A 57,039-nucleotide genomic window follows, 5' to 3' on the forward strand; every position below is an offset into this window, starting at 1 on the left:
AGAGGGCGGGGCCTGGAAGTCGCCGGAGCAGCTTCGCGACTGGTTCGGCGACCTGCCGCAAGACGGCGAGATCATCGTATACTGCGGTTCCGGCATCTCGGCGACGCCGAACGTGCTGGCACTTCGCGAAGCGGGATATAGCAACGTGAAGCTGTATTCGGGCAGTTGGAGCGATTGGATTTCTTATGATGAGAATCGTATCGCTACTGGGGAAGAAGAGAACTGAAAAAGACGAATAGCAGTATTTACACACAACAAACAAGTCGCTATGTAGCCCGAGGGCCATGGCGGCTTTTGGCGTATATCCAGAGTCAACAAGGAGTCAACGATTGAGCACCGAAAGTACATGCAGGTAGGTCGAACCGTACTCACACTCGTATTTCTCTTACTATACTGTACAGACAGATAAAGGGTTTAGACGTCCTACCGATGCGATTGCAATAAACTCTGGAATGACGGTATTTGCGTTTTGTAGCTGCAATTTTTTGGAGCTTTATGTCATACTTGTATCTATACTGAATTACTTTACTATATTCAATATGTAAGTAAAACTGGAGTTTCAGGTCAACTCTGAAATAAACCGGCTCGCCATTCAAAACAAATCAACGAGTCAATTTTTTTTATCCGAATCGGTTATACAACGCTGTTAATAATTTTCGAAGGTGATTAAATGAGCAATGTAAAATTTTATTCGGAATATGATATGGCATGCGGTTGGGAAATTGATAAGATAATTAAAAAGATCGATGAAAGTGCAATCGAAAGTGATTGGTCTATTAGTGATCTGATAGATTTTCATAATATTATAAAGTACATAGTAATTAATCGATTTGCAGATTACATAGTTAAACAGACTGGTATTAATATTAAGGATTATCAGAAAAAAATAAAACAAAAAATAGGTCTATTCATCGAAGAGAATAAGAGTGATTTTATTTCTTTATACGATGATGTCGATTTTATGGATACCGAAGATTTTCTAGATATTATAGAGAATTTTTCAATATTTCAGGCTGTTTCAGAAGATGCTTTTAAGGACTTACTCAACAAAGAGTATGTACATGTCTATATGGTTCTGAAATTTAAGAAACTGACAGAGTATTTTAATTCTGTAATAAAAGAAATAATACTAAGTGATTCAAGAAATGCCGAGACCCTAATTTCTAAATATCTTAAAGAGAGTCAACTATATTTACCGTCTTCTTTAACAGAGAAAGAGGCATTAAGTTTAATTGATGAATATATCAACTCATCACACGTTAATATAAATTATTTGAGAAAAATAGTAAATTTCCCTCCAGGTAAAGGGATTAATATGCCTGATAAAATTAAGTTACATGCAAAAAGAAAAGCTAAGGAAGAGGAAGAAAGAATCTTTGGAGAAGGCTCTGGGATTGAGTCTGGGGTTTCGATTTCATACCCAATAGACCAAGACGAAGTTATTTCACTAAGTGCCGATGGAAGTATGTTTGATATGAAGGTAAGTCGTACATGGTTAGAAGAGAATCTCGACTACCCAACACTTTGGAACAACTTTATTCACTTGTTTAATTTTGTCGACGATAAGTTTCGCTTAGTATTTGCCTCAAAGAAAAATGATATGAGTGCGCTAGAATATGCACTTCGTCCTAATGGAGAACACATTTACAGTACATCATTTGCATTTAGTTTTAGAGAAATGGTTGGAAAAGTGGAAATATACAGCTATGCAAATGTATTAAATGTTTTAGGCGTAAGATTAGAAGATATGATAGAGTGGTTCTTTCAAATCTATCTAAAAGAAGAATTTAAAATTGAGGATTTCATAGTAAAAATGCCATCAGAAGATGCTACATATTTTGAAAAGTGCAGGACTATCCTTCCTGAATTCGATAGGGTGTTTAAGCAATTCAACGTACTAATTGAAGAGGGTAAAATTGACCAAGAATTGATACAGATTTCATCATCTAGTGTGAAAAACAAGGATATTAAATCTTTGATTGAGAAAAAGTATGTGTATCCTTCAAGTGAGTGGTATCAAACAGCATCCTTTATGTTGTTTTCTGACCAGAGTAGTATATTTTATTTGCCTAGTAAAGGTGGTAAATATAAAAATTTCTTTGATTTAATAACTCAACTTTCGCAGAGCAAAAATCATCTTAAGTGCAGGTCGTTGTAAGCTCGCGAGGCGATCAGGTATTGGGCTTGTAAATAGAAAAACACCGCTCCGTTTGATAAAGTGAGAGTGTCGAGCAATCACTTCAACCGAAGAGGTGTCTACCCTTATGATAGCCCAACCCTCCAATTTGAATCAACTGCCTAACGAACTAAAACCGACGTTTCAAGAATTGAAAGTCATGCAGCATTTACAGCAAGCTGGATTTCGCAAACGCTTTGGCTTTAGCTGCGCCCAATTGTTTCAACTCGTCTTCGTTCTGTTGTTTCATCAGAAAAACTGGTTTCGTCTGCTGGAGAGCCGCAAAGATGATTCCATGCCCGGCAAAGATGCGGTTTATCGCTTTCTCAATCATACCGGCCTTGCATGGCGCCGGTTTTTGACCTCGCTTAGTGTCGCCACCGTAAAGAAGGTGGACGCGCTGACGTCTGCGGATCGGGATGCCGTCTTCATCGTCGACGATTCGATGTTCGAACGCAATCGCAGCAAAGCCGTTGAGTTGCTCGCCCGGTTCAAAGATCATGCGACAGGTGCGTACTACAAAGGTTTCCGCATGCTAACGATGGGGTGGTCGGACGGCCACACGTTCTTACCCGTGGATTTTGCATTGCTCAGTTCAAGCAAGTCGGCGATCACCGGCATGAATGAGTCCGTCGACAAACGGTCGCACGGCTACAAGCGTCGGCAGGAAGCGCTTCTGTCGGCTCCGCAAGTCGTTGCGTCCATGCTGGACCGCGTCTTGGCGGCCGGAGCAACCGCCTCTTATGTCTTGATGGACAGTTGGTTCACGCATGCGCCGCTCATTCGCGAAATCGTCTCCCGTGGACTTGATGTGATTGGCATGGTCAAGAACGACAACAAACGATTCCTTATGCAAGGCCAGAAGTTGTCGCTTAAAGAGCTTTACTCAGTCGCCACGCCTGTAGCGAGCAAGAAACGCAGCATTCTCCGCTCGATCCGAACGGTGCTGGCTTGCGGCACGCCAGTGCATGTGGTATTCGTTCGCAACCGCTCGAAGAAGAATGATTGGCTCGCCGTTCTAACGACAGACCTAGCGCTCTGTGTAGAGGACGTCATCCGAATTTACGCGATCCGCTGGGACATCGAGGTCTTCTTCAAATGCACCAAGTCACTGCTACGTTTGCAAAAGGAATTCCAAGGCCGCTCTTATGATTTGCTGATCAGCCACACCACAATTGTCTTTTCGCGTTACCTGCTACTGGCTTGGCAGCATCGACAGAGTACAGATGCACGCACGTTCGGCGGTTTGTTTTATGTGCTGTGCGACGAAGTCGGCACGCTGGATTGGACAGTCGCCTTGCAACAACTGCTTGATCTGATCAGCGAAATCGCCACGAAAGCAGGAAAGAAGCTGGGGGCTTTGATTCAGCGTCAACTCCAGCAATGGATTGCCAGTTTGCCCAGTTACATCAGGGCTTGTTTGCCGATTTCATGCTGCGAAAGTTGAGTTAATAATTAAAGAGAAAGTATTAAAAAGTGAATTTAAAGAGTATCAAATACAGAGAATACAATGGTTATTCGACAATGATATAATCCGCGAGAGTAATGATGGTTATATAGAATTTACTGATACTAAAATGATCTACATTTTAAAAGAACTTTATTACGAGGATTTATTAAGTTACTGGCACTATCCAGATGAGATCAAAAAAGTAATTGATAATTTATCAAGCCAAAATTATGTTTATTTTGAAAGTACTTTGTTATCTAGAAACGAACAGGATTATTTTGACTTTTACTTGAATAAAGCAAAATTCACCAATGGTCATGACCTTCGAAATAGGTATTTGCACGGTACTAATAGCAATGATGAGAAACAGTATGAATCAGATTATTATTCATTCTTAAAGTTGATTGTAATAATTATCATCAAAATTAACGATGAATTATGTATTAAAAATGATTTCACGGTTAAATGACTAAGTGACATGAAAATAGGACTCCAATCGAAAATTCATTTTATTCTATTTTGTGCAATGCGGCGAACTGTACCGCAAGTGAAATTCTATAGCTGGAGCGATTAGATTGGCTACACCGACAACCAAATCGCCACAGGAGATGAAGAAAAACGCAAAGCGGAATAGCGGCATTGAATCATGGATACATCTCCATGTGGTTCAAGAACCTTGGCGATGTATTTTTGTCTCAGCCAACACGGATTCAAGAATAGGCTTCGGAAAATACTTACGTCATGACTGCCCAGAATGTATTCTAAGTAAGCATTCTTCTTTTTGGTAATCTCTCGAATAAATAATCGTATGTGAATTTAATACAGAGCACCGTAGAAAGAATGCCATGCTCTGGCGGAAGTACCAGAGGAACTGAGTACATACTATAAGGAAAACAAAGATAAGTTGGATTCGCTGCCGAGCGAAGCGGCGTTGGATGAGTTTCGTCTGCTCTCCGGCAGGTACTACTTTAGCGAGTTGGAGGGGACGGATTCGGTCGACTTGCTCGATTCTTTAAAGGAAAAGTACGGGAACCCGCAGGAAAAGAATGGCGCCAACGACTCCACTTATTACGAGTGGGTTACCGAACGGTCATTAATCGTGTTCAACGGTGAAAATTATTTGGCCTATCATACAATCTATGGCCCGGTAAAAAAGTATGGGAAGGTGAATAGCGCCAAGTCGAATGACGACGATCTATAACTAGGACAAGGTACGGGACTCATAATCGCTTTTGTACAACAAACAAGCCGCCAATGCCCTCGGGCCACATGGCGGCTTGTTCTACTTCCCCGAATTCAACATAAGGCTAACCCTTACCCTGCCTACCTAGCTATAAAACTGCCAGAACACAAGCTGCCCCACCAGAACAACCATCATCGCAGCAGGCAGGATGGCCGACCACTTGTACCGGGCCGTCGAAGCAGAGCGTCTCTTCATCCAGGACAGCAGCAGCGCACCCAACAAAATTGCAGCCAGCCCAGTCAGGCCGTAGTTGACGATAATCTGCGGATAGACTTCGGCATAAGCCCGCTCATTGTTGCTGAGCATCCGCAAGGCAAGAATCAGATTGTTCGCCACAATACCGGTACCCGTCAAGGTGAGGCCGGCCACCAGCTTGCGGCTGACGTTACGAGGTGCAGGGCGGCGTTTTCTGGCTCTCAGCGCGTTCATGACTGCCCGTACCAGCAATACGAGCGGAGCAATAATAAAATAAACGATGGCCAGCACCGCTAGAGCGGCGCTCAGGACCAGCACCGGCATGGATTTACTGGCAGGCAGCGGCAAATAATCGGAGGTATAGACCGAGATCGCTTTTACATCGCCATCCTTGACAGTCGCATACAGCATGGGCCAGGCATCGAGCGCCGAGTCTCCGCTTACTTTCTCATAAAGGTAAGGCTGCACCTGCTTGTAGCTTCCAGTCCTGCCCGCTAGCGTCATCTGGAGCTGATCGGCCCCCAGCGGCTTCAGCTTCATCATCGTCAGATAGGGAAATAGCTTCATGAAGCCATGTTCAGGGCGGCGCGCAGCCACGAACTCGCCTCGAACCTCCGACACATCCGGCAGATTGACAGCTTCCGCCTGCTTTTGCGTGCCCACGATCGCTTTGGTCAGACCATGGACAATATGAGATTCGCCGGCCTGGTTGGTCATAATGACGATCGCAAACCGGTCTTCGGGCACAAGCTGCAGATTGGTGGCAAAAGCAATCGTGTTCCCGCCATGTCCGAGCGTCCGGTGTTGTCCGGGATATTCCCAGAATCCATGGGCGATACCCGGCATTCCTTCAGCAGAGGTATGGCTCTGCGTCAGCATCGTGCCCAGCGTGTCCTGTTTCTCAAACAGAGGGGACTGCTGTCCGGCAGGCGGGAGGAAGGCCATCGCAAACTTAGCCAGATCCTCCGCGGTGCCGTTATTGCCGCCGTTCGGGTACATGGACATATAATTCCACGATCCCGGGGTGAAGGAACCCTCTTCTTTGAAGAAATAACCTTTGGCTTTATGCTCCAGCAAGTCCGGGCGATCCTCTACGACGGAATGCGCAATGGAATGGGTCATGCCCAGGGGATCGAAAATATGCTGCTGAACGTATTCGTGAAAAGGTTGACCGCTGATTCTCTCTACAATATACGCAGCCAGCGAGTTGCCGTAGTTCGAATAGGCCACAACCTCGCCGGGTCTATAAATCTGTGCGGGCTGGGCTAGCTGCAGCCCTTCTTCCAGCGACCGTACTTCCTCCGGGGATTGATAGGCCATATCGAACATATACTCTTCAAACCCGGCATTGTGGTTCATCAGATGGAGCATCGTTATGGGAGCATCGTATCTCAGCTTGGTCAGGAAATTCGCCGGCAAATAGCCGCGAATATCTTCGTTCAGATCGATTTTTCCCTGTTCAGCCAGCTGCATCACGGACGCCCATACGGCAAGCTTGCTGATGGAGCCCCACTCCATGACCGTATCCGTCGAGACAGGAATCTGCCGCTCCACGTCTGCGTAGCCGTAGCCTTTGGACAGCACCACCTGGCCATCCTTCACGATAACAACCGACGCGCCTACAGTTTGTTGCCCGATGTACTTTTTTACATAATCGTCGACAAAAGTTTCCAGACCGGTTAACGGAATCCCGGAAGGGGTTGCTTCACTCGTTCCCTCGCCAGTGTCCTCTGCTGCAATTGCTGTGATACTACTGAACAAAAACAGTAGCATTGAGAGCACAAGCGTACATCCTTTTCTTAACAATAAAACCTCTCCTCCAGGCAGGTAAATTCCGGCAGTCCTCCTATTCTAACAAAAGTTCTCAAACTTGACCGTATCGTATTGTAAAAGGTGCAAGCAGTTGCATAATTTTAAATCAACAAAAATATGCAATATTTACTATAATGGAAGTTCCAACAAGCTCACCTAGACGAAGCGACGGGTGTCAAAGAATAAGTTGCAACATGGAGGGGGGAGACACTTTGAAATATGTCTTAAGCACATTACTATTAATAATAGTAATGGGAATTACGGGATGCAGAGTGAATGATGATAATCGGAAAATGACATTAACTGTCGGGGGAGAATCAGTTGATTATGTTATGTATAACCCTTCCGAATCAGAAAACGGACAAGATTATCGATATAAATTCGCTTTTCAAGAAGAACCTTTAACTAATATTAAATATATAAAAATGCAGGATAAAATAACGATTAATTTCGGGAATCCGTCTCCGGATAAAGTTAGTGTAAGGGACAGCTTACTACACTCGAACGGTGAGTATATCTATCCTGATAAATTGTCCCTTGTAACGCCGCTCCCCATAAAAGATGGGGTTTCAAAATATATTGTTCAAAAAAACCCGGCCTCCGCATTAAGCTCGCAATTCGATAAATCAAAGAAATATTTTAGAGGGATTACCATTACGGCCAGTTGGGGAAAGCAAGAAAAACAATATCTTTTCGTAATACGTACAGATACATAATTGATAATCTTCAACACAACGGACCGATTATATGAGAAGGAATTTGAAGACGCTTCTAAGGAACTGCGGACGCTTGTTTCTAGTTGATTTATGTACAGAGAGGAGGGGAGGGGAGCCGCCCCCTGCCCTCGATTTTTCATACCCGGGTTAGCTTATCCGGATTTCGTACAACGAAGATCCTGGCAAATTGCCCGCGTTGGAGTTGTACAAACAGAGCCCCGACGGCTTCGTCCCCCGAACGGAGTATCAAGCTCATCTCGCCGTTCAGCGGGGCAGCCTCGAAGCGAATATTCGCCCTGACAGTGTTCTTGAACCCGTCGAGCAAGAAACGGGCCACGGGAACGCGCGTTTGTACCGGGCGAAGGGCCGCAACCGCTTTGCCGCCGCCGTCGGAGACGAACATGACGTCTTCGGTCAGCAGGGACAGCATATGATCGACGTTTCCTTGCTCGAGGGAGGAGAGGAAGCGGCTCACCCATTCCCTGTCTGCCGCTTCGGCTGCGACATGCTCTTCTTCGGATATGTCCATCTTGCTCTTGGCCCGGCTCATCAGCTTCCGGCAATTCGCTTCTTGCTTGCCGAGCAGCTCGGCGATTGCGGGATAATCGAAATCCAGCGCCTCGCGCAGGACAAACACCGCCCGCTCTGTCGGCGTCAGCCGCTCCAGCAGTACGAGCATGCCGTACGACAATAGATCGCGGCGGACGACCGCCGTCTCGAGCGTATCCGTCTCCTGCGTCCGAATCGGCTCGGGGAGCCAGGGACCGACGTACGTTTCCCGCTTCTTCCGCGCCGATTTCTGCAGGTTGAGGCAGCGATTGGTGACCATTTTGCACAAATACGCCTTCGGCTCTTCCAGGCGCTCGGGATGGACTTCGCCCGCCTTGATAAATACGTCCTGTACCGCATCTTCCGCGTCCGCCGCAGATCCCGTCAACTGATAGGCAAGCGTAAACAGAAGCGCCTTGTATTGATCGTACAGTTCCTCCATTTGCCGTATCACCTTTCCTCGGGCGTATTCCCTATTCGCTTCTTTATTTTCCAAAGAAACCCGCCTTTACGCAAGGGTAAAGGCGGGCGTTCTCGTTTTTCTTATGGGGTCAGCTTTTTTAATTGATCGATTATATCCTCCGGCTCCATCCGTTTCATAAGGTCCGGATTCACGTGCGCGCGGCGGATGATTCCTTCCTTATCCACGATAAACGTCGCCGTAATCGGTAGAATCCAGCGGTCGGTTTGATTGAACTTCGCGAGATCCATCCCGGATTTCTCATAGAGGTTCTGCAGGTAATCCGGTAATTCGTACAGCACCCGGTAGCTGTCCGCGACGTGGCCGTTCGAATCGCTTAACACGTGGAAGGTGAGGTTCTCCTTCTCCTGATGGGACAGCGAGTTGTCGGGGCTTTGCAGCGACACGGCCATCAGTTGGCCGCCAAGCCTCCCGATCTCCGGCAACAACTGCTGGTAGGCTCGAAGCTGGATATTGCAAAACGGACACCAGCTGCCGCGGTAAAAGGTCAGAACGACCGGTCCTTTCGCAAGCTCGTCATATAGATTCACCCGCTCTCCGAGCGGGCTGGCCAGCGTAAAATTCGGAGCTTGGTCCCCTTCCTGCAAACCGAGAACGATACCGGACGCTTGCTGCTCCTTGATGTGCCGAAAAACCTGAGATTGCACTTCTTCGGGCGCGACAGCGATAAAATGGTCCTTCGCTTGATCCAATAATGGTTTGATCGTCATGGTCCAACACTCCCTTTAATCTGGAATCGTTTACCGCCACTCCACAATCTCATCGAGCGTTTGCCTTGCTTTCGGACGTTTGGGATCCTCCTGACGATATCCGAAAGCGACCATACAGGCTAAACCGAAATCGTCGCCGTTTATAATTCCTTCATTTTGCAGAATAGCGGTCACCTTTTGTCTGTCAAAGCCTTCGATCGGACACGAATCAATGCCGATTTGAGCCGCGGCGGTCATCATGTTGCCCAATGCGATATAGGTTTGTTTGCTGGCCCACTCGAAAAGGAGACGATCGTTGTCTTCGAGCTCCGTTTCCACGAAGGTTTGATAGGAACCCAGGAAATGCGGAATAAGCGCTTCAGGGAAATTATGAACGTCATTCACCATTTTAGTCACATGAGCGGAGTCATGCCTTAAGCCTTGTCTGGCTAAGATTACGACAAAGTGACTGGCCGTGGGCAGCGAACTCTGGGCACCGGCGGTTACAGGCTTTAATTTTTCACGAAGCGCAGCATCTTGGATCACGACAAGCTTCCAAGGCTCGAGGCCTGCCGAGCTTGGAGACAGTCTTCCGGTCTCCAATATAAAGTGAAAATCTTCATCCGGAATCTTTTTGTTCGGGTCGAATGACCTGCAAGCAAACCTGAATTGATAAGCTTTCAAAATTTCTTGTTTTTGGCTCTCCGTCCCTACCATGTGAAAACAACTCCTTTTGCGATTTGCACATATAACAATGCAGGGCGCCGATTTGTGACAACGGAAGTAAAATAAATTTGACTGAGCGGATCGGATGGGGAAGCCTTCCGGCGCCATTCTTCTTCCGGCCGTTTAGGTTTCTGTTCGTTCATTCGGCGGGTAATAGAGCCAAAAGGAGGGGCTGCCATGCCGCATGCGAAGTTTTTTCGAATCATTCTCAGCGTTATTTTTGTGCTGCTGGCGATCTTTCTTCTCTTCCTTGATCGCTTCATGTTCGCGCCGATCGTTCGGATGTTCGAGATTCTGATTCTGCCGATCACGCTGTCCGGCTTTCTTTATTACCTTCTTCGCCCGATCGTCGGCTTTCTACATAACCGGGGGATGAAGCGTTTGCTTGCGGTTACGCTGCTCTATTTGGTGTTTGCGGGTTTAATCGCTCTTTTTGTCTGGCTGGTGTGGCCGACGCTGCGCGATCAGACGAACAACTTTATCAACAGTGCGCCCAAAGTCGTGGAGGACCTGAGCGATCAGGTTCAGGATAAGACCGACGACGGGAGCGTGGTCTCCTCGGTCCTGCCGGAGTCGTTCGATTTGGAAACTCGCATTTCGGAGTACGCCCAGAAGGCAGGCGCTTGGGCTTCTACGTACCTGACGAGCATCATTTCAGTCATCTCGCGTGCCGTCGTGCTGATCGGGGTCGTGCCGGTCATTCTCTTCTTTATGCTCAAGGACGGGCGCAAGCTGGAGGATTCCCTGTTGTATCTGGTGCCGCGCAAATACAAGGCCGAAGGGCGTGCGGCCCTGTCGGAGATTGACGAAGCACTCGGTTCGTTTATCGTAAGCCGGGTCGTGCTGAACATCATTCTCGGCGGTCTCATGTACGTCGGCTTCCTTTTTATCGGGCTTCCGTATGCATTGATGCTTGTGCTAGTAGCCGTCGTGCTGAACTTTATTCCGTACATCGGCGCCATTCTATCGTCTGTTCCCGTCCTCGTTGTCGCATTTATGGAATCTCCCATGATGGCGCTCTGGTCGCTGCTCATTATTCTGGCTGCGCAGCAGATTCAGGACCATATTCTGACGCCGATCATCTTCGGGCGGACGATGGCGATTCATCCCGTGACCATTATCGTGCTCCTGCTGCTTGGCGGCGATCTCGCCGGCGTGCTGGGCATGCTGCTGAGCATCCCGTTCTATATTGTCGTTAAAATTTTATTTACGCACATTTACAAGCTATTCTTCCAGGAGAAGGTGGAAGAGATCGTGGAATAGCGCCGCGGTCTCCGTCCCTTCACAACAAATTAGTGGACGATCTGCTTTTATGCGCATATAATTAGGTTACCTATTTAATTGGTTACCTAATTGTTAAGTTGCTTATGTAAGTTCCGGGGAGTGAGCCGATTGTCCGATGAGCGGAAGGAAATCGCAAAGCAGTTAATGGAATCGTACTTTCAATCGCAAGTCAGCGGAAATATGATGCAGAATCGCGCGGTGTACAATCAGAAGCCAGGCGAGATCATGGTTCTCTACTTCATCAGCATGAACGTCAAGGATAGCGATACGGGACTGATGGTGTCGGAGATAAGCGGTAAATTGAATGTGACTTCGCCGACGATCACGCAGCATATCAACAGTCTGGAAGCGCAGGAGCTGGTCAAGCGTCTTGCCGATCCTGCCGATCGGCGAGTCGTCAGAATCCAGCTTACGGATCAAGGCAAAGCGTATATTCAACGTATCAATGAAGCCCGCCTTAACATGTTCGTTGACTTGGTCAGCCATCTTGGAGAGGGAGAAAGCAAGCAATTTGCCGATATGATGAAAAAGGCCTCGGAGTATATGCTCAAGCAACAAGCGTTCTACATTCGAAGCTTCTCTGCGGAGTAATGTAAATGAAGGAAGGGGGACGAATATGAAGTATACGGTGATTACGGGAGCAAGCTCGGGAATCGGGTATGAAGCGGCTCTTGCTTTTGCGGCACGCGGAAAAAACTTGATTCTGGCAGCCCGCAGAACCGGGGAATTGGAACGTTTAAAATCAAAGGTGGCCGACCTTAACCCCGGCCTGGATGTTGTCCTTCGAACGGTCGACTTGTCCGTTGCCGCCGATGTTTATGAATTTTACATAAGCCTTGCGGATTATCCGATCGAGACCTGGATCAATAATGCGGGAGCTGGAAGCTTCGCCTCCGTCGGAGAGCAAAATTTAAACAAAGTGACGACGATGCTTCACTTGAATATCGAAGCCTTAACTGTGCTTACTACCCTTTATGTTCGCGATTATGCAAATGTCGAAGGGACGCAGATCATCAATGTTTCTTCAGGAGGAGGCTACCAGATTGTCGGCAATTCCGTAGCCTACTGCGCGACAAAGTTCTATGCAAGTGCCTTTACGGAAGGCGTCGCGCAGGAATTGAAGGAACGTGGCGCTGCGCTCCGAGCCAAAGTGTTGGCCCCCGCGGCTACAGCGACTGAATTTATAAAAAGCGCTTTGGATTTAGAAGCGTTTCATTATGAAGGCGTCGTTCCGAAGTTTCATACCGCCAAAGAAATGGCTGGGTTTATGTTGGATCTCTACGACAACGAGAAAGTCGTTGGCATCGTGAACGGAAGCACGTACGACTTCGAATTAAGAGATCCGATCTACCCGTATGTGGGAAGGGCGAGAGGGTAGGCCTCGGGCCATCGGAAGCGAGATTGCCCCCAGGAAGAGCCCGACACAAGCGGAGAGACGAGAATCGAGATCAGACCGTCATTAAACAAGCTGTACCTGTTCCGGTTCTATTAAGAAGCCCTCCGCCTGTACGGCGGAGAGCCGGTTCCCGGAGTGGTGCACGAGGCTGCTGGTTACAGCTTCGCCTTTAATTACAGCTTCGCCTTGATATCCTTCAAGTACTTGATGACCAAGGCTACGGCACCTATATAATAAGCTGTCTTCACGATCCAACCCGTCTCGTCCATCAAAGCGATTCCCGACAGTATGAAGAGCGGCAGCACATAGACGACGATTTCCCTCAGATAGACGAGAACCGCTTCATTCGCGTTAACAAGCTTGTTGCCTCGGAGCGACTGAAAGAACCCGACCAGGAAGTCGACCGCCATCAAGCCAAGCACAACCCACAGGGCGACCTCCATCCAATGCGTCAGTGACCCAATCATACCGAACCATCCTTTCCTGCGTAGAGTGAGCTCCACTAGCAGGATATTCTGGAGGGGACAGGCGCATGCATACATGGTCGAAAAGCAGGCTATGAAGATCGTTCGGGGCGGACCGATTTAAATCTGGCTCTGCCCGCCATCGATGAACAGTTCGATGCCGTTGATGAAGCTGCTGTCGTCGGATGCCAGAAATACGACGGCGCTCGCGACTTCTTCCGGTTTCCCTACGCGCTCCAACGGAATTTGCTGCGCCATTTGCTGCAAAAACTGCTGCGATTCTTCTTCGCTGCTTGCAAGTCCCGTCAACCCTGGCGTATGAATGACGCCGGGGCTGATGGCGTTAACCCGAATTTTGCGGGATTGCAGATCGACGATCCACCCTCTGGCAAAACTGCGAATCGCCGCTTTCGTGGCGCTGTATACGCTGAAGGCCGGCATGCCCGATGAAGCGGCCAAAGAACTGGTAAGAATGATAGAGGCTCCGTCCTTTAAAAGCGGCAGCGCTTTTTGAACGGTGAAGAGGGTTCCTTTTACATTGATGTTAAAGGTCTTCTCGTAATGTTCTTCCGTAATGTTCCCCAGCGGAGCGAATTCGCCGCCGCCTGCATTTACGAATAAAATATCGATTTGGTTATGAAGGCTGCGAACGACTTCGTACAAATGATCCAGATCGGCCAGCCGGGACACGTCGCCGCGAACGCCCGTTACATTCGAACCGATTGCCGCTACGGCCGCATCGAGTTCAGCCTGACGACGACCCGTGACGTACACGTAAGCCCCTTCTTGAACGAGCCGCTGTGCGGTCGCCAATCCGATCCCCGATGTTCCGCCTGTAACGACTGCAACCTTACCTTGAAGCTTTGTCATTGAACTCACTCCCGTTGTTTAGTTATTTATTTAGCGTACGCTAAATATATATCTGAACGGGTTGGTTGTCAACGATTAATTTAGCGATCGATACATTAATGTTGAGAATCATCTTGCCGGTTTGCGCACTGGAACAGTTCCACTATAATTAGAACTACTTCTACCTGTATTAAATTGAAATAAATCGATGGACAGGAGGAGAAGCGATGGCAAAAGGAAGACCTCGCGCTTTTAATATCGAGACTGCATTGGATCAGGCCCTCGATCTGTTCTGGCGAAAAGGCTATGAGGGCACGACCATTTCCGATCTTACGGAAGCGATGGGCATTAATACGCCCAGTCTCTATAAAGCGTTCGGCAATAAAGAGCAGCTTTTTTTACGAATATTGGACAGGTATGCCGAAGGTCCGGCCGCTTATATGATGGACGCTTTTAAGCAGACGACCGCTCGCGGAATGATCGAGGCATTATTGTATGGCGCGGCGCATGCAACAACGGATCCGGCGACCCCGGGCGGCTGCCTGACGATCCATGGCGCAATCTCGACGGGAGAGGCGGGCCAAGCCGTCAAGCATGAGCTGGATGCCAGACGTGCGGGCGGCGAAGCCGCTATGCGGGAAAGGTTCAAGCAGGCGCAGACAGAAGGCGAGATTCCATTGGACGTGGATGCGGATCGTCTGGCGGCATTTTACAGCACTGTTTTTCAAGGGCTTGCGGTCCAGGGCGGCGCCGGCGCCAGCGAGTCCAAGCTGCGGCATGTAGTAGATATGGCGCTTCAGCTCTGGCCCGGTTCGCCCGAATAAGTCAATCGTCGAAGATACATCGCCAAGCGGCTCAGCGCCAGGGCGATGTATTTTTTTGCAACGAGGCATAGTTCCCGTTCGGGAACTATCTTACCAATCCGTGCCTATCGCTCGAAAAAGTGCATTCTATCCGCATCGGAATAGCTGTGATAGGATGATCCCAATAGAAAGGAAGGTGCCGCATGTCATCGTATCGTTTGGATGTAGGGGAGCAGGGGATCGTCTGGGGGACCCGGCTGGAAGCTGCCACCGGCCAGAATGCCGGACCGGGCGGGGAGACTGTGAAGCCATCCGCCGACAACGGCTTGTGGGAATGGGACATTCCGAATGGCGTGTACACAGCCAGAGAGATCGTTAAGGCGTTAAGCGTGCTGCTCGAAGCAATCGCCGTTCAATTAGGGGAGTCGGCAAATCGCGAAGCGCTGCTGGCGAATATCGAGAACACGCTCGCAATAGCCGGGCGGGAAACGGCGCTTCCTCTGGCCGCCTTGGAGCTAAGCGACTATGGGAGGCTAGAGCTGTCCGAGCAGGCCGGCCGGATCGGGGAGACGCTGTCGCAGTGGGCCCGCGCGTTCGACGGCGAAGCGCGCGGATTGCGGGAGCTCGGCGATGAGGTGCTTGGGCGTCTCGTATTCCGGAGCCGGTGCGATAATCATCTCTGGACGCACGAGGTGACCGACATGCTCACGGGGCCGGCAGGCGGCCCATCCGTCATGCAGCTGTTCAACGAGTACCTGCACGAGATCGTGCTCCTCCGTGACGCGCTTCTCCCGTTCGAGAATTGGCAGGAGGTGCCGCTTGCGCTGACGGCGCGGCCATCCCGAGGGCTGAGGTATACCGAGCAAGCGCATACCGCGTTCCTCTCGCAGCTGCTGGCCAGGCCGCTGGACCACAAGTCGCTCGTTCGCTATGCGGCAAGCCTGCTGGCACCGGAGCTGGCTGCCGTCGGTTATGGTTTTCAGTATCGGTACGGGACGATTCTGCCGGCTAGCCTGGGGACCGAACTGGCCGAGGCGCCCCGGTATCTTCTTCGGTGGTACCCGGTTCGGACGATCGCGTCCGGCGAAGGGGATGCGATTGCTTTTGCGTATGAATATCCCGACTATTACCAGGCAACGCGATCGAAGCTGGGGGTCGGTTCAGAGGAGAGCGGGGGAGGAGCGGCGGAGTTGGGCGGCATCGCCGAAGCGAGCTTGCAGGCAAACCTGATCAGCGACGATCAGGCGGTCATTACGTTCCAACTGCCTGCGGCTACCGATATCTATAACGTCGACTTGGGCCAAATCTTTCGGGGCCACCGCTTCCATTACCGCGCAGGTTCTGCAGACAAGAAGCCGATCAGCCCGTCCCCGACGCATGAGGAGCCAGTTATCGCCCATCACGCTGCGGGCCCTATTCTATCCCTCTCCGGGTTGGTCACGGACGATGCGGGTACGCATGAGATCGCGACCGGAGGAAATGAACTCGTCACGAGAGCGCTGCTCGGGAAGCTCTACCCGGAAAACGTCATTCTGCTCGAACGCGGCGATGCAGAAGAGCTTGAGGCGGCAAAAAATGCAGGCAAGCGATTCGGCGCCAAGTTTCTCCTCCACCCCGGACAGGATCAGGCTCGCCGGTCCTCCTCCGCCGAAGCTTCGGCCGGGAAGCTGTCGATATAATCGGCCCCGAATTCGCACAGCTGCTGGAGGATGGGCGCCAGCCGCTTGCCGCGGTCGGTCAGATCGTACTCCACCTTGAGCGGGACCACGGGATACACGCTGCGTGCGATCAGCCCGTCACGTTCGAGGTCGCGCAGCTGCTCGGTCAGCATCTTGTGGGTCGCGCCTGGCATGCGCTTCTGCAGCTCGCCGAACCGGAAGGTTTGGTCGTGCAGCAGGCTCAGTATAAGAACTTTCCATTTGCCGCTTACGAGCTGCATCGCGACCTCGGAGGTGCAGCGGTACGCTTTGTCCCTGAACTGAATCATGCGGGTCCCTCCATTTTTGAAAACCGAGTAAATCCATTTATTTACCCACTATTTTAGCAAAACGGCAAGACGGCTTCAACCGTTTTCTCCGGCACTCGCAGGTTCGAGGTGACATTCATGGCTTCAGAACGATTAGACCGAATCATGGAGATCATCTCCATGTCGCTGCAGCCCTTGCTGAAGGGGACGGTCCTGTATACGATCCCGATCTCGCTGCTTTCCTTCGCGCTCGGACTCGTATTTGCGCTGGCCATCGCCCTCGCAGGCTTATCGGCCAACCCCTATGCCCGGGTTCCCGCCCGGGTGTATGTGTGGATCATTCGCTGTACGCCGATTCTGGTGCAGCTCTTTCTCATATTCTACGGTCTGCCAAGCCTTGGCATTCTGCTGTCGCCGTTCGCCAGCATCGTAATCAGCCTGACGATCTCCGAGGCGGCCTATTCGTCGGAGATTATGCGGGCGGCCATCCTGTCGATCCCGCGCGGACAATGGCGGGCAGGCTATGCGCTCGGCATGTCGCCGAGCCAGAACCTCGTCCGTGTGATTTTGCCGCAGGCGTTCCGGATTTGCGTGCCAAGCTTCGGCAATCAATTCATCACGCTGTTTAAAACCTCGTCGTTAGCCGCGCTCGTGACGATCCCCGATTTGTTCGGCGCCGCCAAGCTCATCGCCGCCTCGACCTTCGAGCCGATGCTGCTGTACCTGATCGCAGGCACGTATTATCTCGTTCTCTGCTCCGCGCTGACGATCTGGCAATCCCGGCTGGAGCGGCGGCTTGGCGCCTATCAGACCTAAACCGAAGGAAGGAGGGAGCGGCCCTGCTGCTTACTCTTCAAGGCTTAACGAAGCAATTCGGCGACGTACCGGTGCTGAAGGCGATCGACCTGGAGCTGTCGCAAGGGACGACGACGGTCGTGATCGGGCCGTCCGGCTCGGGCAAGTCGACGCTGCTGAATTGCATCAACTTATTGGAGCTTCCGACCGGCGGGAGCATCCGCCTCGGCGAGTCGCAGCTTCGCTTCTCGCAAGCGGACAAGCCGAACCCGAAGGCTATTCTGGATTTTCGTCGGCAGACCGGGACGGTTTTTCAGGGCAACCACCTGTTTCCTCATATGACCGCACTCGAAAACGTGATGGTCGGCCCGATCACCGCGCGCCGGTTAACCCGTGCCGACGCAAGGGCGCTCGCCGTCAAGCTGCTGGAGCAAGTCGGCCTCGGGGCCTTCCGGGACCGCTATCCTTACCAGCTGTCGGGCGGACAGCAGCAGCGGGTCGGCATCGCTCGGGCGATGTCGATGGAGCCGCAGATTCTCCTGTTCGACGAGCCGACCTCGGCGCTCGATCCGGAGCTGGTCGGCGAGGTTCTGGAGGTCATGCGCGCCTTGAGCCGCTCCGGCATCACGCTTGTCGTCGTGACGCACGAGCTGGAATTCGCCAGCCGGGTCGCAGACCGGGTGCTGTTCATGGACCAGGGCACGATCCTGGAGAACGGCACGCCCGAGGACGTCTTCGTGCATTCCCGCCAGGAACGGGTTCGGCAATTCGTGAGCCGCCTGGCGCCGGGGTTCTCTTCGCTATTCCCTGCGTATTCCATTTAACTGCTTATTATCGGAGGATGGTTGATCGTGTTCAGAAAAATGGCATTTCTTATGGTTGCGGCAGGATTGCTCCTGAGCGCATGCAGCGCCAAGAGCCAGTCCGGCAGCACGCTTGCGCAATTGAAGAAAAAAGGGGAGATCGTCGTCGCAACCACCGGCACGTATCCGCCTTACTCGTTCCACGACGCCAGCGGTTTAACCGGCTTCGATATCGATATTTCCAATGAAGTCGGCAAGCGGATCGGCCTGAAGGTGAAGTTTGCCGAGGTCGAGTTCGCCGGCATGTTCTCGGGCCTGGACGGCGGCCGTTTCGATACGATCCCGCAGCTGTCCATTACCGAGGAGCGTCAGAAGAAGTACGACTTTTCGGATCCCTATCAATTTTCCAACCTGACCCTGATCGTGCTCGAGGAGAACAAGGAGATCAACAGCTTCGCGGATTTGAAGGGGAAGAAGACAAACGGGCTTGCGGAATCCGTACAAGGGGCGCTTGCGTTAAAATACGGTGCCACGCTGGTGCCGGAAAATGGCGACTCCGTCGAGCTGCTGCAATCGAAGCGGGTCGATGCGCTTATCTATAACAGCTTGTATTTCCTGGACTTGCAGAAAAAACGGCCCGATCTCAAGATCAAAGTGGTCGACCAGTCCGACGACCTGGAGACCGCGGCATTCCTGTTCCGGAAGGGCAATGCGGATACGGTGGAAGCCTTCGACGAAGCGCTGAAGGCGATGCACGCGGACGGCACCTACGCCAGAATTTCGACGAAATACTTTGGCAAGGACATTTCCGAAGGCGTAAAACTGTAAACAGACCATACGTGGCCGATCTCTTTTGACCAACAATGCTATAATCACCTTAGAAGTTGCAACCGGAAAGGTGATCGGCATGAGCGTCATACGTTTGGAGAACGTCACGAAGAAGTACGAAGATTCGATGGTTTTTCGCGATATTTATTTTCGGGTGATGCAAGGTGAACGGATCGGTCTCATCGGACGGAATGGCGCCGGCAAGTCGACGGTATTCAAGCTCATCCTGGGGCAGGAGGAACCGACGTCCGGCAGGGTAGAGATCGATCCACAGGTGAAAATCGGATATTTCTCGCAGTTCTCGGAATTGAGGGGCGGCCTGTCCGTTCAGCAAGAGCTGGAGGCATGCTTCGAGCTGGTCGCGGCGATCGAACGAGAGCTGCAAGAGGTCGGGGAGAAGCTGGGTGTCGCTGCCGACGACAGGGAGATGGACAGGCTGCTAGCCAGGCAGGCGGAGCTATTCGAGCAGATGGAGCATCTCGATGGCTGGAACGTATCCGTCGAGATCGACACGGTGCTGACGAAGCTGGGGTTCAACGACAGATCGCGCCATCAGCCGATCGATGAGCTCTCGGGAGGATGGCGCAACCGCGCCGCGCTCGCCAAGATGTTGATCCAGCTGCCCGACGTCGTGCTGCTCGACGAGCCGACCAATTACTTGGATATGGAAGGCATCGCTTGGCTGGAGCAGTGGCTGTACCGGTTCAAGGGCGCCATGATTTTGGTGTCCCATGACCGGCAATTCATCGACAAGGTCGTTACGCGCACGATTGAGATCGAGAATTATCATTTTCAGGAATACGAAGGCAATTACACCGATTACGTTCGCAAAAAGAAAATGCGCAAGAAGGAGCTCGACCGCCAGTTCGAGTGGGAGGAAGAGCTGCTGCTCATGGAGTCCGAGGCGATCGACGACCGCGCGAACAGGAAGTCGGGCTCCAAGGACCGGCTCTCGCGCAAGCTGGCGGATAACAAAAAGCGAATCGAGCCGCATCCGGTTAACGTGCTGATTACCGATATTTACGAGCGACTGCGCTTTCCGGACAAGTTATGCGAAGCGAAGAAGATCGGGCAGACCTACGAGGGGCGGCAGATCTTCGAGAACGTCAGCTTCGATATTCAGAAGGAAGACCGCCTCGTCATCGTGGGGCCCAACGGAAGCGGGAAGTCTACGCTTATCAAGGCGCTTACCGGGCAGGAGAAGCCGGAGTCCGGAGAGGTGGTCTGGGAGAAGGGCGTCAGCTACGCTTACTTCAACCGGATGTGGGAGGAGCTCGATCCTAAGGATACCGTCAGCCATGCGGTGAATACGTATGGATTGGGACTCGACGCTCCCCGCAAAAAGGTGAACAAATTCCTGGCCATGCTGCAATTTTCGGAGGCGGATCTGAGCAAGGCCATCGGCAATCTGTCCGGCGGGCAGAAGGCGCGGGTGGCGCTGGCCAAGTGTCTTCTCTCCGGTGCGGCCGTGATCATCCTGGACGAACCGACCAACCATCTGGATCTCACGAGCATTCAGGTGATGGAGCAGGCGCTGATCCATTTTCCCGGCGCGGTCATTACGGTAAGCCACGATCGCTTCTTCATCGATAAGATCGGGACGAAGATGCTGACCTTCGATCCGTTAACGGGAGTGACCGAGCAAAGTTTATAGACGCGAGCCAGAGGGCCGCGACAGGTTGCCGGGAGGCAGGCTGTTACGGCCCTCTTAGCGCTTCTATTCGTATTATCTCCAGAACGTGATTTTCTCCGAATCTAATCGAACGGATTCATAACCTTCCTCTTTGGCTTTTCCAATGGAAATGATCATAACCGGAACGTAGCGCTCCTCCTCCAAATCGAATGCTTTGGCCACTTGATCCGTTTCAAAGCCCGCCATCGGATTCGTATCGTACCCGTGCGCGCGAGCGACCAGCATGAGCTGCATGGCAAAAAGGCTGCTATCGATTTTGGCGACTTCAACCAGCAGTTCTCTAGGCAGCGTCGGGAACATCGACAGGATCGTTTTCAGCTGGCTGTCTCTCACCTCTGCCGGCATTTTACCTTGCTCCACAGCGGCATCGTATATTTCTTGCGCATAGGCATAGCTTTGGATATCCCCGAAAATGATTAGCATGGCGGACGAAGTGTCGTTCTGCAGCGTGTTAAACCGTACGAGCGGCCGAAGTTTTTCTTTTCCCTCCGGTGTATCCACCACCGCGACGCGCCAAGGCTGCATATTGGCAGAGGAAGGAGCCAAGCTGGCTTCCGATATGATTTCGCGCAGCTCCTCCTTCGATATTTTAACGTTTTCGTCATAGTTGCGAACGGAACGCCGGCCCTTCACAATGCTGGCAAAATCGTTATTTTGAATATGGTTGAACATCAAAACCTCTCCCTTTGATAACCGTGATTTTTTGACTTGGCATTTGCCATCGGTTATCCTACTCGCATTATGGACTATGAACTTAAGTTCATAGCAACAGGTAAAGGAGAGGTCTCCTGATGAGAATAAACGATGTTGCTAAATTGACGGGTCTGCCGATCTCCACCTTGAGATTCTATGAACGCAAAAATATAATCCCGGACACATTCGTTAAACGAGATCCGAATAATTACCGCATTTACTCGGAGGAGGTAGTCGACTATCTCAATGACGTGAAGACCCTTCTATCCTTAGAATTCTCGATCGAAGAGCTGCGTTTGTTGGTCGATCAACAGCATCATTTCTCATCCGAGGCCAAGAAAAAAGTGGTGGAGCAGAAGCTCATCGAAATCGAAAATCTTCAGCGGCAGCTGCAAAAGTCGAAAGCATTTTTGAAGGCCATCCTGGAGGGGGAAGCCAAGTTTCAAACGAAGTGTTGAGGAGGAACAAGCATCATTTTCGATGGTCGGGTCTGTAACAATAGGAAGGGGCAGAGACGATGTCCAGACACTGGATTGAAGACCAAAAGTATTTGCTTGCTGCTATTGATAAATATCGGTCTCAGATCGAAGGGGAAAATTTAATTGAACAAAAGAAAATGACTTTAAGATTTGCTCAAAACCTACACAACGAAACGCCTGAGTTAAATCACAGGACGGTACACTCAATAAATGAACGTTTGCCCTACCTTGATAATTTGCTTGCTGGCGTATTCGAGGTTCATAATTACGCTGCTAAAGATCAACACTTATACTTGACACGACCAAGAATGAACGGAAACAGAGATTTTAACGCTTGTAACACGCGTCATTCGTATAATGGAGCAGTTCAACGATAGGTCACAACCGGAGGCGACACCTTAAACATGCAGCCTGCCGGCTTAATCGGGAGTTTTGCGAAACTTCTTGTCTGCAAAAAAAATTAGACTTCCTCTTGAACGTTACGTTACGTAATGATTTATAGTGAACTTAGCAACAGGACAAAGTATGGGAAACGTTCAACAACGAACAAGATAAATTCCAAATTGAAGGAGAGATGGACATGAGAAAGCTCGTATTGTTCATGCATGTATCGCTGGATGGGTATGCGTCGGATTCGGAGGGAGGCCTGGGTTGGATTCCTTACAACGAGGAATTTGAGAAGTACGCCGAGGAGGTCGTAGCCGAAGTCGGCTCTCCCGTATACGGACGTACGACGTATCGGATGATGGAGAGCTACTGGCCGACGGTGCTGGACGATCCGAACGAGTCGACGCACAGCTTAGAGCATGCTAGATGGGTGCAAGATGTGAAAAAGATTGTCATTTCCAGCACGATGGACAAGGCGGAATGGAACAATACGATGTTGATCAAGGACAATATCGCGGAGGAGATCAAGGCGCTCAAAGAGCAGCCGGGCAAAAATCTCGTAATCTTCGGCAGCCCTGGGGCTGCGAAGACGCTGCTGGAGCTCGGCCTGATCGATGAGTTCCTACTGACGATTTGTCCGGTCGTCCTTGGCAGTGGAAAGTCGGCATTCGACGGCGTCGAGAAGATCCGGCTCAAGCTGCTGTCCAGCCGCACATTTGACTCGGGCATTATCGCGACCCGCTATGCGGTGGAGAAATAGTCGAGACGTACAAAGTGTTCCGCTCGAACGGAAGCTTTACTTTGATGCAACAGCCTGCCGGTGGGATCCGGCAGGCTGTTTGGCTAACAAGCAGGAGCGTTCAATCGTTTCCCAAATGGAGGGGTATGATGAACAAGTATGTAATTTATATAACTGCAAGCGTGATTTGTATCTTGATACCCGTTATTGGTCTTTTGTATGGTTTGTGGGATATCCATCAACCTAAAACTGGGCCTGTCGGAGACGGAAAACCGAATTATCCCACCATTCCTCAACTGATACCTATTGTTTCTTGTTTTATTCTTGGAGCAGTGAATCTGCCTTTTGCCATAATGCGATACAAACAAAACAAAAAGACAAAGGAAGGCAGGTAACCTGTATTTGCACATTATGAATAAAGAAGCAGGGCTTCGCCCGAAGAACCCTTACTAAAAGGATGTGTTTGATGTGAATCTAAATTTAATAGAAAAAGAAATCGAATCCAAAATAAGATTTTATGACGGTATTCACTTAACGGAATTTGAGGGGCTATCTAATCGATGGAGTGAGATATCAACAATTATATATCAAGAAATATTTAATTATATCAATGACGATCAATTATGTTCGGAAGATTCATTTCCGATTCGCAGTAAACTATCGGGCAATTGTTATATTCATTCTATTTCGTACATTAAAAGCTTAGATCCGCAAGGCGTTCAAATCATGATTGATACCAGATTAACGGAATATTTGCCTGCAGGCGAAGAGGACTATCTGGGATTGGAAATTACTATATTTGCAAATGCAATAGACGGAGAACTTGTAGTATGTGGTGTTGATAGCTCTTCAATTTAACGAGTATCACAATCCGCGGAGGTGGCAAGCAGATGGGAGTTGCACAAAAAGGCAAACGAAAACTCGAGCATAACGGCAGGTCTTACTTTTGGTATGTCCAACAAAACGATGAAGATTTTGGGCGAATGAGTCTTAATATTATTTCGGAAGATAAGAAATTTATAGTTTCACGCCTCATTGCTCAGTCAGTTGAAGATAAGACGCCTCATATAGTAATAAAGGGATCGGAGTTTGTTGGCTTAGAAAACCATGATCGAACTGGGTGGGTAAGAGTCCAAACGCCAACTTGGGATGACCGTATAATCACGCCTGGACTTGTTAAGACGATTATCGAATGGTGCCTGGGTCCAAAAGAACAACTCGTTTTCGTTGATTGGAATGGGAATCTCATTTAATAACTGCGAAAAGCGTTATGCGTCTAGAAAGGAGGAACATTTATGCTGAAGATATTTAGAGAACTCATTCATTCAACAGATAATAAAGACGAAGATGCAGCACTTTCAATACTGGAAGCCCTGTCTCGACACCATAAAGAAATAGAATTAGACAGGACGTATTGGGTTTCCGAATGGTCGTGGACCCCACTCACTGATGGTATATTTTCATATAAGCAACAAATCAGTTATTCTCGAATCAGCGGCAGCGTTATCGCATTTTATTCTAAGGAGAACAACAGAACCTACTTCCCCTGGGACATTTATGAAAGCAAAGAGGAATGTGATGAAGTGTGTGAACTGAAGAATGACTTTGGATATGCTTGGGATAACGCACTTGAAACGTTTATTGATAGACATGGCTTGCGAGCAAAGCGTTAAGCGCGCATCTGCAGGAGGAGATGGATGTTGGAAATGAGAAATTGGAAGAACATCGAGGCGGTTAGTTTCGGCGGCGGAGAAACAGATGAAGGATGGAACTACTGGGAAGTAAGTATTTGCGGTGAAAACGATGCCCCTGATGACGAGGATGCTAATAACCTCACGGAGCTCGCGAACGTGCGTGTCGTTGCCGTCCAGAAAGATAACACCATCGACCTGTTCACTCAGTTTATTTACAAGGCGCCAGAAGCGGAGGACTACGAGCCGGTTAGCTCGAGAGTTAACGCGATCATGCTTGAAGAAAAAGAAAAATTGCTCGAGACAGCCGCTTACGATATCGAGCACGGGTGGAATCAAGACCACGGCACTCTATGTGTCGACATTGACGACGTGATTTAAGCCCTTCACAGGGTCTTTTTTATTTCGCAGTGTTTAAATACCGACGACAGGAGAAGTCTAAATGATTACGCTCAGAAAAATTACGCTGGAGAATCGGCGTGCAATGTTTAACTTGGAAGTCTCAGAGGACCAAAGGGGGTTTGTTGCGTCTAATCTGTCAAGCGTTGCTTCGTGTTATGTACTCTTAACTAATGGAGGGCATCCATTTCCATTTGTCATATACGCGGATGAGCAGCCCGTTGGATTTGTTATGTTGGCTTATGGAATAACAGGATACGATGAACCGTCTATCGCAGAAAATAACTATTGCATCATGAGATTGATGATTGACAAGCAATACCAGAACAAGGGTTATGGTCGGGCGGCTATGAAAAAAATCCTGGAATATATCCGTACCTTCCCCGCTGGACCCGCACATTACTGCTGGATTCCTTATAAATCCGAAAACGTTGCTGCTAAAAAGCTCTATGAAAGCTTCGGCTTCCGTGATAATGGTGAAGTCTTCAACAATGAATCAATAACCGTATTGCGACTCTGACTTGCTACCGATATACAAATTGTTTTCCGAATGTTATATTTTCCCTTAAGAGAACGAGCGCCAAGGCTATTCCTTATTTAGTAGCCGTTCCAAGGAGGAAATCCCTGTTGTTGCATTTAATTAAACAATGCTTGCGCATTGCTGCGACATCCTTGTTAGCCTTTCCAGTTTTAGTGGCAGGAAGAGAAGGTGCACAAGCCTCCCCGGTATCAGTTGGCAAGGAAATACAAGCGCAAGTGCATTTGAAGGTCAACAATTACTATGTGCTCTTCACTGCTCCCGATGTCTCTTACATTGATGCAAATAATAGACTTATGCTGCCGCTGCGCGCCGTTGGTGAATTGCTAGGTGCGGATGTCAATTATGACGCCAAACTTCACAGCGCTACGGTGTCCTTGGCAAAACATCAAGTGGAGTTGACGCTAAACGCCAATACCGCTTTGTACGATGGCACGATCGTTAAATTGGACACGATGCCCGTAATGAAACAAGGCCAGTTCTTTATCCCTGCAAAAGTGCTATTGAACGGACTCCATATTAAAGCTGAGTATGAAGAATCGTTGCTCTCCATTTCCATCCCCGATGGAAGTGAAAGAAGAAGCATCACGCAACGCCTCAACGAATTCGGGGAATTTCAAACGGTCGGTCATTTTCGGCCGCTTTATTTCAAAATGAACCTGCCGCCCGCAGGCAGTAAAGATAAACGTATTTCGCTTACCTTTGTCGCAAAGAACGTATCCGGCAACGACTTGCCGGCAGGGACAGAAGACTTCCATACCGCTGATGTTACTATTGGCGGATACGGTTTTTCCGATCCCGTTCCCGAGCGTTCGCGTGAGGCCGTTCCTGCTGGCAGCACTTATGAGGTTAACCGAACGCTATACGCCTCGGAAGGCTCTTTGAAGTATATTTTGGTTTCTGAATAAGCTTGGCAAAGAAACTGAAATCCAATTTGCTGGTTATGTATTGGGCGTATCGCGACCCGCGGGTGCCGTTGTTTGCGAAAATATTTGCCATATGCGTTGTCGTATATGCGTTCAGCCCCGTGGATTTGATACCGGATTTTATTCCGGTTCTTCGACCGTGTGGGCTGCCTGGTATTGTTATCGGGTGCTGCTAGCTTAACTTGCGTAAATATTTATATCGTAAAAAACTGGGCCATTACGATCCCGGTGAGAGCTGAATAAAAGAATCTCTAGATACGAACGGTAGACGGCTAGAAGTCCGGCTGCCGTTTTTTTACTCCGTATTCGTGTGATTGCAACTCCCTAAATAAGTTAAGGTGGTTGAATCGTCATTACGGATATTCGTACGACGAAGTCGATATGCATCATTAGTTTGAAACCATACAAAATCAGCTGAATTGTAGGGTGGAGTAAACTGCCAGGAGGGATCAAGTGCTTTTTCATTTTAGCGAGCAAGCCGATATCGAAATTTTCGTACCTAGAGAAAAACAAAATCGGCCCGATTTTCCTCCAGTCGTGTGGGCCATCGATGAGGAACATGAGTTTACGTATTATTTTCCAAGGGAATGTCCTCGAATCGTTTGTAGAAAAGATGAGACGACAACGGAACAACATACGCAGCTTTTCTTTAACAACTCGATGGCCGACACTATCGTTACGGCAGAAAGTGATTGGTATAGCAAAATCTCAAATCAGATTATTTTCAGATATAGCTTTGAAAATGAGGGTTTCGAGCTTTTCGACAAAACTGCCGGCTATTATATATCTCGTCACACGGTCACGCCGAAGGCCGTTGATACTTATGGAAACTTGATAGAGAGATTGATCCAAAAAGGGATTGAAATCAGATTTACTACGAATCTTGCTCCGCTTAGAGAAGCAATCCTGGCCTCGGATTTTAAAGGGTTCGGCATACATCGGTTTGATAACGCGAAAAGATGATAATTCGCAGCCGCTCCGCAAGAAACGTGGAATGCCGGATTGCCCGGCTGGCGGCAGTATTGCGCAACGATTTTTCAATCATAATCGTCTTTATATCATGGTATCTTCTAAAAGAAGGAGGGAACGCGTGAAGATTATACATCGCTTAACCCTATTCGCTGTATTGCTCCTTGTAGCCTTAACGGGGTGTGGGAATTCAAATAAAGAAGATATCAAGGAACAACAACAAGCAATTGAACACTCAAAAACGATCGGACAAGTATTTATCGACACGAGCCCATTTGCCGGGAGTGAAGCGGAAATAATAAAGTTAGTGAATCAGGCCGCTGAATTCCAGAACAAGGGAGATACAGCTTCGTATTTCTCTCTATTTCATTCACAGCTCGATCCCAATAGAAAAATGCCAACGCATAAAATCAGCAAGTTAAAATTAGAATCCGTTCAGGTTATGGATGAACAATCAGCCATTGCAACCGTATTTGTCACTACCGAATCCGATGGCGAGTATGCGAAGATGTATACTTTCACACAAGAAGATCACGCTTGGAAGATTGCAGATATTGACTGAATGAAATCGAGCCTTATAACTTTCGGAGGTGTAAATTGATCTATCTGGAGACGGAAAGACTAAAATTACGCGATTGGGAAGAAGCCGACCTGGAGCCATTCTGTCGAATGAATGCGGATGAAACCGTGATGAGGTATTTTCCTAAAACGTTATCGGCCGAGCAGACAACCGCGTTTTATCGCTCGATCGCGGCCGAGTTTAAAGAATGCGGGTTCGGATTTTACGCGGTGGAAGAAACGCAAAGTCAAGCGTTTATCGGGTTTATAGGGTTTCATAGGGCAACATTCGAGGCTGACTTTACGCCTTGTATTGAAATCGGATGGCGGCTGAAAAAAGAAGCTTGGGGAAAAGGATATGCCACCGAGGGGGCGACTGCCTGCTTACAGTATGGCTTTAATGAGTTAGGTTTTAACGACATTTATAGTTTTACGGCTGAAGTGAACAAGCCTTCGGAAAATGTGATGCGCAAAATCGGTATGCGTTTTGTTCGCACATTTAACCATCCGAAAGTCGAAGAAGACAGTCCTATAAGGAAACACGTTCTTTTTCATATCGGGTCGCATTGCTAGGCATCACCCATTTCATAGAGGAAAGGAAGTTTTAAGGATGACGCAGCAGCGCAGACAACGAATGGAATGGCATACAGGCGCATGGCTCAACCCTCCCCAAAGCTTCCGGGAGGAAGGCGAATTTTTGAAGGTGTCGCCGGAAAAAGGGAGAGACTTTTGGAAAAAGACCTTGTACGGATTCGAATATGAAGATGGGCCGGCATTGCTTGCTCATTGGGATCCCGAGACTGCGGTTGAAGTGAGTTTTCAACTCGATTCCTTTACGGAGCTGTACGATCAGGCAGGCCTGCTGCTATACCACGGTCCCGGGCAATGGACTAAAACAGGGATTGAAATAAACGATGGCATTCCTCAACTCGCTACAGTGGTGACGGACGGGTATTCGGACTGGTCGCTTACGGCGGTGCCTGAATGGGCGGGGGAGGAAGTGACCGTACGCGCATCCATCCTCAAAGAAGCCGTCATTATCCGGGCGCGAAGCAAAAAGCATGCTTGGCGGACCATTCGCGTCGCAAGATTCCCTTATCCAACGGGTAACCAGGCAGGCCCGTTTGCATGTTCGCCGACCCGGGAGGGTTTTGAAGTTACTTTCACTAGATGGGAACTGACTGCGCCTGATCAAGATCTCCATGTCGACCCTCCGGTTGAAGCGTGACAGGTCCGTTTGATTTACTATTTGCCGTCCGCATGATATAAGGGAAGTATGATGAGCGGCGGGAGGACACGCCATGAACAAGGAAGACCAGGTTCTCGCAAGCTTCAGAGACCTGTACAACAAGCTGGTATGGCTCAACAAGTCGAAGATGGAGGTTAGCCTCAAGGGGCACAAGCCCTCAGAGGTGCACTGCATCGAATACATTGCCCAACATGCGGATTCCAATGTGACCAAGCTTGCGGAGTCCTTCTATATGACCAGAAGCGCCATCAGCAAAATAGCGAAAAAGCTCATGGAAAAGGGGCTTATCGAAAGTTACCAGAAACCTGAAAACAAAAAGGAAATTTACTTCAGGCTTACGGCGCAAGGGGAGCAGGTTAACCGCATCCATGAGAAGCTGCACAACGAATTTCGCGAGCGGGACAAGGCCGTTTTTGAACAGATAACCGATGCGCAATACGACAGCATGTTAAGCTTCGTGGAGCGGTACAGCAGGCATTTGGATGCGGAAATCAAGAAACAGGGCGTCGAGATGACGTCGGAATAGAAAGCCATAACGATGGAACCCTGGCAGCCAACTCTTTGGAGTATAGGCTGCTTTTTTATGCTTTTATTTTTGTTGACGAGGACACAAAAAGGCGTTACGATGTGATTGTGTTTCCAAGGAAACAAAATATTGAACATCAAGAGGAGAATGCCAGTGTTCCAATCCAGATCCAAGTCTGACCGGCACCCAGCGCAAAGCATAGATAGGAAGGCACTGTTATTCGGTCTCATGTCCGTGTTTTTATGCGGAATCGGCTTCAGCATCATCGCGCCTGTCGTCCCGTTCCTGGTGCAGCCGTATAATAGCGATCCGGCAGCGCAAGCCATCGCCGTTACGCTGCTTACTTCCGTTTACGCATGCTGCGTGTTTTTCGCAGCTCCCGTACTTGGCGCCCTCAGCGACAAATATGGCCGTCGTCCCTTGCTGCTGCTGTGCCTATTGGGTTCCGCGATTGGCTACTTCGTATTCGGATTGGGCGGCGCGCTGTGGATCCTGTTTGCGGGGCGCATCATAGAAGGGATAACCGGCGGCAGCATCGGCACCCTATTCGCCTACTTTGCAGACATCATCCCACCGGAGCAGAGAACCAAGTATTTCGGTTGGGTGAGCGCGGTCGTCGGCGTAGGCACCGTCATCGGCCCGACGCTGGGCGGGGTGCTGGCCAAGCTCGATTATGCCGCACCTCTGTATTTTGGAGCCGTCATCACTTTACTGAATGTTGCATACGGATACTTCTTTATGCCGGAGAGCCTGGACAAGAACAGGAGGCTGAAGGCGATTCCCCTTGTAAGACTGAATCCGTTCGCCCAGCTTGCAAGCCTGCTTTCCATGAAAAGCTTGAGCAGACTCCTTATCTCCGCATTTCTGCTATGGGTACCGAACGGATCGCTCCAGGCCGTATTTTCTCAATTTACCCTGGACACCTTCAACTGGAAGCCGGCAACGATCGGACTCCTGTTTTCCATCATGGGCGTGCAGGACATCCTCTCCCAAAGCTTGATCATGCCCAAGCTTCTGAAAAAGCGAAGCGATAAACAGATCGCGATTATCGGGATGAGCGCGGAGCTCGTCGGCTACGGTATGTTTGCGGTATCCGCGTTGTTCTCCTTTTATCCGCTCTTTATCGCGGGCATGTTCGTATTCGGCTTTGGCGATTCGATTTTCGGCCCTTCCTTCAATGGGATGTTATCCAAGTCGGTCGATTCGAGCGAACAAGGAAGAATCCAGGGCGGCAGCCAATCGATTCAGGCATTAGCGAGGATGATCGGGCCGATCATTGGAGGGCAGGTTTACGTATCGCTTGGCCACGCCGCACCTGCATTAATGGGCGTGATTCTTATTGCGGCTGCGGTCCCTGTGTTGTGGGGCAGGAGGAGACCGGCATTGTTAAAATGAGTGCGTAGGGATCAGATTGAATTTCTAGTCATTTCTCAGCCGAACAGCAAGGGAGATCGAGTGCTCGATTCGAAGCCGCCGATTTTATAGCATAGTAGCGTAATTAAGCAAGAGACCAGCAGGAGTGAAGGACTGAGTCTGTCCGGAGCTGCTGCTTTTTTTACATATGTTGGGCAGGATCGTTCTGGCGAACAACGAATATTAACGTTACAGTGCAGATACTGAGGAGATCCCGAATGAATAATAAAATGCTTTTTATTTCGTTCGTCACGCTCGGTTTTCTTATAACTTCATTGTTGCTACTTGTGTGGCTGCTGCAACAAAATAAGCCTCTTCACGATCAGCTTGGAGAGGCGATATTAAAGGCAGATCCAAACTATAACGAAATCGTTCATTTGCATGCAGATCAAAAACAAACGATCGCTTTTTACAAAACGAATAAGTCAGAGTTGGGCGTTTTATCGCTTAAAAAGAATTTTCGTAGATACAAAGTCGATGATTACCTAGGCAAAACCTCTATTTTTACAGATCAGAAATTAAGCTGGCACGGTACGGAAAAACAAATCAAACATCCATCTGCTGTACGGTCTGGTTAAAGATCCGGATATCACCCAGATTTTTTTGATAAGCGAGGTCAATAAGACAGCCCAAATGATTAATGATGGCGAGATTATCCTTTGGTATTCTTTGATAGAAAGCAGGTTGAAGTTGCCTATAACGATTCAGGCGACGAATAGAGAAGGAAAAATAATGTATGAATATGGCGACATAGACTTTTGGAGTAAAGCAAAAATCGAAAATAAGGAGGGGGCAACATTCGCAACAAAGAATTAGCGGAGATCATCCTGCACATACGAGGATACATGGGGAAAGACACAGAACTGCTCTGGTCCAAGTACGATGACATTAACGACCTGATCGCTGAGCTTGATGATGTCCTGGAGCGCCTCCAGCGCAAGGACCTATCGGTTTTGCCCGAAATCGCCGCTATGTTTGCGCCTACTGCATCGCTTCAAGAAATCTCGCTATCGAATGGATGGGGCGAGGCTTTTTTATATTATTCGGGACGCGTTGACGATCTCTTGCTTGATTAACGTCTCGGGAAACGATAAACGACGGCGGGGCGGCTATTATAGCAATCTAAAAGAAACGGGGAATCGAATAAAAAGATATATTTAAGACAGAGAATCCGCATGAAGGAGGAAACCTGATGCTATTTATGCTGATCGTCAAAGCCTCGCACCATTCGGAAGCCGGGAAGCTTCCGAGCGCGCAGCTCAGGGAGGCTATGTCGAGGTACAATGAAGAATTGATAGAAGCCGGAGTAAGGATTATGGCAAAGGGGCTGCACCCGAGCTCAAACGGACTGCGCATATCGTTTCCGAAGCCGGGGGAGGAGCCGGTCGTCACGGAAGGCCCTTTTGCGCCGTCGCCGGATTTAGTCGCGGGATTCATCCTTATCGACGTGAAGTCGAAGGAAGAAGCGGTCCATTGGGCCACGAGGATGCCGGACCCGCAAGGGCACGGGGAAGGGCAGATCGAATTGCGGCAGGTGTTTGAGGCGCCGGATATTACGGAGGAATAACGTCTATGCGCGAATATATTACGGGAGTAACTTGCATTTACGTACCTGTGAATGATGTGTACGAGTCGATTCAATGGTATCAAAAAAACTTGGGGTACCAACCGGCAAGCAGCGAGCGTATGGAGCCTGGGATGACGACGGCCGTTTTAAACGTACCCGACCAGAATGGCGACTTGCCTTCGCCGGGGTTAAGGCAAGTCGTCCCTGCGCTGTTCCTCCACAAGTCCGATGAAGAAGGCGGTCGCTTACGTTTCTCGTGGTCTTTGGATCAGGGCAGGCCCCATGCCATCGCGTGCTTCATCTCGCCGCGGATCGAGGAGCTCCTGGAGCGCTTCAAGAAAAACGGCGTAAATATTATCGGTGAACGGATGACCAGCGGACCCAATATAACGTTTGCCGATCCGGACGGCAACCTGTGGGAAGTCTGGCGGCCGTAGTGTTCCAATCGTTTTGCCATGTTTGATGAGCGTTAAGGCTGAAGCAGCCACCGGTGCATCTCGGGAAATAGCCGGCCCCACGTAGATTCGTGGTGCGTCCCGTCCGGCACGCAGTCGAATCGGACGCGGCTCTCCGGAACCCCCGCTGCGACTATGGCCTGGCGAGCTTGCGTGACGTGCTCCAGAGCTAGTTTATTAAAATCAGGATTGTCGGTCTCCTGCTCTCCGATGCTCAAGTAGACGCGCAGCGCTGGAGACAGCGCCGACTCCCGGAGCAGCTGCATGATCGCGCCTTCGTCGTGCCACATGACAAAGGAAATCCCGCCCACGCGGCCAAACCGATCGGGGTAACGAATTGCCGCAAACAGCGAGATGTAGGCGCCGAACGAGCTGCCGCCAATCATCGTATGCGCCGCCTCGGGAAGCGTCCGGAAGCGGCTGTCGATATAAGGCTTCAGCGTCTCCGCCACAAACGCGACATGCGCCTCCCCTTTTCCCCCGAAGCCATATTCCGAATTAATCGCGAAGTTATATTCGTGATTGCGCTGATCGTCCCCGTGATCGACCGCGACCACGATCGCCTCCAGCGTGGGATCCTCCTGCGACATCTGCTCCATCGCCTCGTCGACGCCCCACTCGGTTCCCCACGACGTCGCTTGATCGAATACGTTTTGACCGTCATGCAAGTACCAGACCGGATAGCTGCGAATTCCTTCGTTATAACTCCTCGGCAAATAAATCCACACTCTCCGCGCAATCTCAAGCTGCGGGATCGGGAATGCGTCTATGATTCGGACGTCGCCGGATAGGGTGTGGGCAGCCTCGTCTATGAGAACCTCTCTCCAAGGCAGTGGATCGCTAATCGTCATGAATGAGTCTCCTTGTACAATCTTCTCATTTAAATCCAGAAGGACGGCGTATAGTCGTTATCGGTAAGTTTAGCATGGTCGAGTTCTTCCGCGATCGTTTGAATGCCCTTTTCAATCTCCTGTTCATCTGTGCGCATCATGCTCATCCGCAGCAGGTTCGGCTTGGGAAAAGTGGGGAGGAATTGCTGGTCCGCCCGGAGCACGTCGACGCCCCGTTCGCTTAACCGCTTGGCAAGCTCCTCCGTATGGATGCCCGGTAGATTAATTGCGGCAAAGATCCCTCCGCTGGACGGGATGGAATATAGAAAGGCCTTGGGCAGCAGTCGGCTCGAGGCTTCCTTTAGCTTGCGCATTCGCTGGCCGTACATGGCTCTCATTCGCTTGGCATGATGCGCGTACATGCCGGATTGCATAAAAATCTCCAGCACCCCTTGCGAGAGCACGGATGTGCTCAGATCCGCCGTTCGCTTATGCTGCTGAAGGGAGGGCACCAATGTCTTCGGGACGGCCGCAGCGGCGAGTCTCAGTCCCGGCAGCATGACTTTTGAAAAGCTCCGAAGGTACAGGACATGACTGGAGCCGCCGTAAGCCCATATCGGATCCGCTTTGCTGTCGGTTTCAAAGTCCGCTAAATAGTCGTCCTCGACGATATACACATCGTACTTTTGCGCGAGATCCGCTATTCTTTGCTTCTCTTTTGGCGTATAAGAGGTGCCTAACGGATTATGAAAACGCGGAATCGTATAGAAGAACTTGATCATATTGCTTTGAAAATGGCGTTCCAACGCGGTCCAGTCTATGCCTTCGGGCGTTCTTTCGATGCCGATGACGGTTTGGTTTTGCGCTTTTAGCGACTCCAGCATCCCCCAGTAGGTAGGTTGTTCCACCAGGATGTTCGTTTTGCCGTTGGGGAAAGGCATTCCGTTCAGCAGATGAAGCGCTTGCTGGGCGCCTGAAAACACAAAGATCTGCCGCTCCGAAGAAAAGACTTGTTGTTTATGAAACAGCTGCACCATTTCCTGTCGCAGGGACAACAATCCTTGCGGATCGGGATAGGTGAAGATGGAATCTTCGAATAAGGCCATCGCCTTGTTCAGGCATTGCCGAAAATCCGTTTGAGATAGTGAAGAGGGTGCCGGCGCCGCCGACGTAAAATCGATGCGTTGCTTTTGGAGCAAGGGTAAAAGGGCTTCCTGGGCGACGACGTAGTAGCCGCTTTTCGGGCGCGAGTAGATGAGATGCTCTCTTTCGAGCTCCTGATAGGCGCTGATGATCGTATTGAGGCTGCATGAAAAGGCTTGGCTTTGCTCTCGTATGGAGGGCAATTTTTGCCCCGGAATAACAAGACCGTCGACGATATCCGAGCGGATCCGGGAGATCACCGCTTGCTTTTTATTTGTCATCGCTGCTCCCCCTAAATTGCGATCTGTATCCTTACAGATGCGATTATTGTGGATGTACGTGCACATCTGTCGCTATTATAATGCAGATTATCGAATAAGCGTAAATATGGGGTGTACAGCATGAACCAAACAACAGGCGGGTGGATCAACGGATTTTTAGGCGTGCTTGTCTTCAGCGGCTCCCTGCCGGCAACGCGATTGGCGGTTATGGATTTCGATCCGCTGTTCCTTACGGCATGCCGCGCTGCCATTGCCGGGATATTGGCGGCTGGATTGCTGGTTATCTTCAGGCAACAACGGCCCGTTGTTAAAGAGATTTTCCCGCTTGCGTTAGTGGCGTTATGCGTTGTCGTAGGGTTTCCGCTGCTGACCGGCTTGGCGCTTCAATATGTCGCCACTGCGCATGCGATTGTCTATGTGGGCTTGCTGCCGCTATCGACCGCCGTTTTTGGGGTACTGCGGGGTGGCGAGCGCCCTACGCCGGCGTTTTGGGTGTTATCGGCGCTAGGGAGCTGCCTTGTAGCGGGATATGCATTGGTTAATGGAGCCGCAGCATCGCCACTCGGCGATGGGCTCATGCTGGCGTCGATTACCGCGTGCGGGTACGGGTATGCCGAAGGCGCGCGACTATCGCGGAGACTGGGCGGATGGCAGGTCATCTCCTGGGCGCTCCTCCTATCGCTGCCGCCAATGTTGGTTATTGCGTTGTGTACGATGCCTCAATCTTGGGGCAGCATTCGATTGTCATCTTACTTGAGCCTTGGCTATGTCTCGCTGTTCAGCATGCTGATCGGCTTCGTGTTCTGGTATCGCGGTCTTGCGCAAGGCGGCATAGCGGCGGTCGGGCAGCTGCAGCTCCTCCAACCCTTCTTCGGCCTGCTGCTCTCGGCTCTTGTCTTGCATGAATCCGTTGGCTGGCCGGTCTTTATCGTGAATACGGGCGTTGTCCTGTGCGTGGCGTTTGCGAAACGATTCGCTTCAAAATAAAATGGAGGTAACTGGATTCGTAGCAAAATAACGAGGTGAATCGATTGAACCTGGATGCGTATCAAATTCGGGCAGCGGAGCAGGAAGATTGGGCGCCAGGCTGGGATGCTATCGATGAAGCATTCGAAAAGCTTTATCCCGGACAGACGCCGGCCCATTACGGGACAGATATTCATGTACGCGCCCTGTTCGGGGGAGATAACTTCCTGGACGGCTATAGCATCTATCAGTCTGAGAATGGATATAAGCATATGCTGACGTATGGAATGACGGAGCTTTACGTGGAGGAACAATCCTTTGGAGGCGAATGGAGCCGGTGGGGCTATGAAATGACATTCAAGTTGAAGGAAGAATCGGTAGAAAACTGTTTGTGGGCCATCGATATGCTTTCGAATCTTGCCAGGTATACGTACACGCGTGAAACTTTCTTCGAGCCCTTTCAGTATATCGCAGGGAATGGAAGCTCGATACACGTCGGCGTTGAATCTGCGATTACAGCCTTGATCGTCGTAAGCGATACGGAAGCTGAAGGGATTAATACCGTTCATGGCAAGGTTGATTTCAATCAATTGGTTGGAATAACGCAACGAGAGCTAGATCTATTGAAAGAGGACGGCACTCGAATTCATCGCTTAATCGAGAACATGAAGCGGGATAATCCGTTTCTGATGACGGATATGAACCGGACGCAGTCTTATTTATAGCAGAAGGCTAGAATCGCGCATCTGCAGGAGAGAAATTGAGGCTACGAGGTTGACCGAGGCACCCTATGGGTCGACATCGACGTGATTTAAGCCCTTCACAGGGTCTTTTTTATTTCGCGTGTCCCCATACCAACGACAGGAGAAGTTTATATGATCACGCTCAGAAAAATGATGCTGGAGAAACGGCGTGCAATGCCCAGGTGGACGCGCAGCGCAGGAGACAGCGCCGACTCGCGGAGCGGCTGCTTGATCGCGCCTTCGTCGTGCCACATGACAAAGGAAATGCCGCCGATCTCGGCCAATCCGGCGAGCACAACTATCAAAATGGCGATAAACAACAGGAAATGCCCCTGTCCAACGCGAACTTTTGTATGACAAGCTTAACCGGAAATCATCTTATATTATAAACAATATACGCTCGCTGAAGGGAGTCATCGCGCACATGATCGCAATTCCCGATACTTTTAAAAAAAGAATGCATGAGCTCCACGGCGAGGAAGGATCCGCATGGACGGAGGCGTTGCCCGGGTTGGTTCACGAGTTCGCACAGCGTTTCGGCTTTGTCCCGGAGCAGCCCTTTTCCAACTTATCTTACAACTTCTTGCTTCGCGCGAAGCGCAGCGACGGCAATCCGGTCGTCCTTAAAGCGTCGTTCATGAAAGAAGAGCTGTCCAGGGAAATCAAGGTGCTTCGCGCCTACGAGGGGCGGGGAACGATCCGTGTGCTGGATGAAGACGAGGACAGGGGCACGGCTTTGCTTGAATGCGTAGAACCGGGCACGCCGTTATCGGCGATCGAGGACGATGCGGCCGCGACCGAGATTTTTTGCGAAGTATTTAACGGCCTTCATCTCTCGGCTCCGACCGATGCGGGATACCATTCCATGAAGCGGCACTTCGCGGGCATCGAGCGATATCGCGAGAGGCAAAGCCGCGGGGAGAGCGAAGCTCCGCTGCCGGAGAGCTGGCTGGAAAATGCGGAAGAATGCCTGGCCTATCTCATCTCGACGACGAGCGAGGATGTTCTGCTGCACGGCGATCTGCATCATGAGAACATCCTGCTCCGCGGCGAATCGCAATGGGCGGTCATCGATCCGAAAGGCGTCGTCGGCGACATCCATTTCGAGACGATCCAATACCTGCTTAACTACGAAGATCGAGGCGGCGATCGCGAGCAAGTGCTGCACAACAGAATCGCCGTCATGGCCGATCGTCTCGATCTGGACCGTCGCCGGATCGCGATGTGGGGCGTCGCGCGAGGCGTGCTCGACGCGTGTTGGACGATTGAAGACGGAGGAACGGATTGGCAGCGGGGGATCGGCATATCGGAGCGCTTTGCGGGCTATTTGAACAAGCTGTAAATGAATAACGGAGCTTCGCGCCAAGCGAACGTTCGTTATTCATAATAGCCTTCGGTAGATTTTCTCAACGTTCCGAATTGATCCGCATCGTGCCCGAACCACACTTGGGCGTTCGTGCGGGCAGCCAAAGCGCGAATTTTCTCTACTGTGTTTCGATAGCCGATCGTATCGTAAATAATGCCTGGCGGCTTGACCGGAGGCCCCAAACTTTCCGCGGTATAAATAGCATCGGAGGCCAGAATGATGCCGCCGCTTTCTGGCATTTCGATCTGAAGACCTAACATTCCCCATGCATGACCGCTTCCGAAATTCAAGATTTTAATACCCTCCGCCAGCTCCAGGTTGTCTTCTCCCGGTTTGACCGTTTTCCATTGCAACCCGTTTTTGATCCAAGCGTCTATATCGGCCCACGCATAGGCACCCTCTTTTTCATGGCGGGCGTAAGTCTGCAGCGCGCCGTTAAACTCATCCTCATGGACAATAATGGTCGCATTCGTGAACAATTCGAGGCATCCCGCATGGTCCAGGTGCAGGTGGGAGGCAACGACATACTTGATTTCCTCGGGTCTGACCTTAAGCTGCTCCAGCCGGTTATGCAGGTAACATTCCTCGCTTGCCACCCAGGGAGACGACTGTTGTGTCGACTGGGCCCAACGCCCTTCGGCGCCCATTGCATCTGGATTGCAGGCAGTATCGAACAAAATTTTCCCCTCGGGATGATCGATCAGCACCGTATAAATTGGAAATTCCACAAATTGTGTCCGGGCATTCGGATTGTTAATGGTTGCCGGATTGTGCATGGATATGATCCAATTTTTGTCCATGCTCATGCGTCCGTTATCCAATACGTATAGCTTGGGATGCGTCTTCACGATATTTGTCATCATGATTTACCTGCCTGTCGAAGGAATCCAGCTCGTGCGGCGCCGCTCAGGGCTGGTATAGACATACAGTAATGCAAAAAATAAAATGATAAAAGTAGGCACTTTAAGGTGTCCAGGGAGCTTCATTGTGCATAGGAGGGGACGGTTTGGCTCATTCAGCAACTAAGCGATCTGATATTACGTTATCCAATTGCGGCTATAGCAAAGTTCTGGACATTATCTCCAGCAAGTGGGCCGCCCTTGTTATATACGCCATGGAAAACGGCAAGATCAGATATGGGCAAATGCTGCGGAGGGTGGAGGGGATATCTAAAAAAATGCTTACCCAGACGGTACGCAAGCTGGAGCGCGACGGATTGGTGCAGCGACACATTACGCCTACCGTGCCTGTAAGCGTCGAGTATTCACTAACCGCATTGGGGGAATCGCTGCTTCAGCCGATGAAGACGTTAAGGCAGTGGGGAAGAGACAATTACACGCAGGTCGTAGAGGCGCGGGTGAAGTACGACTTTGTTGGTACGCCGGATTCAGTCCCTACATCCCCTATCACGTCGAGCTGATATCGACGGACGCAACGGCAGCAGGTCATTTGATCTGCTGCCTTTTTTGTTGAACGGAATGGCTTGGCCAGAAGGGAATCAAAAGATCTGAGTTGACGATATCGACCGGGAACGGTTAAACTACAAATAAATTATAAATCATAAATTTATCAGATAATTTATCGTCAAACGTTGGCGTATCGATTGGAGGATGTGCATGAGTTCCGAATTGTTCGTAAAAATACGGTCCGAGGATTTATCCGAGAAGGTATACGAGCGGCTTAAAAAGGCGATTACGACGAATGTTATCAAGCCGGGCGAACGGATCGAAATGAATACGTTGTCCGATCAGTGGGGGGTTAGCCGAACGCCCGTGAAGGATGCGATCGCCAGACTCGCAAACGAAGGGCTTGTGGAGGTCCGAGCGAAAGTAGGAACCTACGCCACGCGGTTCACGACAAAGGATATGCTCGAGCTATTCGCGATTCGCCTGCTGCTTGAGGGCGGGAGCTGCGACGACATGATCCGGCATGTCACGGAAGAGCAGATCGTTCACCTGGAACAAACGCAGTCGTTGCTCGAAGACGAGCTGCGAAAAGACAAAAATGAATTTGATTATTTCGCCTTTAACCAGCTGGACGCCGCCTTTCACGAGCAATTGATCGGAGCAACCGGCAACGATAGATTGTTCGAGGTTTATCGCTCGCTTAACTTCCATACGCAAGTCGCACGGTATTATTACGACCAGTACGAGACAAGAGCGGAACAGACGATCGGGGAGCATCGGGAAATGATCGAGGCCATCCGTCTGCAGTCGGTTGAAAAACTGGCGAGCGTTGTTCGGCAGCACATTCTGGCCGGCCAAGAAAGGTTGCGGAACGACGGAGAATGAATGGGAGGGAAGAGAGAAATGCGTTTTCATGCCAAGGCCGCTCTTGTTACCGGGGGAAGCAAAGGAATCGGACTCGCTGTCGCCCGGCTGTTCGTCCGTGAAGGCGCTTCCGTGGCCATCGTTTCTAACGAGGAAGCTGCGGACGCAGCGGAACAATTAGGCGAATTGGCGGGAAGCCGGCGGGCGATCGCCATTCGGGCGGACGTGTCCCGGCGCGAACAAGTGCAGGCGGCGGTCCGGCAGGCGTCCGATGCGTTCGGCGGAATCGACATTCTGGTGAATAGCGCTGGCGTACAGCGATACGGCGATGTCACCGAGACGGATGAATCCGTGTGGGACGAAGTGATCGGCGTAAACTTGAAAGGAATGTTTCTAACCTCCAAGTATTGTATCCCGGAAATGAGAAAACGGGGCGGAGGCGCGATCGTTCATGTGTCGTCCGTCCAAGCGTACGCTGCCCAGCAGAGGGTGGCGGCTTATTCGGCCTCCAAAGGCGGAATCAACGCCTTGACCCGCGCGATGGCGGTCGACCATGCGGCAGACCGTATTCGCGTAAACGCAGTCTGCCCGGCCTCCGTCGATACGCCGATGCTGCGCTGGGCCGCGGACCTGTTTAAAGGAGAATCGACGCAAACGGAAGTCCTGCGCTCCTGGAGCAATATGCATCCGATCGGCCGGGTGGGGACGGCGGAGGAAGTTGCGGAGCTGATCGCCTATCTGTGCAGCGACCAAGCTGGGTTTATTACCGGGGCCGATATCAAGATCGACGGCGGGTTGCTGGCGACGATAGGCGTGAAGCTGCCGGATTAGCGGCACAAGGAAGGGGATACCGGGATGAAAATCGTAGATTTGCGGGCTACCACCGTTGCTGTACCGCTTGAAGCGACTTTGCGGCATGCCATGGGTGCGCATTGGGGACGGTTCGTACGGACGATTGTCGAGATCGAGACGGACGAGGGCATTATCGGTTACGGGGAAATGGGAGGAGGCGGCGAAAGCGCGGAAATGGCTTTTGCCGGACTGAAAAAGTACTTGATCGGCCACGATCCGTACTTATTGGAGGATCTGCGCTTTAAAATCTGCAATCCTACGGCGAGCTTGTACAACAATAGGACGCAGCTGCACGCGGCCATCGAGTTCGCCTGTCTGGATATTATAGGGCAGAAGCAGGGCGTTCCCGTTCATGCGCTTCTTGGGGGCAAAGTGCGGGATCGGGTTCCGTTCGCCAGCTATTTGTTTTTCCGTTCGCCGAACGAGCCGGGAGTTCCGGGCGAAGTCAGAACGGTAGAGCAATTGGTCAAGCATTGCGCCGATTTAAAGCGGGAGCACGGCTTTTCGGTGCATAAACTGAAGGGCGGCGTGTTCCACCCGGATTATGAGCTGGAGTGCTATCAAGCGCTGGCTGCCGCATTCCCGAACGACAAACTGCGGTATGACCCTAATGCTGCGCTGAGCGTGGAGGAGGCTATCCGGTTCGGGCAGGCGATCGAATGTCTGAACAACGACTATTTCGAAGATCCCACATGGGGATTAAACGGGATGCGTCGCGTGCGGTCGATGGTGCGCATTCCCACGGCAACGAATACGGTAGTCGTTAACTTCGAGCAGCTTGCCGCCAATATCCTCGATCTGGCTGTCGATGTCATATTGCTGGATACGACGTTCTGGGGCGGAATCAGGCCTTGCATCAAGGCGGCCGGCGTATGCGAGACGTTCCAGCTCGGATTAGCGGTCCACTCGTCGGGAGAGCTTGGCATTCAATTGGCGACGATGCTTCACATGGGCGCGGTCATCCCGAATTTGTCCCATGCGGCAGATGCGCATTACCATCAGTTGCTTGACGATATTTTAGTCGGCGGCAAGATGAAATACATAAACGGCGCCATCCAGGTGCCGGACGGTCCGGGACTCGGCATCAAGGTCGACCGGGACAAGGTGCGTCAATACGCGGAGTTGTATCGCGAGCTTGGCGGATATGCGTATGATCAGGACCCGGTCAGACCGGGATGGTTCCCGCTTGTCCCGAATGAGCGATGGGCGGATCCCGTCGGAAGTTGACCGGACGCATTTGCCGAACATTTCTCATCCGACACCGCTATTCACAGGAGGTGGCACCGTGGATAAAACCCCGTTTTGGAACGGGATGCAGGCGAGCATGCCGATGGATCGGGCTTCCGTATTTTTCGACGGCGTCTTTACGGAACCGCAGTTGAATCATCCGGAAGGGATCGCCATCGACTCTCAAGGACACATATGGTGCGGAGGCGAAAAGGGAGAGATTTTCCGCATCGACCGGGAAGGCCGCACGATCGAGCAGCGGGCTTCGACAGGCGGATTTACGCTGGGACTGGCTTTTGACGGGCAAGGAAACTTATATAGCTGCGATTTAAAGTTCGGAGCGGTATTCCGCTTGAACACCGCAACGGGAGCGCTGAGCCGGTTCGCCGATGGCGACGGGCGAGGCGGCCGCATGCGCATGCCCAACGTTCCGGTCGTGGACGAGAAAAACAGATGGCTCTATGTAAGCGACAGCTTCGATGCAGAGCAGCGCGGACCCGGGATCTGGCGGTTTGACCTGGATACGGGCAAGGGCCGGCTTTGGTACGAGTTGCCCTTGCGTTTTGCCAACGGCCTTGCGTTGACCGCGAGCGGCGATGCGTTATACGTGGCGGAAACCTTCGACAGACGGGTGAGCCAAATACCGATCCTTCCCAACGGCGAGCCGGGAGAAAAACAAACCGTCATTGAATTGGACGCACTGCCGGACGGATTGGCCCTGGATTCGCAAGGGCGGGTGTATATCAGTTGTTATGAGCCTTCGATGCTGTTCCGGTGGTCGGAGCCTGCCGGCTTGGAGCTGCTCTGCTACGATCGGGACGCGCACACGCTTTGCCATCCGACGAACTGTGCGTTTCGCGGCAATGATTTGTTTATTTCCAATTTGGGACGCTGGCATATTACCCGGATTTCGAACGTTTTGTAGCGGTGCAGCCACCGGCGCTCCCCGGCGGCAAAGGCTGCCGATATCGGGTCGGCAGCCTTGCCTCGAACGCGGATTATTCCGAATACGCTTAACCGGGATCGCGGAATACCTGGAACTCGCCCAGACCGTTATTGTACCCGGTGCCGCTCGTCGCCTGGAATTTGACCCACGTGACCGACTTGTCGGCGAACGTCAAGACCTTCTCGCTGCCGTCGTTCGGGATGTTCGTCACGGGAATCGTCGTACCGTCGCTGAAGCTAAGCGTTCCGCCGTTGATCGCATCCGTCAGGTTGAACCGGTCGCGCAGCACGATCTTGTTGATCTGCTTCGGAGTGGCCCAATCCAGTCTGATCCAGGGGTTCAGCTCGCCGTTCGACGCCCATTCCTTGCCCGGGGGACCGTCAACGGCATTGCGCTTCGTATACAGCCAATTGTCGTATTCACTGGACGAAGACACGACCGCTTGCGGCGCGACGTTGATTTGCTTGATGACGAAATTGTCGAAATGCACGTGGCTTGCGCTCGTCACATTCGCGCCGACCATGCCGCGGTAATGCGCATCGTCCGTTACCGTCATAAGCAACGTGTCGTTCCGGAATACCTGGATCGAGCTGCCGACCGCTTCGATCCGATACTTGTACCACTGGCCGATCGCTACTGACGGATTGGCGGAGGCGAGCGACGTATAAGCGCCGTTGACGCACTTGTACAGCTCCAGACGATTGGCGGCGACGCCGTCGCCCCGGATTTGCAGCAAGTAAAAATCGCGGTTGCTCGTGGCCCGGAACACCAATCCCCCGATACCGGGATTGCTGACGATCTTTACTTTCGCTTCCAGCGAATAGTCCAGATAGCCGGTTGGCGATCCGGTCATCGCGAAGCTCTGATCGGCGGCCGGCGTTTGGCCGCTCAGCTCGCCCGATTCAACGGTCCAGTTCGCGGAGCTGCCCTTATTCAACGTCGTCACCCAACCGAGCAGGCCGTCGCTGGCGTCGTTAAACGATTTGCGGACGACATCCCCATCCGACGCGTTACGTCCAACGCCATAAACTTTGATGCTGTCGACCGCCATCGCCGCTTGTTTCTCCCAATGCACGCGAAAATCGAGGCTGTTCGCAATCCCGTTGGCCGAGAAAGTGACGTAGAAGTCCTGATAGGCTGAAGGGGCGACAAATTCTTTGCGGAAGATCGGCCGTTGCGCGAGCAGCGTGCCGGTGTTGCGGTCGAACACCTCGAGATCGGCCACTTTCTCGTCGTTGAACGAATTATTGTCGATTTTCAGTTTGAACGCGGCGATATGGCCCGCTCCGGCCGGTATGTCGGCCGCTTGCTGCCCGCTTACGAGGAAGCCCGGACTGTCGTCCGTCGTATTCGCGGACCACGCCGTGCCTGCCTCGGATAACGCCCCGATCTCATGCGTATACGATCCTTCGGCTTCGAACGTCTTCAGCAGCGATACGGAACCTCCCTCGACCGGGTACCGATGCGCGTCTTCATCGTTGAACTTGACCATAACCCGGTCCATGACGATTGGCGCGGTTGCATACCAATAAGTTCTGAACTTCAACGAATGCCCCGGCATGCTCTGGTACGGCAAGATGAAAAATTCGTCATGGTTCGCTTGCTTGAACTGCTTCCGCGTAATCTCTCGACCGACCAGCAAGGCGTTCGAGGTATTGTCATAGACCTCCAGCCGCAGCACCTTGCTGTCGTCCACCGTGTTGTCGTCGATTCGGGCTTTGAATATCGCCAGGTTCTCGCCCCCGGGCATATTCGCTTGCGGCGGACCGGAGACCAGATAACCCGCTGCATCGCTTGCCGGGTCCGCGCGCCATCCGTCCGGGACGGGCTGCCCGATATCGTGCTGCATCGCCTCTGCCTCGAACGAGAGGTCGAAGCCGCCGCCGGACGTATCGTTGGCCAGTCGGTAACGTTTGGCCCATACGACGCCGGCGTCGTTGTAATCCCGCACGTACAGGTACGGGGTATTGCCGATCATGACCAGCGCCGTGCCGTCGTTGCCCCAGGCCGGTGTCCGCCAAGGGATGACCGAGCTCTGCGCATATTTCTCCCAATGGATCAGATCGCTGGACCGGGCCAGCGTCGACGACCAATTCGACCGGCCATAATCGCCCCAGCCGTTCACCGGTACGGGCGCGGAGCTTACTTCATAGCCCATGTAATAGTACCCGTCATAATATTCGATGCTTCTGCGTCCTACGGTACCGCTGTCGATCTCCGATTTGGACAGACTCGTGCGGATGATCGGATTCAGGGGAGAACGCGTCAGATTGTTGAGGGACGTGCCGGTCGCGACGTTGATATAGACGGCATTCCCATCGTAGGAATGGTAGAACAGGTACCAGGTGCCGTCGACTTTGTACAGGTCGGGCGTACCGATGCCTTGCGTTTCATACCAGTAGCTGTGATCCTCGGTCAAGATATCGCCCAACTTTGTAAACGTGTGTCCGCCGTCCGTCGATGTGGCGTAGGCGATATTGAAATTTTGCCCGTAATTATTGCGCTCGTGTACCAAATGAATCGTGCCGTTCTCGTACCATGCTCCGGGGAAAGCGGTATACATGTCGCCGGGACCGGGCGCAATCACTTCGCCGTAGTCGGTGAAATGGATGCCGTCCGTGGTCTTGGCCATGTTGATGCCGTGGCTGTCGGTATGGTCGTAGCCTTCGGGACTGTTATTGTTGTAGAAGGCCAAATACTCGTTTCCCACTTTGACGAAGTCCGGAAAGAAGAGGCCGTTGGAGCCGAGATTGACGCCGATTTTATCGGTCGTGTCCTGTACCCAATAAGATTCGTTGTTCCAAAAGCCGGTCAGATCGGCGCTGTAGCCGCTGTTGCCCGCATACGCTCGATTGCGTTCCCCGGACCATACGGCTATACATAGCAGCAGGCTGACGATCGCCGCGACTGCCAGTCCTCGTGAAGCTCCTTGCGTGTTCATGATATTACCACCCTTCTTATCGATTATTGGACGAACTCGTGATCCGCCTAAGTCGCGGTTCCGCATGGCCGGAATTCAACATGATTTTAGCCGGTCTTTTGGTCAAGGGTTCGCTTGGCTATATAATAAAAGAGATAAAGCGCTTACACAATTTTCGAATATGAAGATCGGATATGCCGTTTTGAACATGATGAGGAGGGGATGGCATTGCCGACGCGTTTTTTGGCTCATCGCGAGCCGGAGATTCTTCCTTTTCGGCTGTACACGACCGGGTATCAGGAGCAGTCTCATCTGATGAGGCATGAAGGCTTCTCCGCCTCGCAAGTGCTGCTGACGAGAGCGGGACGGGGAGTTGTTCGGCAGCTCGGAGACGCCTTCCGCCCCGTCGATGCCGGTCAGGTTCTGTTCATCCGGTCCGGCGTGCCGCACGAATATTACCCGGTGTCGGAGGAGCCTTGGGAAGTGCGGTTCGTGTCGTTCGCCGGCACGATGGCGGATCAGCTGCTGGATGTCATCGGATTCGGAGAGATGGCGCTGATGCGGGCGGAAACGGGACCGTTGTGGGCAATAATGGACTGCATTTGGGACGCGGCCGGAAACAAGGATGAATGGGCGGCTTCTCGCGCAACGTACGAGCTGCTGCTGGAGCTGCTTCGGCAGACTTCCCACGACCGGGCAGAGAGCGAACAGGCCTGTGGGCCTAAGCAGGCGCAGGATGCCGTCGTCGATTTGTCCGTCGCTTTCTTGAACGAGCATTATCCCGAGCCGATTCTGCTGTCGCAGATGGCGCAATCGCTCGGGTATTCGCAGCAGCACCTGAACCGCTTGTTCCGGAGCAGATACGGTATTACGCCGCAGCGGTATTTGAGGCAGCTCCGGATGCAGCGGGCGGTATTCCTGTTGGGCAAGCATCCCGGGATGACGATCAAGGAAGTCGCGAGACTGGTCGGGCTGGACGCGGGACATTTTATTCGGACGTTCCGGATGGAGTTCGGCTCGCCCCCGGGCAAGCTGCGAGCCGAGATGAAAGTGTAGCTCACAGCGGATCCGGCTCAACGGGCAATGAAACAACCGACGGGAAGGGGCTCTAAGCATATGAGTACGATAGGTTCGGTCCTCCAACGGCCGACGGTAACATCCTCCTTGAAATCCCGGCTTTTCCTCGTGCTGCTGCTCAGCTCGCTCCTTCCGTTGCTGCTGATCGGTTCGGTCACCTACTATTCGATGTTCTTGAACTTGCAGAACAAGATTCAAAAAAGCATCGAAGCGACGCTCGCGCAAGTATGCCAGGGGATTGAATATACGTTGAACAACCTCGATTACACCTCGCGGCAGCTCGCTTTTGCAGACGGGCAGGTCGGCAGCGATTTGCAGCTGCTGTTTTCATCCCGAAGCACCTCGGAGAAGTTTAACCTGACCCGCGAGTTGGAGAATAATTTGCTGCTGCTGAACTTCACCAACCCGAATATCGGGATGACCTTTTATTATTTGGCGGACACCGGTAAGCCGATGTTCGAAAACCTCGAAGTAAATCCGGACATCCGCTTGGAGAATCTGCCGGCGCTCTCCCGTTCGCGAGGCATTACTTTTCACGGGCCGCATAAGTCGGTGTACCGTTACGGACAAAATACGGTGTTCTCGATCATGCGCAAGGTTGAAAACCTGGATCATATGTACGTGTACATAGAAACCAACTATCAATTGTTCGAGCAGCTGCTGAACAAGCAGCAATATCAGATGGATGTCGCGTATTTGTTAGTCGATCAGGACGGAAAGATCGTCTATAGCGACCGCGACCAGGAGGCTCTCGTCGGATCGGCGTATTTGCCGGAGTCGGACGCCGCGGGGAAGGGGCTTGCCGCCCTGAAGGGATATTACCGGTTCGAGCAAGACAGCGGCGAAGGCTGGAAACTGGTCGTGGCCGTCCGCAAAAGCGACTTCAGCCACGAAATCAAGCAATGGTTCAGGCAAGCCCTGCTCATTGTAGCGCTTTGTCTCTCTGCCAGTCTCCTGTTGGCGTGGCTGATCTGGAAAATGGTTTATCGCCCGATCCAGGTGCTCGGCCGTGAAATCCGGGCCTTCGATGCAAGCGCTCCCGACGAACGAATCACGAAAATGAACGTTCGGGAGTTCGACCACCTGCTCTATCATTTCCGGATGATGCGCATCCGCATCCGGGAGCTCCTGCTTGAAGTCGAACAGAAAGAAAAGCGTAAACGCGAGATTGAAGTGGAGAAGCTGTACGTGCAAATCAATCCCCATTTTCTGCATAATACGCTAAATACGATTCAGTGGTTGGCCAAGGCTAACGGCCAGACGGAAATCGACAGATTCGTGGCCGTCTTCTCGCGGGTGCTGCATTACAATCTCGGCAAAGAGGGGGGAATTGTCCGCATGGAGAATGAACTGGAGGCGCTCCAGCATTATATCGATTTGCAGCGTACACGCTACAACTATCAGTTCGAAGTGCGGGTCGACGTCGATCCGGCGACGTATAAAGTGCCGATTCCGCGGTTTATTCTGCAGCCTCTCGTTGAAAATGCGCTTTATCACGGTTTGGGCGACGAAGGCGGCATGATCGCCGTGACCGTCCGAATGGAAGAGGACGATCATGCCTCCATTGCCGTGACGGATGACGGTGTCGGCATGTCGCCCGCGGATCTGGAGCGCTTAATGGGAGAGGGAACCGAGCGCAAGGTCGGGATCGGCATTGGCCTGCAGTTCGTCAATAAGACGATGCAGTTTTATTATGGCGAGGCTTATCGTCTGCATATCGCCAGCGAACCCGGCAAAGGCACCAGCATGCGGCTGCGATTTCCCGTGAGAGCGACCAACGGCTTGGAATAGGAGGCCCTTATGATAAGGACATTGATCGTAGAAGATGAAGCCCTCGTCCGGGAACAAATGATCCGGACCTTGCCGTGGGAAGCCAACCGGATTCAAATCGTGGGAGGCGTCGGCAGCGGCAGGAAGGCGTTGGATTTTATCGGCGAGCACAAGATCGACCTCCTGATTACGGATTTGGACATGCCGCATATGTCCGGCATCGAATTGATGAAGTCCGTTCGAGCCAATCACCCGCAAATCCAGATGGTCGTTCTCACCTGTTATCAGGACTTCAACTACATCCAGGAAGCGATGCGGATTGGCGCCATCGACTATATCGTGAAGACCCAGCTGGATATGGAGACGGTCGAGGACGTCTTGCGGCGAATCGGCGACCGCATCGCGTTCGAACAAGGAAGCCGAGTGGCGGGAATGAGAAGCGCTCTGCCATCCGTTTCCGGCGATGGCGGCCTGCTGCTGACCGCTTCAGCAACCGAAGCGAACGTGATCGATCTCTACGCGCTGGACTGGATCGTGCCGGACCGCTTGATGGATGTCGATCAAGGGAGCTGGTTTTACGCTTGCGCACCGGGAGAGGACCGACAGGCCAACGTCGATCTGTTTCTGGCGGAGCCCCGACTGCAGCAATGGGCCGTTACCCAAGTGAATGGGCTTGGAAATATTGCCGCGCACGAGCTTCGCAGCCTGCTGAAGAACTATATCGGGTACCAGCTCTTTTACCGCTACAAGCGGAGGGACCGGGTGTATGAAGTCGATCTGTCCTTGCCTCCGAGTACCGAGAGCGGGGATCATGACGCGCAGGCACTGCAGAAGGAATGGTTGGCGTTGACCTGGCTTCACGACGACCGTTTATTCGAGGAGCTGTTGCAGCGAACCGGACGCGAGAAGCCTACGCCGGCATCGCTCGGCCATATGTTTTATTCGATCTTTGTGGAATGGACCAAAATGCTCGATACCGGCTTTCAAACGGCATCGTTAATCGGGCAATTCGAACGCCTGAGATTTTGGGAAGATTGGACCGCCTGGCTGGAGCAGACCAGAGCGCACATTCGGCAGCGATTGAGGAAGCGGATTTATTCCGACGAAATGGTGCAAAGCGTGATGAAAGCAGTGGAGATGATGAATGACAATATCGGCGCGGATATCAAGCAGGACGATATCGCCAGACGCGTCAACGTCAGCCGGAGTTATTTCAGCCAGATGTTTAAAAATGTGGTCGGAAGACCGTTCGGCGATTATGTGCGTTTGCTTCGGGTAAATCGAGCGCAATCGATGCTGCTCCAATCGAATGCCCCGATTTACATCGTGGCGAAGACATGCGGATTTGAAGACGAGAAATACTTCAGCAAAATGTTTCGCGACCATATCGGCTTGCTGCCGACCGAATATCGCAGTCTCTATCAAACCAAAAGCGATCTGTGCCAAACGAAAACCTGACCGACGGAGAACGGCTCTCTCTCCATCCGCTTCTTGAAACCGCTTTATACTGAAGGTGCTCGAGCATAATCGTTCATTCGGGGGGAGAACCATGAAAAAGGCAAAATGGTGGGCGGCCGTTCAGATTATTGCCGTAATGACAGCAGCGGCGGGTTGCAGTGGGAACAACAACGATGCAGCAAAAGCAGAGTCGAATCCGACCGGCACGCAGACCGGAAGCGCGAGCGGTTCGACGCAGCGGGCCAAAGACCCGTACGGGAAATTCGATCAGCCGGTGACGTTCACGCTCGGCAAAATGCTCCCGCCGGCGGCGAATTTCCCGGAGGGCTCGACCGATACGGTGGAGGACAACGAATATACCCGTTATATTGCCGAAAACTTGAACGTGCGGATCAAACATAAGTGGCAGGTTCAGGGCGACGCCTATATTCAGAAGGTGAATATGTCGCTGGCCAGCGGCGACATCCCGGACGTGATGAACGTGAACGAGGACCAGCTGAAACAGCTCGTCGAAGCCGATTTGATTGCCGATCTGAGCGATGCTTATGAGCAATACGCCTCTCCGTACGTGAGGGGCGTCTACGAATCGACGGAAGGAAAGGCATTGGAAAAAGCGACGTTCGACGGCAAACTGATGGCGCTCCCGGATGTCAACGTTCAAGGAAATGCGCCAAGCCTGCTGTGGATTCGCCAGGATTGGTTGGATAAACTGGGCCTGCAGCCGCCCAAAACCGTCGACGAGCTGTCGCAAGTGGCTGAGGCCTTCATCGAGAGAGATCCGGACGGCAACAACAAGGACGATACGATCGGTCTGCCCGCCATGCGGGATATCGTCTCCGGCGCGGCATCCGCACATTTCTCCCTTGACGCTATTTTCCAGGCTTACGGCGCCCGCCCTAATACGTGGATCAAAGATAGTGAGGGACAAGTGACCTACGGCACCATTATGCCGGAAATGAAACCCGCGTTAGGCAAATTAAGCGAGATGTACAAAAAAGGGCTCATCGACAAGGAGTTCGGCGTCAAGGATGTGGCCAAAGCGACCGAGCAGGTGGTAAACGGCAAGGCGGGACTTCTGTTCGGTCCTTGGTGGAGTCCTTTCTACCCGCTTAGCGACGCAGTCAAAAAAGATCCGAAAGCCGAATGGAGAGCCTACGCGCTTCCCCTCGACGCAAGCGGCGTATTCAATGCGAACACGCTCCCCGCATCCAGCAATTTCCTGGTCGTTCGCAAAGGATACGACAAGCCTGAAGCTGTCGTGAAAACGCTAAATATGCAGTTTAAGCTAATCCGTGTTCTTGACGGCGCTCCCGAGCCTTATAAAGGCCAGAACGTGAACTGGGCGGTTGCCCCCTTCACGATAAATTTGGATTACGCAAATGCGGTAGAACGCATCCATCAACAGCTGCAAGACGCCTTGGACGGTAAAATCAAACCCGAGGAGCTGCCAGCCGATCGCCAAACGCAATATCAACAGGTCGTAGCGGAGATGCAAAATCCGAAAAAAGATCCGGCCAATTGGAGCGTAAAAGCGGCCAATCTGGATGCCGCAGCCGTGCTGGCCACTCCGATGAACAAAATCTACGGCGTATTCGACGGACAGACCAAAACGATGGAATCCAAGTGGGCCAATTTATCCAAGCTGTCCAACGAAGCGTTAATGCAGATCATCGTCGGAGACAAACCGCTTGATTATTTTGACGAGTTCGTAGCGAAGTGGAGGCAAATCGGCGGGGATCAGGTTATTCGCGAAGTAACGGAAGCCATCAAGAAGTAGTCAGGGGTTGGCTTATGAAGAGACTATCGAATTCAATTCATTACCAGCTCATGCTATTGCCGGGGCTTGCGCTGCTCTTTCTGTTCAGCATCGTGCCGATGTTCGGCATCGTCATCGCTTTTCAGCATTTTATCCCGGTCAAAGGAATATGGCATTCCGATTGGGTGGGGCTGGACAACTTCAAATTTATGTTCGAATTGCCGGACAGCAAGCAAATTTTTATCAATACCCTCAGCATTGCGGTGATGAAAATTGTGGCGAATTTGCTTATCTCGTTGCTTTTCGCGCTGCTGTTGAACGAGGTCCGCAGGAGAACGATGAAGCGGCTTGTTCAAACGGCCGTCTATCTGCCGCATTTTCTGTCGTGGGTCATTCTCGCCGGCATTATGGTCGATATGCTGTCACTGGATGGCATCGTTAATCATGCGATCCGATTGCTCGGGTTCGAACCGGTCTTCTTTATGGGCAGCAACCGCTGGTTTCCGTTCGTCGCCGTATTCAGCGAAGTGTGGAAGGAGTTCGGGTTCAGCGCGATTATTTTCCTTGCGGCCCTTTCCGGAATCAATCCTTCTCTGTACGAGGCGGCGGAAATCGACGGCGCCGGGAGACTGCAAAAGATTCGTCACATTACGCTGCCGGGTGTCTCGACCACGATCGTGCTGCTTGCGACGCTGGCGATCGGCAACGTGCTGAACGCCGGCTTCGATCAAATTTTTAATCTCTACAACCCTATGGTTTATGCGTCGGGAGATATTATCGACACCTGGGTGTACCGAACGGGCATGCTCAGCGCGCAATACGGCTTGGCGACGGCAGTCGGGCTGCTTAAGTCGATCGTCGGTTTCGTTCTGATCGTGATCTCTTACGGGTTGGCCTACCGCCTCACCAATTACCGCATTTTCTAACGAAGAAGGGAATCGCATGGTGCTATCTTCCAGGTTCGGAGACAGGCTGGGGCAATGGATCATTGACGGACTCTTGATCCTGATTGCTTTGCTGTGCCTTGCCCCCTTGCTGCACGTCGTCGCGCTTTCCTTCAGCGATAAAGCGGCGGCCGCGGCCGGGAATGTCACGTTTCTGCCGGTCGATTTTACGACATCGTCTTACCGGCTGTTGCTGAAGGATCGATTGTTTTTCGCTTCCTTCGTAACTTCCGTGGAGCGGGTTATTCTCGGAGGCGGCCTTAATTTTATGCTGACGCTGCTGATGGCCTATCCGCTCTCCCGCGACGTGAAGCAATTTAAGCTTCGCCATCTTTATACGTGGTCGATTCTGTTTACCATGCTGTTTAGCGGCGGCCTTATACCTTGGTATATGACCGTCAAGACGGTCGGTATTTTGGATACGATTTGGGCTTTGGTGCTGCCCGGCGCGGTACCCGTATTCAGCGTGGTTCTGCTCATGAATTTTTTCCGCAGCATCCCGAGGGATTTGGATGAAGCGGGTACGGTAGACGGAGCGGGGCCCTGGTACATGCTGTTTTTCGTCTATTTGCCGATTTCGCTGCCGGCGATTGCGACGGTTACGCTGTTCAGCATCGTGGGTCATTGGAATTCCTTCTTCGATGGGCTGATGCTCATGAACAAGCCCGAGCATTATCCGTTGCAGACGTACATTCAGCAGCTGGTCGTTCAGAAGATGAATGACGCCATGTCCGACGCGGACTCCCGGCAATTGTTGAGCCAGATTTCGGACCGCACGCTGAACGCCGCGAAAATTTTCGTATCGATGGTTCCGATTCTGTTCGTTTATCCGTTTCTGCAGCGGTTTTTCGTTCACGGCATCATATTGGGCTCGGTCAAAGAATGAAGGGAAGGGCAGATATTACTTATCCGCAAGGGAGTTAAAGCATGTGAGGAATCCAATGGACACCGATACGAATATCGACACGGTGCATGTCATTTTTAAAACGCATCTGGATCTCGGGTTCACCGATCTGGCGGAGAACGTGATCAGGCAATATTGCGAGCAGTATATTCCCGCAGCCGTCACGCTAGCCGAACAGTTGGCGGTCGAAGGGGACGAAGTCGCGTTTATATGGACGACAGGATCATGGCTGATTCATGAATTTTTGAAGCGAGCCGACGAAGCGCAGACACGCCGGCTGGAAGCCGCAATCGACAGAGGCGCGATCGTCTGGCATGGCCTGCCGTTCACCACGCATACGGAGCTCATGGACGCCGAACTGTTCGAGTACGGCTTGTCGCTGGCCGGCGAGCTGGATCGCCGGTTCGGCAAGCAGACGATAGCGGCCAAGATGACCGATGTGCCGGGACATACGCGAGCGATCATCGGTCATATGGCAAGGCGCGGCCTCGTTTATCTCCATATTGGCGTAAATCCGGCCTCCAAGGTGCCGGGTGTCCCCGATTTGTTCGTATGGAAAGGAAAAGACGGAGCCGAAATTATCGTCAACTATGCCAATGACTATGGCAATCTGCTGCAGCTCGAAGGTTTTCGAGAGGCCATCGTTTTCTCCCATACGGGAGATAATCATGGTCCGCCCTCGGAGGACAGCATCAAGCAGGAGCTCGCGCGCTTGGCCGAGCGGTTCCCGAATGCGCGGATTCAGGCGTCGACCATGGATGCGTTCGCCCGGGCCCTGCTCCCGCTAAAGGACACGCTTCCGGTCGTTCACGAGGAGATCGGAGATACCTGGATCCACGGCGTTGCCAGCGATCCGTGGAAGGTTGCCCGCTACAGGACACTGCTTCGTTTTCGTCGGCGGTGGCTGGAGGAGGGACGCATCGGCCGGGAAACTGAAGCGTACAGGGACTTGTCCAATTGCCTGCTGCTCCTTGCGGAGCATACTTGGGGCATGGACGAAAAGAAATATTTGACCGATTTTAAGCATTATTCGTTGGCCGACTTTACGGCAGCCCGGCAAGCGGACGCGGTAGCGGAAGACGCGGTTCCGGATAAATACCATTATTTGGGCTGCTTCCGCATGAATTCAGACGAATCATTGCCCGCCCCGGATTTGTCCTCTTCCGCGGCCGGCAACCGCTACGCTGCCTTCGAAAGCTCGTGGCGGGAGCAGAGGGACTATCTCGCAAAAGCCTTATCGGCGCTTGACCCGGCGATGAGACAGGAAGCCGAACGCGCAATTGCCGACACGGAACCGGTCAGGAGCGCCTCAGGGACGCAAAACGAGCCTCTCCAGTTGCATACTGTCTATCCATTAGGCCGCTTTCATGTGGCATTCGCTTCCGACGGGTCCATCGTGAGGCTTGAGGACAACACAGGCAAGCAGTGGGCGAGCGAGCGGCACCGGCTCGGCGTGCTTCTGTACGAAGCTTTCGGCGTGGAAAACTATCATACCTGGTTCGAGCAGTATGTGGAGCGGCTTCCGGAGACTTATGTATGGGCCGATGCGGATTTCGGCAAGCCGGGTATGGAGTTGGCCGAGCCTCGCCCGAGGAATGAGTTGCACCGTCCCCGCGCGGCCTCGATCTCCGTCATACGAGGAGAAGATGGAGACCGGGTGCGAATCATGCTCTTCCTGCCTGAGGAGGCAGTGCGGAAATTCGGCTGTCCGAAGGAAATCGTCGTGAACTATCATTTCTATAAAGAAAAAGACGAGCTGGCATGTACGTTGGACTGGTTTGATAAGCAAGCGAACAGGCTGCCGGAAGCATATTGGTTCTCGTTCAGTCCCCGAGTAGACAATCCGAACCTGTGGAAGATGGACAAACTGGGAGAGCCGGTTTCTCCGCTTGAGGTGGTCCGCAACGGGAACCGCAACCTTCATGCGGTGAATCAGGGCGTATCGTATAACGGCGCGGACGGAATAGCGGAAATTGCAACGTGGGACGCACCGCTTGTGGCGCCGGGCGAGAGACGTTTGCTGGAATTCGACAATTCGTTCGCGAAGCTGAACGGAGGGATGCATTTCCTGTTGTACAA

At 51.8% G+C, this 57,039-nt stretch carries 62 protein-coding genes and 1 pseudogene (2 of these 63 only partly in view); 50 read left to right on the plus strand and 13 right to left on the minus strand.

Annotated elements, in window-relative coordinates; genetic code table 11:
- The 4 genes from KB449_RS01645 to KB449_RS01660 all read left to right on the plus strand — a co-directional run.
- On the plus strand, positions 1–226 hold the final stretch of the coding sequence (locus KB449_RS01645; protein ID WP_282906691.1) for a sulfurtransferase. The gene continues 629 nt to the left of window position 1, outside the view; only the last 226 of its 855 coding nucleotides appear in the window; the start codon falls outside the window, past its left edge; it ends in the stop codon at positions 224–226.
- A 444-nt stretch (positions 227–670) separates the two neighbouring features.
- Positions 671–2,158, plus strand: a complete 1,488-nt coding sequence (locus KB449_RS01650; RefSeq protein ID WP_282906692.1) for a hypothetical protein — start codon at positions 671–673, stop codon at positions 2,156–2,158.
- Between the two features lie 106 nt (positions 2,159–2,264).
- Entirely contained in the window at positions 2,265–3,623 is a 1,359-nt protein-coding gene (locus KB449_RS01655; RefSeq protein ID WP_282906693.1) for an IS4 family transposase, read from the plus strand.
- A gap of 907 nt (positions 3,624–4,530) precedes the next feature.
- The gene (locus KB449_RS01660; RefSeq protein ID WP_282906694.1) at positions 4,531–4,827 is read left to right on the plus strand and encodes a hypothetical protein; all 297 of its coding nucleotides are present in this window, start codon (positions 4,531–4,533) and stop codon (positions 4,825–4,827) included.
- 126 nt (positions 4,828–4,953) lie between these two features.
- On the opposite strand, the gene KB449_RS01665 is transcribed toward KB449_RS01660, so the two are convergent.
- Positions 4,954–6,870 (minus strand): serine hydrolase domain-containing protein, encoded by a 1,917-nt coding sequence (locus tag KB449_RS01665; RefSeq protein ID WP_282906695.1) that lies wholly within the window; start codon positions 6,868–6,870, stop codon positions 4,954–4,956.
- Between the two features lie 218 nt (positions 6,871–7,088).
- Here KB449_RS01665 and KB449_RS01670 point away from each other — a divergent pair, with 218 nt between their 5' ends.
- Positions 7,089–7,592, plus strand: a complete 504-nt coding sequence (locus tag KB449_RS01670; protein WP_282906696.1) for a hypothetical protein — start codon at positions 7,089–7,091, stop codon at positions 7,590–7,592.
- Positions 7,593–7,728: 136 nt separating this feature from the next.
- Here the strand turns inward: KB449_RS01670 and sigJ are convergent, their stop codons facing one another.
- The 3 genes from sigJ to KB449_RS01685 all read right to left on the minus strand — a co-directional run bounded on the left by sigJ (position 7,729) and on the right by KB449_RS01685 (position 10,028).
- Entirely contained in the window at positions 7,729–8,583 is an 855-nt protein-coding gene (gene sigJ, locus KB449_RS01675) for an RNA polymerase sigma factor SigJ (RefSeq protein WP_282906697.1), read from the minus strand.
- Positions 8,584–8,684: 101 nt separating this feature from the next.
- Positions 8,685–9,332: a peroxiredoxin-like family protein gene (locus tag KB449_RS01680; protein WP_282906698.1), complete on the minus strand. Its 648-nt coding sequence runs from the start codon at positions 9,330–9,332 to the stop codon at positions 8,685–8,687.
- Positions 9,333–9,362: 30 nt separating this feature from the next.
- Positions 9,363–10,028, minus strand: coding sequence for an NAD(P)H-dependent oxidoreductase (locus KB449_RS01685; RefSeq protein ID WP_282906699.1), 666 nt, complete (start codon positions 10,026–10,028; stop codon positions 9,363–9,365).
- Between the two features lie 186 nt (positions 10,029–10,214).
- Here KB449_RS01685 and KB449_RS01690 point away from each other — a divergent pair, with 186 nt between their 5' ends.
- The 3 genes from KB449_RS01690 to KB449_RS01700 all read left to right on the plus strand — a co-directional run bounded on the left by KB449_RS01690 (position 10,215) and on the right by KB449_RS01700 (position 12,699).
- Positions 10,215–11,300: an AI-2E family transporter gene (locus KB449_RS01690; protein WP_282906700.1), complete on the plus strand. Its 1,086-nt coding sequence runs from the start codon at positions 10,215–10,217 to the stop codon at positions 11,298–11,300.
- 129 nt (positions 11,301–11,429) lie between these two features.
- A complete protein-coding gene (locus KB449_RS01695; protein WP_282906701.1) occupies positions 11,430–11,912 on the plus strand; it encodes a MarR family winged helix-turn-helix transcriptional regulator in 483 nt (160 codons plus the stop codon).
- Between the two features lie 25 nt (positions 11,913–11,937).
- Positions 11,938–12,699, plus strand: a complete 762-nt coding sequence (locus tag KB449_RS01700) for an SDR family NAD(P)-dependent oxidoreductase (protein ID WP_282906702.1) — start codon at positions 11,938–11,940, stop codon at positions 12,697–12,699.
- Positions 12,700–12,890: 191 nt separating this feature from the next.
- Here the strand turns inward: KB449_RS01700 and KB449_RS01705 are convergent, their stop codons facing one another.
- Complete coding sequence (locus KB449_RS01705) at positions 12,891–13,184, minus strand: hypothetical protein (RefSeq protein WP_282906703.1); 294 nt, start codon at positions 13,182–13,184, stop codon at positions 12,891–12,893.
- Between the two features lie 117 nt (positions 13,185–13,301).
- Positions 13,302–14,051 carry an SDR family NAD(P)-dependent oxidoreductase gene (locus KB449_RS01710; RefSeq protein WP_282906704.1) on the minus strand — a complete coding sequence of 250 codons (750 nt, stop codon included), beginning with the start codon at positions 14,049–14,051 and terminating at the stop codon, positions 13,302–13,304.
- Positions 14,052–14,257: 206 nt separating this feature from the next.
- On the opposite strand from KB449_RS01710, the gene KB449_RS01715 reads away from it, so the two are divergent.
- Complete coding sequence (locus KB449_RS01715) at positions 14,258–14,854, plus strand: TetR/AcrR family transcriptional regulator (RefSeq protein ID WP_282906705.1); 597 nt, start codon at positions 14,258–14,260, stop codon at positions 14,852–14,854.
- A gap of 182 nt (positions 14,855–15,036) precedes the next feature.
- The gene (locus KB449_RS01720; protein WP_282906706.1) at positions 15,037–16,512 is read left to right on the plus strand and encodes a hypothetical protein; all 1,476 of its coding nucleotides are present in this window, start codon (positions 15,037–15,039) and stop codon (positions 16,510–16,512) included.
- Here the strand turns inward: KB449_RS01720 and KB449_RS01725 are convergent.
- Positions 16,458–16,820 carry a winged helix-turn-helix transcriptional regulator gene (locus tag KB449_RS01725; protein WP_282906707.1) on the minus strand — a complete coding sequence of 121 codons (363 nt, stop codon included), beginning with the start codon at positions 16,818–16,820 and terminating at the stop codon, positions 16,458–16,460. The genes KB449_RS01720 and KB449_RS01725 overlap by 55 nt on opposite strands.
- Positions 16,821–16,937: 117 nt before the next feature.
- Between KB449_RS01725 and KB449_RS01730 the strand changes: the two genes are divergently transcribed.
- The 4 genes from KB449_RS01730 (at position 16,938) to KB449_RS01745 (ending at position 20,879) form a co-directional block, all read left to right on the plus strand.
- Complete coding sequence (locus tag KB449_RS01730; RefSeq protein ID WP_282906708.1) at positions 16,938–17,615, plus strand: amino acid ABC transporter permease; 678 nt, start codon at positions 16,938–16,940, stop codon at positions 17,613–17,615.
- A 26-nt stretch (positions 17,616–17,641) separates the two neighbouring features.
- The gene (locus tag KB449_RS01735) at positions 17,642–18,418 is read left to right on the plus strand and encodes an amino acid ABC transporter ATP-binding protein (RefSeq protein WP_282912709.1); all 777 of its coding nucleotides are present in this window, start codon (positions 17,642–17,644) and stop codon (positions 18,416–18,418) included.
- 27 nt (positions 18,419–18,445) lie between these two features.
- On the plus strand, positions 18,446–19,225 hold the full coding sequence (locus tag KB449_RS01740) for a transporter substrate-binding domain-containing protein (protein ID WP_282906709.1): 780 nt from the start codon (positions 18,446–18,448) through the stop codon (positions 19,223–19,225).
- A 79-nt stretch (positions 19,226–19,304) separates the two neighbouring features.
- On the plus strand, positions 19,305–20,879 hold the full coding sequence (locus KB449_RS01745; RefSeq protein ID WP_282906710.1) for an ABC-F family ATP-binding cassette domain-containing protein: 1,575 nt from the start codon (positions 19,305–19,307) through the stop codon (positions 20,877–20,879).
- 72 nt (positions 20,880–20,951) lie between these two features.
- Here the strand turns inward: KB449_RS01745 and KB449_RS01750 are convergent, their stop codons facing one another.
- Positions 20,952–21,590, minus strand: a complete 639-nt coding sequence (locus tag KB449_RS01750) for a nitroreductase family protein (protein WP_282906711.1) — start codon at positions 21,588–21,590, stop codon at positions 20,952–20,954.
- A 119-nt stretch (positions 21,591–21,709) separates the two neighbouring features.
- On the opposite strand from KB449_RS01750, the gene KB449_RS01755 reads away from it, so the two are divergent.
- The 21 genes and pseudogenes from KB449_RS01755 to KB449_RS01855 all read left to right on the plus strand — a co-directional run bounded on the left by KB449_RS01755 (position 21,710) and on the right by KB449_RS01855 (position 33,489).
- The gene (locus KB449_RS01755) at positions 21,710–22,069 is read left to right on the plus strand and encodes a MerR family transcriptional regulator (protein WP_282906712.1); all 360 of its coding nucleotides are present in this window, start codon (positions 21,710–21,712) and stop codon (positions 22,067–22,069) included.
- 59 nt (positions 22,070–22,128) lie between these two features.
- Positions 22,129–22,467, plus strand: a complete 339-nt coding sequence (locus KB449_RS01760) for a hypothetical protein (protein ID WP_282906713.1) — start codon at positions 22,129–22,131, stop codon at positions 22,465–22,467.
- A 203-nt stretch (positions 22,468–22,670) separates the two neighbouring features.
- A complete protein-coding gene (locus KB449_RS01765) occupies positions 22,671–23,237 on the plus strand; it encodes a dihydrofolate reductase family protein (protein ID WP_282906714.1) in 567 nt (188 codons plus the stop codon).
- 128 nt (positions 23,238–23,365) lie between these two features.
- Complete coding sequence (locus KB449_RS01770; RefSeq protein ID WP_282906715.1) at positions 23,366–23,611, plus strand: hypothetical protein; 246 nt, start codon at positions 23,366–23,368, stop codon at positions 23,609–23,611.
- Positions 23,612–23,684: 73 nt separating this feature from the next.
- On the plus strand, positions 23,685–24,074 hold the full coding sequence (locus KB449_RS01775; RefSeq protein WP_282906716.1) for a hypothetical protein: 390 nt from the start codon (positions 23,685–23,687) through the stop codon (positions 24,072–24,074).
- A 32-nt stretch (positions 24,075–24,106) separates the two neighbouring features.
- The gene (locus KB449_RS01780; protein WP_282906717.1) at positions 24,107–24,469 is read left to right on the plus strand and encodes a hypothetical protein; all 363 of its coding nucleotides are present in this window, start codon (positions 24,107–24,109) and stop codon (positions 24,467–24,469) included.
- Positions 24,470–24,511: 42 nt separating this feature from the next.
- A complete protein-coding gene (locus KB449_RS01785; RefSeq protein WP_282906718.1) occupies positions 24,512–24,889 on the plus strand; it encodes a hypothetical protein in 378 nt (125 codons plus the stop codon).
- A 24-nt stretch (positions 24,890–24,913) separates the two neighbouring features.
- Complete coding sequence (locus KB449_RS01790; RefSeq protein WP_282906719.1) at positions 24,914–25,288, plus strand: hypothetical protein; 375 nt, start codon at positions 24,914–24,916, stop codon at positions 25,286–25,288.
- A gap of 61 nt (positions 25,289–25,349) precedes the next feature.
- Complete coding sequence (locus KB449_RS01795; protein ID WP_282906720.1) at positions 25,350–25,826, plus strand: GNAT family N-acetyltransferase; 477 nt, start codon at positions 25,350–25,352, stop codon at positions 25,824–25,826.
- 107 nt (positions 25,827–25,933) lie between these two features.
- Positions 25,934–26,752 (plus strand): copper amine oxidase N-terminal domain-containing protein, encoded by an 819-nt coding sequence (locus tag KB449_RS01800; protein ID WP_282906721.1) that lies wholly within the window; start codon positions 25,934–25,936, stop codon positions 26,750–26,752.
- Between the two features lie 44 nt (positions 26,753–26,796).
- Positions 26,797–26,904 (plus strand): annotated as a pseudogene (locus KB449_RS01805) (YkvA family protein); the annotation flags it as partial.
- A gap of 319 nt (positions 26,905–27,223) precedes the next feature.
- Complete coding sequence (locus KB449_RS01810) at positions 27,224–27,733, plus strand: DUF6886 family protein (RefSeq protein ID WP_282906722.1); 510 nt, start codon at positions 27,224–27,226, stop codon at positions 27,731–27,733.
- A 127-nt stretch (positions 27,734–27,860) separates the two neighbouring features.
- Complete coding sequence (locus KB449_RS01815; protein WP_282906723.1) at positions 27,861–28,301, plus strand: hypothetical protein; 441 nt, start codon at positions 27,861–27,863, stop codon at positions 28,299–28,301.
- A gap of 35 nt (positions 28,302–28,336) precedes the next feature.
- Positions 28,337–28,870 carry a GNAT family N-acetyltransferase gene (locus KB449_RS01820; protein WP_282906724.1) on the plus strand — a complete coding sequence of 178 codons (534 nt, stop codon included), beginning with the start codon at positions 28,337–28,339 and terminating at the stop codon, positions 28,868–28,870.
- Between the two features lie 37 nt (positions 28,871–28,907).
- Entirely contained in the window at positions 28,908–29,525 is a 618-nt protein-coding gene (locus KB449_RS01825) for a DUF1349 domain-containing protein (protein ID WP_282906725.1), read from the plus strand.
- Between the two features lie 73 nt (positions 29,526–29,598).
- The gene (locus KB449_RS01830) at positions 29,599–30,072 is read left to right on the plus strand and encodes a MarR family transcriptional regulator (RefSeq protein WP_282906726.1); all 474 of its coding nucleotides are present in this window, start codon (positions 29,599–29,601) and stop codon (positions 30,070–30,072) included.
- A gap of 153 nt (positions 30,073–30,225) precedes the next feature.
- Positions 30,226–31,467, plus strand: coding sequence for an MFS transporter (locus KB449_RS01835; protein ID WP_282906727.1), 1,242 nt, complete (start codon positions 30,226–30,228; stop codon positions 31,465–31,467).
- Between the two features lie 236 nt (positions 31,468–31,703).
- Positions 31,704–32,063 carry a hypothetical protein gene (locus KB449_RS01840; protein WP_282906728.1) on the plus strand — a complete coding sequence of 120 codons (360 nt, stop codon included), beginning with the start codon at positions 31,704–31,706 and terminating at the stop codon, positions 32,061–32,063.
- A gap of 267 nt (positions 32,064–32,330) precedes the next feature.
- The gene (locus tag KB449_RS01845; RefSeq protein WP_282906729.1) at positions 32,331–32,561 is read left to right on the plus strand and encodes a hypothetical protein; all 231 of its coding nucleotides are present in this window, start codon (positions 32,331–32,333) and stop codon (positions 32,559–32,561) included.
- A gap of 116 nt (positions 32,562–32,677) precedes the next feature.
- Positions 32,678–33,052, plus strand: a complete 375-nt coding sequence (locus KB449_RS01850) for a YciI family protein (protein ID WP_282906730.1) — start codon at positions 32,678–32,680, stop codon at positions 33,050–33,052.
- Between the two features lie 5 nt (positions 33,053–33,057).
- Entirely contained in the window at positions 33,058–33,489 is a 432-nt protein-coding gene (locus tag KB449_RS01855) for a VOC family protein (protein WP_282906731.1), read from the plus strand.
- A gap of 32 nt (positions 33,490–33,521) precedes the next feature.
- On the opposite strand, the gene KB449_RS01860 is transcribed toward KB449_RS01855, so the two are convergent.
- Together KB449_RS01860 and KB449_RS01865 are read right to left on the minus strand one after the other, a co-directional pair.
- Complete coding sequence (locus KB449_RS01860; RefSeq protein WP_282906732.1) at positions 33,522–34,358, minus strand: alpha/beta hydrolase; 837 nt, start codon at positions 34,356–34,358, stop codon at positions 33,522–33,524.
- Positions 34,359–34,387: 29 nt separating this feature from the next.
- Positions 34,388–35,761: an aminotransferase-like domain-containing protein gene (locus tag KB449_RS01865; protein WP_282906733.1), complete on the minus strand. Its 1,374-nt coding sequence runs from the start codon at positions 35,759–35,761 to the stop codon at positions 34,388–34,390.
- A 120-nt stretch (positions 35,762–35,881) separates the two neighbouring features.
- Between KB449_RS01865 and KB449_RS01870 the strand changes: the two genes are divergently transcribed.
- A complete protein-coding gene (locus KB449_RS01870) occupies positions 35,882–36,748 on the plus strand; it encodes a DMT family transporter (RefSeq protein WP_282912710.1) in 867 nt (288 codons plus the stop codon).
- Positions 36,749–36,792: 44 nt separating this feature from the next.
- Complete coding sequence (locus KB449_RS01875; RefSeq protein ID WP_286672178.1) at positions 36,793–37,452, plus strand: suppressor of fused domain protein; 660 nt, start codon at positions 36,793–36,795, stop codon at positions 37,450–37,452.
- A 146-nt stretch (positions 37,453–37,598) separates the two neighbouring features.
- Here the strand turns inward: KB449_RS01875 and KB449_RS01880 are convergent, their stop codons facing one another.
- Positions 37,599–37,790, minus strand: coding sequence for a hypothetical protein (locus KB449_RS01880; protein ID WP_282906735.1), 192 nt, complete (start codon positions 37,788–37,790; stop codon positions 37,599–37,601).
- 104 nt (positions 37,791–37,894) lie between these two features.
- Between KB449_RS01880 and KB449_RS01885 the strand changes: the two genes are divergently transcribed.
- Positions 37,895–38,812: an aminoglycoside phosphotransferase family protein gene (locus tag KB449_RS01885; RefSeq protein ID WP_282906736.1), complete on the plus strand. Its 918-nt coding sequence runs from the start codon at positions 37,895–37,897 to the stop codon at positions 38,810–38,812.
- Between the two features lie 35 nt (positions 38,813–38,847).
- Here the strand turns inward: KB449_RS01885 and ahlS are convergent, their stop codons facing one another.
- On the minus strand, positions 38,848–39,696 hold the full coding sequence (ahlS, locus tag KB449_RS01890) for an AhlS family quorum-quenching N-acyl homoserine lactonase (RefSeq protein WP_282906737.1): 849 nt from the start codon (positions 39,694–39,696) through the stop codon (positions 38,848–38,850).
- A gap of 146 nt (positions 39,697–39,842) precedes the next feature.
- On the opposite strand from ahlS, the gene KB449_RS01895 reads away from it, so the two are divergent.
- The 5 genes from KB449_RS01895 (at position 39,843) to KB449_RS01915 (ending at position 44,110) form a co-directional block, all read left to right on the plus strand.
- Positions 39,843–40,256, plus strand: coding sequence for a winged helix-turn-helix transcriptional regulator (locus KB449_RS01895; protein WP_282906738.1), 414 nt, complete (start codon positions 39,843–39,845; stop codon positions 40,254–40,256).
- 196 nt (positions 40,257–40,452) lie between these two features.
- On the plus strand, positions 40,453–41,127 hold the full coding sequence (locus KB449_RS01900; RefSeq protein WP_282906739.1) for a GntR family transcriptional regulator: 675 nt from the start codon (positions 40,453–40,455) through the stop codon (positions 41,125–41,127).
- 18 nt (positions 41,128–41,145) lie between these two features.
- Positions 41,146–41,937 carry an SDR family NAD(P)-dependent oxidoreductase gene (locus KB449_RS01905; protein ID WP_282906740.1) on the plus strand — a complete coding sequence of 264 codons (792 nt, stop codon included), beginning with the start codon at positions 41,146–41,148 and terminating at the stop codon, positions 41,935–41,937.
- A gap of 24 nt (positions 41,938–41,961) precedes the next feature.
- On the plus strand, positions 41,962–43,185 hold the full coding sequence (locus tag KB449_RS01910) for an enolase C-terminal domain-like protein (protein WP_282906741.1): 1,224 nt from the start codon (positions 41,962–41,964) through the stop codon (positions 43,183–43,185).
- Positions 43,186–43,243: 58 nt separating this feature from the next.
- Positions 43,244–44,110, plus strand: a complete 867-nt coding sequence (locus KB449_RS01915) for an SMP-30/gluconolactonase/LRE family protein (RefSeq protein WP_282906742.1) — start codon at positions 43,244–43,246, stop codon at positions 44,108–44,110.
- A gap of 88 nt (positions 44,111–44,198) precedes the next feature.
- Here KB449_RS01915 and KB449_RS01920 read toward each other — a convergent pair whose 3' ends face one another.
- Positions 44,199–47,072: a DUF7402 domain-containing protein gene (locus KB449_RS01920; protein WP_282906743.1), complete on the minus strand. Its 2,874-nt coding sequence runs from the start codon at positions 47,070–47,072 to the stop codon at positions 44,199–44,201.
- A gap of 207 nt (positions 47,073–47,279) precedes the next feature.
- On the opposite strand from KB449_RS01920, the gene KB449_RS01925 reads away from it, so the two are divergent.
- The 7 genes from KB449_RS01925 to KB449_RS01955 all read left to right on the plus strand — a co-directional run.
- A complete protein-coding gene (locus KB449_RS01925; RefSeq protein ID WP_282906744.1) occupies positions 47,280–48,107 on the plus strand; it encodes a helix-turn-helix transcriptional regulator in 828 nt (275 codons plus the stop codon).
- Between the two features lie 60 nt (positions 48,108–48,167).
- Positions 48,168–49,919 carry a sensor histidine kinase gene (locus tag KB449_RS01930; protein ID WP_282906745.1) on the plus strand — a complete coding sequence of 584 codons (1,752 nt, stop codon included), beginning with the start codon at positions 48,168–48,170 and terminating at the stop codon, positions 49,917–49,919.
- Between the two features lie 9 nt (positions 49,920–49,928).
- Complete coding sequence (locus KB449_RS01935; RefSeq protein WP_282906746.1) at positions 49,929–51,356, plus strand: response regulator transcription factor; 1,428 nt, start codon at positions 49,929–49,931, stop codon at positions 51,354–51,356.
- 91 nt (positions 51,357–51,447) lie between these two features.
- Positions 51,448–53,133 (plus strand): extracellular solute-binding protein, encoded by a 1,686-nt coding sequence (locus KB449_RS01940; protein ID WP_282906747.1) that lies wholly within the window; start codon positions 51,448–51,450, stop codon positions 53,131–53,133.
- Positions 53,134–53,147: 14 nt separating this feature from the next.
- Entirely contained in the window at positions 53,148–54,038 is an 891-nt protein-coding gene (locus tag KB449_RS01945) for an ABC transporter permease (protein WP_282906748.1), read from the plus strand.
- Between the two features lie 16 nt (positions 54,039–54,054).
- Entirely contained in the window at positions 54,055–54,942 is an 888-nt protein-coding gene (locus KB449_RS01950) for a carbohydrate ABC transporter permease (protein ID WP_282906749.1), read from the plus strand.
- 43 nt (positions 54,943–54,985) lie between these two features.
- A protein-coding gene (locus tag KB449_RS01955) for a DUF5054 domain-containing protein (protein ID WP_282906750.1) crosses the window boundary here: on the plus strand, positions 54,986–57,039 show its 5' portion. Its footprint extends 106 nt past the window's final position; only the first 2,054 of its 2,160 coding nucleotides appear in the window; its start codon is at positions 54,986–54,988; its stop codon lies off the right edge, out of view.

It is taken from the genome of Cohnella hashimotonis, from assembly GCF_030014955.1.
GTDB lineage: Bacteria > Bacillota > Bacilli > Paenibacillales > Paenibacillaceae > Cohnella > Cohnella hashimotonis.

What these genes read in the sequence shown, in the direction of transcription:
- KB449_RS01650 (WP_282906692.1), top strand. Translation starts at nt 671, where the DNA reads ATGAGCAATGTAAAATTTTATTCGGAATATGATATGGCATGCGGTTGG.
- KB449_RS01655 (WP_282906693.1), top strand. Translation starts at nt 2,265, where the DNA reads ATGATAGCCCAACCCTCCAATTTGAATCAACTGCCTAACGAACTAAAA.
- sigJ (WP_282906697.1), bottom strand. Translation starts at nt 8,583, where the DNA reads ATGGAGGAACTGTACGATCAATACAAGGCGCTTCTGTTTACGCTTGCC.
- KB449_RS01680 (WP_282906698.1), bottom strand. Translation starts at nt 9,332, where the DNA reads ATGACGATCAAACCATTATTGGATCAAGCGAAGGACCATTTTATCGCT.
- KB449_RS01685 (WP_282906699.1), bottom strand. Translation starts at nt 10,028, where the DNA reads ATGGTAGGGACGGAGAGCCAAAAACAAGAAATTTTGAAAGCTTATCAA.
- KB449_RS01690 (WP_282906700.1), top strand. Translation starts at nt 10,215, where the DNA reads ATGCCGCATGCGAAGTTTTTTCGAATCATTCTCAGCGTTATTTTTGTG.
- KB449_RS01700 (WP_282906702.1), top strand. Translation starts at nt 11,938, where the DNA reads ATGAAGTATACGGTGATTACGGGAGCAAGCTCGGGAATCGGGTATGAA.
- KB449_RS01705 (WP_282906703.1), bottom strand. Translation starts at nt 13,184, where the DNA reads ATGATTGGGTCACTGACGCATTGGATGGAGGTCGCCCTGTGGGTTGTG.
- KB449_RS01710 (WP_282906704.1), bottom strand. Translation starts at nt 14,051, where the DNA reads ATGACAAAGCTTCAAGGTAAGGTTGCAGTCGTTACAGGCGGAACATCG.
- KB449_RS01715 (WP_282906705.1), top strand. Translation starts at nt 14,258, where the DNA reads ATGGCAAAAGGAAGACCTCGCGCTTTTAATATCGAGACTGCATTGGAT.
- KB449_RS01720 (WP_282906706.1), top strand. Translation starts at nt 15,037, where the DNA reads ATGTCATCGTATCGTTTGGATGTAGGGGAGCAGGGGATCGTCTGGGGG.
- KB449_RS01725 (WP_282906707.1), bottom strand. Translation starts at nt 16,820, where the DNA reads ATGATTCAGTTCAGGGACAAAGCGTACCGCTGCACCTCCGAGGTCGCG.
- KB449_RS01730 (WP_282906708.1), top strand. Translation starts at nt 16,938, where the DNA reads ATGGCTTCAGAACGATTAGACCGAATCATGGAGATCATCTCCATGTCG.
- KB449_RS01745 (WP_282906710.1), top strand. Translation starts at nt 19,305, where the DNA reads ATGAGCGTCATACGTTTGGAGAACGTCACGAAGAAGTACGAAGATTCG.
- KB449_RS01750 (WP_282906711.1), bottom strand. Translation starts at nt 21,590, where the DNA reads ATGTTCAACCATATTCAAAATAACGATTTTGCCAGCATTGTGAAGGGC.
- KB449_RS01755 (WP_282906712.1), top strand. Translation starts at nt 21,710, where the DNA reads ATGAGAATAAACGATGTTGCTAAATTGACGGGTCTGCCGATCTCCACC.
- KB449_RS01760 (WP_282906713.1), top strand. Translation starts at nt 22,129, where the DNA reads ATGTCCAGACACTGGATTGAAGACCAAAAGTATTTGCTTGCTGCTATT.
- KB449_RS01765 (WP_282906714.1), top strand. Translation starts at nt 22,671, where the DNA reads ATGAGAAAGCTCGTATTGTTCATGCATGTATCGCTGGATGGGTATGCG.
- KB449_RS01770 (WP_282906715.1), top strand. Translation starts at nt 23,366, where the DNA reads ATGAACAAGTATGTAATTTATATAACTGCAAGCGTGATTTGTATCTTG.
- KB449_RS01780 (WP_282906717.1), top strand. Translation starts at nt 24,107, where the DNA reads ATGGGAGTTGCACAAAAAGGCAAACGAAAACTCGAGCATAACGGCAGG.
- KB449_RS01785 (WP_282906718.1), top strand. Translation starts at nt 24,512, where the DNA reads ATGCTGAAGATATTTAGAGAACTCATTCATTCAACAGATAATAAAGAC.
- KB449_RS01790 (WP_282906719.1), top strand. Translation starts at nt 24,914, where the DNA reads ATGTTGGAAATGAGAAATTGGAAGAACATCGAGGCGGTTAGTTTCGGC.
- KB449_RS01795 (WP_282906720.1), top strand. Translation starts at nt 25,350, where the DNA reads ATGATTACGCTCAGAAAAATTACGCTGGAGAATCGGCGTGCAATGTTT.
- KB449_RS01825 (WP_282906725.1), top strand. Translation starts at nt 28,908, where the DNA reads ATGACGCAGCAGCGCAGACAACGAATGGAATGGCATACAGGCGCATGG.
- KB449_RS01830 (WP_282906726.1), top strand. Translation starts at nt 29,599, where the DNA reads ATGAACAAGGAAGACCAGGTTCTCGCAAGCTTCAGAGACCTGTACAAC.
- KB449_RS01840 (WP_282906728.1), top strand. Translation starts at nt 31,704, where the DNA reads ATGAATAATAAAATGCTTTTTATTTCGTTCGTCACGCTCGGTTTTCTT.
- KB449_RS01845 (WP_282906729.1), top strand. Translation starts at nt 32,331, where the DNA reads ATGGGGAAAGACACAGAACTGCTCTGGTCCAAGTACGATGACATTAAC.
- KB449_RS01850 (WP_282906730.1), top strand. Translation starts at nt 32,678, where the DNA reads ATGCTATTTATGCTGATCGTCAAAGCCTCGCACCATTCGGAAGCCGGG.
- KB449_RS01855 (WP_282906731.1), top strand. Translation starts at nt 33,058, where the DNA reads ATGCGCGAATATATTACGGGAGTAACTTGCATTTACGTACCTGTGAAT.
- KB449_RS01860 (WP_282906732.1), bottom strand. Translation starts at nt 34,358, where the DNA reads ATGACGATTAGCGATCCACTGCCTTGGAGAGAGGTTCTCATAGACGAG.
- KB449_RS01865 (WP_282906733.1), bottom strand. Translation starts at nt 35,761, where the DNA reads ATGACAAATAAAAAGCAAGCGGTGATCTCCCGGATCCGCTCGGATATC.
- KB449_RS01870 (WP_282912710.1), top strand. Translation starts at nt 35,882, where the DNA reads ATGAACCAAACAACAGGCGGGTGGATCAACGGATTTTTAGGCGTGCTT.
- KB449_RS01885 (WP_282906736.1), top strand. Translation starts at nt 37,895, where the DNA reads ATGATCGCAATTCCCGATACTTTTAAAAAAAGAATGCATGAGCTCCAC.
- ahlS (WP_282906737.1), bottom strand. Translation starts at nt 39,696, where the DNA reads ATGACAAATATCGTGAAGACGCATCCCAAGCTATACGTATTGGATAAC.
- KB449_RS01900 (WP_282906739.1), top strand. Translation starts at nt 40,453, where the DNA reads ATGAGTTCCGAATTGTTCGTAAAAATACGGTCCGAGGATTTATCCGAG.
- KB449_RS01905 (WP_282906740.1), top strand. Translation starts at nt 41,146, where the DNA reads ATGCGTTTTCATGCCAAGGCCGCTCTTGTTACCGGGGGAAGCAAAGGA.
- KB449_RS01910 (WP_282906741.1), top strand. Translation starts at nt 41,962, where the DNA reads ATGAAAATCGTAGATTTGCGGGCTACCACCGTTGCTGTACCGCTTGAA.
- KB449_RS01920 (WP_282906743.1), bottom strand. Translation starts at nt 47,072, where the DNA reads ATGAACACGCAAGGAGCTTCACGAGGACTGGCAGTCGCGGCGATCGTC.
- KB449_RS01930 (WP_282906745.1), top strand. Translation starts at nt 48,168, where the DNA reads ATGAGTACGATAGGTTCGGTCCTCCAACGGCCGACGGTAACATCCTCC.
- KB449_RS01935 (WP_282906746.1), top strand. Translation starts at nt 49,929, where the DNA reads ATGATAAGGACATTGATCGTAGAAGATGAAGCCCTCGTCCGGGAACAA.
- KB449_RS01940 (WP_282906747.1), top strand. Translation starts at nt 51,448, where the DNA reads ATGAAAAAGGCAAAATGGTGGGCGGCCGTTCAGATTATTGCCGTAATG.
- KB449_RS01945 (WP_282906748.1), top strand. Translation starts at nt 53,148, where the DNA reads ATGAAGAGACTATCGAATTCAATTCATTACCAGCTCATGCTATTGCCG.
- KB449_RS01950 (WP_282906749.1), top strand. Translation starts at nt 54,055, where the DNA reads ATGGTGCTATCTTCCAGGTTCGGAGACAGGCTGGGGCAATGGATCATT.